A 57,671-nucleotide genomic window follows, 5' to 3' on the forward strand; every position below is an offset into this window, starting at 1 on the left:
TGAAAAGTCCGCATTATCCCTGTTCGAAATCCCGCCGTATCTGGTCATGCCGGCTCTGCGGGCCTGCCGGCTGTTCAACACCCAGCTCGATAAGCTGTTCTATGACACGCCGACCCTGGAAAAAGAGCTGAAGGCGCGCGGCAAGTCGATCAACACCCTCTCCGCCTCTTCCGGGACGGACGATGTCGATCTGGGCGGCATCGCCAATCCCGAAGGTTCACTGCTCCTCGTCAACCCGGCGCGAGAGCCCTATATCCGGTCGTTTCACGACGTGCAGGACTTCCTCGACTGCCCGGACGCCGATGTTCAGACCGTCACTATCGCCACGATCACCGGAGTCGGCAGTTCGGCGCTGGGCAGTGCGGCATTGGCCTGGGACATCGCCTCGGCGCTCGGCCAGCCCGTCCTGGCCATCGTTCCGGGTTATGGCGTCGCTGATGTGGTGCTTCAGGGCATGGGCGGCTGGTTCGGCTTCGGCCTCTACGACTTTTTGAACATCAAACCGGCGGTGCAAATGGCGCTGGCCAGCGTGGCGCCACAAACGGCGAAGCTGGGGCGGCATCTGTCCAGCACCACACCGGATGCGCCCGAACTCCCCAATGGCGGACCTGTCTTCCGCACGGGCAGCGGCTCGTCCGACGTCCTGCACGCCGTATTGCTGGAACGCGCCCTCACCTGTGTTATCGGCCACAGCAAGGGCGCCCTGGCGATCGGCAACGCCCTGCGGTCGCTACCCCCCGAAGACACCGAGGACCTGAAGGTGGTCACGCTGGGCTGCACGATTGCCGAGACGACCGGCAATGCGGTTTATTACCAATATCTCGGCCTGTTCGACGCCCTGGGGCAGATGAATTCCTGGGGTCGCCGGCCCAGCGAATGGATCACCACCGACCACAGCACCAATGTGACATTACCGTTCAGTATGGATGCCGAGGAGTTGGTGCTACGCTAATGGCAGCTGCCTCTACAATAATCCTCGCCCGTCGCACGCTGCTTTCCCGCCAGGAGACTCATCGATGGAAACGAGCGTGAGGAAATTCTTCGAGCGTTACGAGCACCTCTTCAATCGGTCTCTCGCTGGCGACTCGGAAATGGACGAAGTCGCGTCATTGTATGCTTCCGAGTTCATAGCGGCCTCTCCTGCCGGTGTAATGACGGGGAAAAATGGCGATCAACTCAAGCAGGTCATGGCACAAGGCTATGAACGTTACCGTGCCATGGGAACAAGGGATATGCGGATACGCACTATCCGTCTAAGTCCGATTGATGACTGTCATTGCGTTGCCCATGTTGCCTGGACGGCGACCTATGCGCGCAGTGATCAATCGAAGGTCGCGATAGACTTCGATGTCCACTACTTCATCCAGGAACTGAACGGGGAGCCGACGGTTTTCGGCTGGGTTTCGGGTGATGAGCAGGCACTTCTAAGGAAGAACGGTATCATCTGATGAAGTGCGTATCCTACTCCCACTCGATCGTACCCGGCGGCTTGGACGTCACGTCGTAAACCACGCGGTTGACTCCCCTCACCTCATTGACAATGCGGGTGGCGCAGCGGCCGAGGACGGCCCACGGGAATTCGTAGAAATCCGCCGTCATGCCGTCGGACGAGGTCACGGCACGCAGGGCCAGAACGTCTTCATAGGTGCGGGCGTCGCCCATGACGCCGACCGTCTTGACCGGCAAGAGGACCGCGAAGGCCTGCCATATCTCGTTATACAGCCCGGCCTTGCGAATTTCGTCGAGATAGATGGCGTCGGCGTCCTGAAGCGTCTTGACCTTTTCCGGCGTGACGGCGCCCGGGATGCGGATGGCCAGGCCGGGTCCCGGGAACGGATGGCGGCCGACAAAGGCTGCATCGAGGCCCAGTTCGCGGCCAAGGGCGCGGACCTCGTCCTTGAACAGTTCGCGCAACGGTTCGACCAGTTTCAACTTCATATAGTCGGGCAGACCGCCGACATTGTGGTGCGATTTGATGACCGCTGACGGTCCGCCCGACGGCGACACGCTTTCGACGACGTCGGGATAAAGCGTCCCTTGCGCCAGGAAGGCGGCGCCTTCGATCTTGGCGGCTTCGGCGTCGAAGACGTCGATGAACAGCTTGCCGATGGTCTTGCGCTTGGTTTCGGGGTCGGCAATGCCGGCCAGGGCGCTAAGGAACATGTCCTGCGCTTGCACATGGATCAACGGAATATTGTAGTGGTCGCGGAACAGCGAGACGACCTGTTCACCCTCGCCCTTGCGCAACAGGCCGGTGTCGACGAAGACGCAGGTAAGTTGCTCGCCGATGGCTTCGTGGATGAGGACCGCGGCAACCGACGAGTCGACACCGCCGGACAGGCCGCAAATGACCTTGCCGTCGCCGACCTGGGCCTTGATCTTGGCGACCTGTTCGTCGCGGAACGAGGCCATCGACCAGTCGCCCTTGAAGCCGGCGATCTCGAACAGGAAATTGCGGATCATGTCGGTGCCGCGTTTGGTGTGCACGACCTCCGGGTGGAATTGCACGGCGTAGAATTTGCGCGCTTCGTCGGCGATGGCGGCATAGGGCGCGCCTTCGGAGGTGGCGATGACCTCGAAGCCTTCGGGGATGGCGGTGACGCGGTCGCCGTGGCTCATCCACACGGTTTCTTTCGGGTCGAGGCCCTTGAAGATGGGTGAGGACTTGGTGACCTCGATCTCGGCGCGGCCGAACTCGCGGTCGTGGCCGGCTTCGACCTTGCCGCCCAGGAGCTCACACATCAACTGTTCGCCGTAACATATTCCGAACACTGGCAAATTCATCGCGAACAGGCTGGCGTCGATACGCGGCCCTTCGTCGATGACGCTGTGGGGCGAGCCCGACAGGATGACCGCCTTGGGCCGCAGCGAGTCGATCTTGTCTGCCGCCTTGGTGAAGGGATGTATCTCGCAATAGACACCGCATTCGCGGACCCGGCGGGCGATCAGCTGGGTCACCTGGCTGCCGAAATCGATGATCAGGAGGGTTTCGTGGTGGGACATTGCGTGTGCGTCTCTTTCCGAAAAAAGAAGCGGTTATCCACAGATAAGCCAGATAAGCACAGATTTCAGGATAGACGTCGCGCTTCCGCGAAGGTGCCAACGCCCGAGCGCCTTGCGCTCTTATCTGTGCTTATCTGGCTTATCTGTGGATGACCCTTTCTATGAAATGCGTGTGTAGGCGGCGACGAAGAAGCCGTCAGTTTGGGTAGTATGCGGCGTCAGACGCAAGCGGTGGCCCTGGGCCAGTTTGGTGAGACGCGCGGCGTGGTCGAGGTACAGGTGGCCCTGTTCGAGAAGGGTGTGGATCGGCAGGGCATCGAAAAACGGATGCGCCGCCTCAAAAGCATCGGCCGTGGCGGTGTTTTCGTCGTCGAGTACCGAGCAGGTGACATAGACCAGGCGCCCGCCGACCTTGACGCAGGACGCGGCGCGATCGAGAATCTGGGTCTGGATGGTATGCAATTCGGCGACGCGGTCTTCATTCAGGCGGTGGGCGTCTTCCGGGTGGCGGCGCCACGTGCCTGAACCCGAACACGGCGCATCGACCAGGACCAGGTCGGCGCCCTTCAGCAGTTCCAGTTGCGCCGTGTCGTCGGGATCGAAGAAATGGATGAAATGCGCCGTGGCGCCGGCGCGGATCAAACGCGGTTCGATGGCTTTCAGGCGCTTTTCGACGACGTCGCAGGCATAGATTTCGCCATTGCCGTCCATCATCTGGGCTAGGGCGAGCGTCTTGCCGCCGCCGCCGGCGCAGAAATCGACCACCTTTGTCGCACCGGGCAAAATACCGGCGCCGGCGAGGAAGGCGGCGATCTGCGAGCCCTCGTCCTGAATCTCGATCTGGCCGGATTGATAGATGTCGAGCTTGACCAGGTTGGGCGGCGGCTCGGCGCTGAGGCGGATGCCGTATTTGGAGAAAGGCGTCGGTTCGGGCGCCAGGCCGTCGGCCTGCAAGGCCTCGATCATGGCGGCCCGCGTGGTTTTGGCGCCGTTGACACGCAGGTCGATGGGAGCACGCGGCATCATCAGATCGGTGGCTTCGGCGGTCCAGGTCTTGCCGAACTGGGCTTCGAAGCGGGCAACGACGAACTGTGGCAGGCCGGTGGTGACCCACAAAGGCGCCTCACCTGGCTCGGCAACAATGAGTGCTTTTTCCTGGTCGGTCAGAGGCTTGGGGCCATAACCTGCGCCATTGAATAAAGTTTCGATCTCATCCAGCGGCAAGCCGTCGATCAGGGACAAGGACGCCAGGACGAGGGCGCGGCCAGAACCCTTGCCATCCGCCTGCATAGCCCACAACAGCCGTTCGCGGGCTCGCAGGCAGCGATAGACGCGGTCGGCGATGGCGCGGCGGTCTTTCGAGCCGGCATAGCGATGGCTTTGGCCCCACTGCTTCAGCACGGCCTCAGCCGTCGCGCGCGTCCCCGCCAATTGGTCGAGAATGTCGGCGGCAGCTTGGAGTCGGGCAGCGGGAGTCAATCGTCGGTCCTTATCTGATCAGGGTCCACAGGCACATCAAGATACCGATGAGCGAGGCGAGGAAGGCGATGGAACGTGGGCCTTTGACGCCGAGGGCGTAGAGCGGCACATAGATGATGCGCGCGACCAGATACAGCCAGGCGCCGCCGATCGAAATCCCGTCGGACTTGGCGGCAAAGTTGAGGCAGATGACAACAACGGCAAAGAAAGCAAAGGTTTCGAGGAAATTCTTGTAAGCGCGACGCAACCGCCCGGCAACGGGCCCGAGATCGAAGGGCACGTCACGCGGACCGGCGTTCCACTCACCGTAGCCCGGCCGCGTCAACGGCCAGGTCGCAGCGACGGCGATCTGGATCAGACCCAGGATCACCGCAAAGATAAGAACCCACAATTCCTGCGACATGACCTCTCCTACTGGCGGTAGTTCGGAGCTTCGCGGGTGATCATCACGTCGTGGACGTGGCTTTCACGCAGGCCTGCGCCGGTGATGCGCACAAAACGGGCGCGTCTTTGGAACTCTTCGATCGTCGGCGAACCGACATAGCCCATGGCGGCGCGCAAACCGCCGACCAGTTGATGGATAACCGGACCGACCGGGCCTTTGTAGGGCACCTGACCTTCGATACCTTCCGGGACCAACTTCATCGAATCGCGGACTTCCTTTTGGAAGTAGCGATCGGCCGAGCCGGACGCCATGGCGCCGACGGAACCCATGCCGCGATAGGACTTATAGGACCGCCCTTGATAGAGGATGACCTCACCGGGCGCCTCTTCGGTGCCGGCGAACATCGACCCCAGCATGGCGGTGCAGGCGCCGGCGGCAATGGCCTTGGCCAGGTCGCCGGAGAACTTGATACCGCCATCGGCGATGATCGGGACGCCAGTGCCTTCGGCGGCTCGGACGCTGTCGAGGATGGCGGTCAGTTGCGGCACGCCGACGCCGGCGACGATGCGCGTGGTGCAGATCGAGCCGGGCCCAATACCGACCTTGACGGCGTCGGCGCCGGCATCGATCAGGGCGCGGGTGGCGTCATAGGTGGCGACATTGCCAGCGACGATCTGGACCTTGTTGGTCTCCTTGCGCAGGCGGGTGACGGCCTGGGACACCAGGATGGAGTGGCCGTGGGCGGTGTCGATGACGACGACGTCGGCGCCGGCCTCGACCAGGGCCATGGAGCGCTCGAAGCCGGCATCGCCGACGGTAGAGGCGCCGCCGACCAGCAGGCGGCCGGAGGCGTCCTTGGCCGCGGCCGGATAGTCGCGCTGCTTTTCCATGTCCTTGACGGTGATCAGACCGACCGCGCGATAGGCTTCATCGACGACGATGATGCGCTCGATGCGGTGTTTCGCCATCAATTCGCGGGCGCGGTTCTGATCGACGCCGTCGGTGACGGTGATCAGGTTTTCGGTGGTCATGACGTCGGCGGCGGTTTTGGAGCCGTCGCCTTCGAAGCGGATATCGCGGTTGGTCAGGATGCCGACCAGCTTTTGCGTCTCGCGTTCGACGACCGGAAAGCCCGAGATATGGCGTCTCGCCACGATGTCGCGGACCTCGGCCAGCTTGGTGTCCGGGTGGATAACGATCGGGTTGATGACCATGCCCGATTCGAAGCGCTTGACGGCGCGGATCTCGTCGGCCTGCTGCTCATTGGTCAGGTTGCGGTGAACGATGCCCATCCCGCCCGACTGCGCCATGGCGACGGCCAGGGGCGCTTCGGTGACCGTATCCATGGCGGACGACACCAGAGGAATATTGAGGTTGAGGGTGCGGGTGAACCGCGTCTTCGTATCGACAGAAGTGGGCACCACGTCCGAGGGACCGGGCTCCAGCAAAACGTCGTCGAAGGTTAAGCCTTCGCGTATATCCATAAGGACTCTCCATTTTGCGAGTTGTGCATATGGGAAAGCGTGGGTTAGGTAAAGGCCTTGCTGACAAATAATTGTTTCAGCGCGTGAGCAGCTATCACGCTTTGGCATGAAACAGGAGATGAACCATGGCGCATGATCCGAAAGAGCTGCAGAAAATCGTAGAGGCCGCGGCGCCGCCCGATCTCGAGGTATCGTTCCGGGCCATGTTCGGCGGGATTTTGGCCTATGCCGAGGGCAAGCCGTTCGTATCCCTGTCGGATGTCGGTCTGGCGGTGAAGCTGGCGGGCGACGATCATGCTGAGCTGATGGCGGTGTCGGGCGCCAAGGCTTTGCAATATGATGAGTCCCAGCCGGTCAGCAAAACCTATGTGGTTGTGCCGGATGCCATGCTGAAGGACAAGGATGCGCTGCGTGGCTGGCTGAAGCGGAGTGCGGCCAATTTGCCGGCGAAGAAGCCGAAGAAAGCGAAGAAGTAAGGGGATCCGCAGATTAACGCAGATTTTAAGGGGTGATTTTTCAGAGCGCGATAACCGCCCTGTGTTGATGGCGCCGCGGCAAAACGATCGCCTTGCGATCAATATTACCGACCGGTTCGCTCCGGGCCTTCACAGTTACGCTCTGAAAAATCACCCCTTAAAATCTGCGTTAATCTGCGGACACCTCTACTCACTCCGCCACCCGCTCCGCCTTGGTGATGTTCTTGTACATCGAGAAGACGGGCACGCGGAAACCGTAATAGTCGATCTTGAACTTGCCCTTTTCGGCCAGCTTGCCCTGGATATCGGACGAATTGAATTTGAAATAGGCCGGGCTGTCGACGTTCTTGTAAGTGCCGTCGGTCGTGTAGACGAGATAGACGTCCTTGGTCTTGCCGTGGTCGGTCATCAGCTTGTGGTCGACCAAAGTGACGGTCACGACCTTCGAGCCATGCGTCCAGTAAGGCACCGTCCAGCCGGCGATCGCCGCCAGCACGATCAACCCCAAAATCAATCCAAGCAGTTTTTTCACAGGCCCACCTCCGGTTAAGAGATCAGCCTAGCCCTTATAACCCAGGGCGACAATATAGATTTCCGTCGAACCGGCGCGGCTCGATTTCGGCTTCATGTGCTTGACGGTCTCGAAGGTGGTCTTGAGCTTGAGAAGCAGGTGCTCGGTTTCGCCGCCCTGGAAGGCCTTGGCGACAAAGGTGCCGCCTGGTTTCAGGTTATCGAAGGCGAAATCGGCCGCCATTTCCAGCAGGCCCATGATCTTCAGGTGATCAGTCTGTTTGTGGCCGACCGTATTGTGCGCCAGGTCGGACAGGACGACATCGGGCTTGCTGCCCAATATGTCCATCAGCTGCGGACCGATGGCCGGATCGGTGAAGTCGGCCTGTAGCAGGTCAGCGCCCGGCACCGGATCGACCGGCAAGAGGTCGACACCGACGACATTCGCGGCGCCGCGCTTTAACGCCACCTGGACCCAACCGCCCGGGGCGCAGCCCAGATCGACGACCTTCGAGCCCTTGTGCAGAACGTGAAAACGCTCGTCGATCTCGATCAGCTTGAAGGCCGCGCGCGACCGCCAGCCTTCGGCCTTGGCCTTGACGACATAGGGGTCGTTCAGCTGCCGCTCCAGCCATTTGGCCGAGGATTGCGTGCGGAAGCGCGCCGTCTTGACCGCGGTGTGGCCCAGGCCGCGGCCGGACAGATTGCCGCCGGTCGGCGGTTTGACCATGCGCCGGCGTTCTTCGGGAGGATCGGACTTGTCGTTCATGCGCGCTCTATACTTGCTTTTGCCGCTGAATCGGAAACTATTTTGTCGGCAATCTCAGGAGTCGTCATGCGCACCGCGGTCATCGCCCCTACTCTGGTCTTTGGCCTGCTCGCCCTCGCCGCCTGCTCACCGCGCGAAAAACCCGCCGAGATCGCTACGTCAGCGGAGAATTCAGCGGCCTCCTTTTCCTCCGAAATGGCAGCCGTCGCGACAGACTCCGTGGTGCTCAGCAAACAATCGGCATTGGCAATCCCAGCCGGCACCTGCAAATCCGCCATCGGCGAAGCGGCGGCGCAGAAACTGGCCGACCGCTGCATCGCCGTCTCGCCGGCCACCCATCCGCCGTGCACGACCGAAGACATCTGCGAGATCATTCAAGGCGAGATCGACCGCGCCTGCGCCATGTACAAGGCCGGCGAAAAGAAGCCGCCGGAATGCTCAGCTTAGGGCGGCGCATAAAGGATCGAGAATTTATTTTTTGAAATAGAGGGTGGGATACCCTATGTGAGCCTCTCAAACCGCTTTGAGGAAATTTCCCATCATGTCCAATGATCCCGAAAACACCCTGATCCTGACGCTCGACACCGGGCCGGTCACGATCAACCTGCGCCCCGATCTGGCGCCGAACCACGTCGCCCGCATCAAGGAGCTGGCGCGCGAAGGCTTCTATGACGGCATCGTCTTCCACCGCGTCATTCCGGGCTTCATGGCCCAGGGCGGCGATCCCCAGGGCCAGGGCTTTGGCGGTTCCGGCAAGAAGATCAAGGCTGAGTTCAACAAGGAGCCCCACGTCCGCGGCATCTGCTCGATGGCGCGTTCGCAGAACCCCGACTCGGCCGACAGCCAGTTCTTTATCTGCCTGGACGACGCCCGCTTCCTCGACAACCAATATACCGTCTGGGGTGAAGTCACCGACGGTATGGAACATGTCGACGCCCTGCCCAAGGGTGAGCCGCCGCGCAGTCCCGGCAAGATCGTTTCGATGAAGGTTGCCGCGGACCTCGCGGCGTAACGCCGTGGACGCTTAATACGGCCCTTCGTACTGAATCGTAACGCCCGCGCCCGACCCGGCGCGGGCGTTTCATTTTACCGGCAGGCGCGATTGACGGCTGTCAACAAACCCTTAAGGCAAACATGTTACGACTCCGATGCATAACATCGGATACCCCATGGGCCGTTCCCGTCTTACCCTCACCGTCGACGAAGACCATCGCATCCTGATCGTGCGCTACATCGGCGATATCGACGGCGAACAGATCAACCATAATGTCATGCAGCAGATCGCCGATGTCGCCGAGGTCTGGACCTATGACAGCCTGATCGACATGCGACGTTTTGAAAATACCGTCCTGGTCACCGAAATCGAAGACCTGGCGACGCGCTGGAACGGATTGGCCGCAGGTCGCGACCGCGGCTGTTTTACCGCCGTCATCAGCGCAGATCCCCTGGTCCGGGCGCGCCTGCCCTTGACCCAGGCCCTGTTCCCGGTGCGCACCCTGGCCCAATTCGGCAGTTTCGACGAAGGCCTGGACTGGCTGAAAACCCAGCGTGCCTATGTGCGCAAAGCTCTGGCAAGCTAACAACCGGCCCATCTATACAAAATCTATACAGGGGCTGGCCGGCTTTTTATGCCGGCTATACGCGCCTTGTGATCTTGTCGCCGGGTAATGCCGCATTCAGGAGCCACAATGACAGGGGATGCCCCCGTAACGTCCACCGCCCAGGCGGAGGACGCCACTGAGTCACGTCAGAGCCACGGCCACGCCAGCTCGGGCTTTTGGGCCTTGACCATCGGCGCCGTCGGCGTTGTCTTCGGCGATATCGGCACCAGCCCGCTCTATGCCATGAAGGAGGCCCTGCGCCATACCCGCGCCGGCACCGATCCGCACCTGGCGACCTTCGGCGTCATCTCGCTGGTTTTCTGGGCCCTGCTGCTCCTGGTCACGGTCAAATATGTCATCTTTCTGATGCGCGCCGATAACCGCGGCGAAGGCGGCACCCTGGCCTTGATGGCCCTGGCGCAAAAGGCCTTCGGACGCTATTCGCCGACCCTGTTCTTTCTCGGCATCTGCGGCGCCGCCCTGTTCTATGGCGACAGCATCATCACACCCGCCCTGTCGGTCATGAGCGCCGTCGAGGGCATGAAGGATGCACCCGGTGTCGGCCACAGCGTCGATCCCTATGTCCTGCCCATCGCCATGGCGATCCTGATCGCCCTGTTCATGGTGCAATCCAAGGGCACCGAAAAGGTCGCGCGATTCTTCGGCCCCGTCATGCTGATCTGGTTCGCCGCCATCGCCGTGCTCGGCCTGCGCTTTATCATACAGCGCCCGGACATCCTGGCGTCTTTGAGCCCGCATTACGGCATCCAGTTCCTGCTGGCCAACGGCTTCACCGGCTTCGTCATCCTGGGCAGCGTCTTCCTGGTCGTCACCGGCGCCGAGGCCCTCTATGCCGACATGGGCCATTTCGGCAAAAGCCCGATCAGCACGGCGTGGCTGTGGATCGTCTTCCCGTGCCTGATCATCAACTATCTCGGCCAGGGCGCGCTGACCCTCATCGACCCGACCGCGGGCAGCAATCCATTCTGGCGGATGGTGCCCGATGTCCTCTATTGGCCTATCCTGCTGCTGGCCGCCATGGCGACGGTGATTGCCTCGCAAGCCGTCATTACCGGCGCCTTTTCGATGACCCAGCAGGCGGTACAGCTCGGCTTGTTGCCGCGCATCGAAATTCGCTCGACCTCGGCAAAACAGGCCGGCCAGATCTTCGTGCCGCCGATCAATACCCTGCTGATGGTCGGCGTCATCTATCTGGTCGCCGTTTTCCGCACCTCAGACAACCTGACCTCGGCCTATGGCATCGCCGTCACCGGCACCATGTTCATCAGCACCATCATGGCCTGGATCGTCATCCGCCGGGCCTGGCAGTGGCCGCGCTGGCGCACGCTCGCCCTGCTGGCGCCGCTGGGTCTGATCGAGGCCGTCTTCATGGCGTCGAACCTGACCAAGTTCTTCTCCGGCGCGTGGATGCCGCTGGCACTGGGTGGCGCGCTCATCCTGGTCATGGCGACCTGGACCCGCGGCGCGCGCATCCTGGCCGACAAGGCGCGGCGCGACAGCCTGCCGCTCGGCGACCTGATCGCCATGCTGGACAAGAGGCCGCCGCACCGGGTCGCCGGGACCGCCATCTTCCTGACTTCGGATACCGAAGTCGCGCCGGTCGCCCTGATGCACAATCTCAAGCACAACAAGATGCTGCATGAGCGCAATGTCATCCTGACCGTCAAGACCTCCAATTCGCCACGCGTGCCGGAAGCCGATCGTGTCGCCGTCGAAACCCTGAACGCCAGCTTCCAGACCGTGACCGTTGCCTACGGCTTCATGGAGAGTCCGAACCTGCCGCAGGCCCTGGCGATTTGCCGCAAGCACGGCGTCAAGTTCGACGTCATGTCGACGACCTTCTTCCTCGGCCGCCGTTCGGTGGTGCCGTCGGCCAAGTCGGGCATGCCCTTGCTGCAGGACTACCTGTTCATCTTCCTGATGAAGAATGCCGCCAACCCGACCGAGTTCTTCCATATCCCGCCGGGACGTGTCGTCGAATTGGGCACACAGGTCACGGTATAAGGCATTTCTCTTGACCTGAACCGCGTTTACGGCTTGAAGCCGCCCATGCTTGTTTCCGATTTCGATTTCGACCTGCCCGAAGACCGTATTGCCCTGCGCCCGGCGGAGCCGCGTGAGTCCGCGCGTCTGCTGCGCGTCGCCGGCGACGGGACCTTGAGCGACAGCCGTATCGGCGACATCGCCCAGTTCCTGCGCGCCGGCGACCTCCTGGTCGTCAATGACACGCGCGTACTGCCGGCGCAGTTGCACGGTATCCGCCGCCGGCCGGACTCGGATGTCGCCGTCGAGGCCACCCTAATCAAGGCCACCGGTGCCTCGCAATGGCAGGCCTTTCTCAAGCCGGGGCGCAAGGTCAAGACCGGCGACGATCTGCATTTTTCCAGCTCGAATTCGACTCTTGAATTGCAAGCCAGTGTTTCTGCCAAGGACGACAACGGCCTCTATACGCTCGACTTCAAGCACACTCCGGTCGAGCTGATCGAGCGGCTGCACGTCATCGGCGCCATGCCCCTGCCCCCCTATATCCGCTCCAAGCGCCTCGAAGACGAGCAGGACAAGACGGATTATCAGACCATCTTCGCCAATGAAGAAGGCAGTGTCGCCGCGCCGACAGCCGGCCTGCACTTTACTTCCGGATTATTGGAACAATTGCAAACCATGGGCGTTTTGATCGAACGCATCACCTTGCACGTCGGCGCGGGGACCTTCTTGCCGGTCAAGGTCGACGACACCAAGGACCACGTGATGCATGCCGAATTCGGCGTGATTACAGCGGCTTCGGCGGATCGCATCAACACCGCCCGCGCCGCCGGCGGTCGTATCGTCTGCGTCGGCACGACCTCGCTACGCCTTTTGGAATCGGCTTGCGATCAGCAAGGCATCATCCATCCGTTCGCTGCCGAGACCTCGATCTTTATCACGCCAGGCGTCACCGTTCGTTCCGCCGACGTCTTGATGACCAATTTCCACCTGCCGAAATCGACCCTGTTCATGCTGGTTTGCGCCTTCGCCGGAACCGACGTTATGAAGGCCGCCTATGCCCACGCCATCGCCACCGGCTATCGCTTCTTCTCCTATGGCGATGCCTGCTTGTTAGAAAATACTTCACGAAAATGAGTAGCTTTCCTTTTACCATTCACGCCTCTCAGGGCCAGGCTCGCACAGGCGTCCTGAAGACGCCACGCGGCGACATCCCGACGCCGATCTTCATGCCCGTCGGCACGGCGGCGACCGTCAAGGCGTTGACGCTCGACATGGTTCGCCAGGCCCATGCCAAGATCATCCTCGGCAACACCTATCACCTGATGTTGCGTCCGGGCCCCGAACGCGTGGCGCGGCTGGGCGGCCTGCACAAATTCATGGGCTGGGACGGTCCGATCCTGACCGACAGCGGCGGTTTCCAGGTGATGAGCCTGTCGAAGATATCCAAGGTCAAGGAGGACGCCGTCACCTTCGCCTCGCATATCGACGGATCAAAGCACGTCCTGTCGCCCGAGCGTTCGATCGAGATCCAGGCCGATCTGTTGGGTTCCGACATCGTCATGCAGCTGGACGAGTGCGTGTCGTGGCCGGCCGACGAGAAACGCGCGCAACAGGCGCTGCAATTGTCGGCACGCTGGGGCCTGCGCTCGAAACAGGCCTTCGGCACGCGCGACCGCCAGGCTCTGTTCGGCATCCAGCAGGGTTCGACGTTCGAAGCCTTGCGCCGGGAATCGACCGACCGTCTGATGGACATCGGTTTCGACGGCTATGCCATCGGCGGCCTGGCGGTTGGCGAAGGCCATCAGGCCATGTGCGACACGCTCGATTATTGCGCCCCGCTCCTGCCGTGGGAACGCCCGCGCTACTTGATGGGCGTCGGCAAGCCCATAGACCTGCTGGAAGGGGTCGCCCGCGGCGTCGACATGTTCGACTGCGTCCTGCCCACCCGCTCGGGCCGTCACGGCCAGGCATGGACGTGGGACGGCGCGATCAACATGAAAAATGCCCGTTTCGCCGAGGACGACACGCCCCTGGACGCCACCAGCGACTGTCCGGCCAGCCGCGATTATTCGAAGGCCTATCTGCACCACCTCGTCAAATCCGAGGAAATCCTGGGCCAGATGCTGTTGTCCTGGCACAATATCGCCTTCTTCCAGGCACTGATGATCCGCATGCGCGCAGCCATTGCCGGCGGGACCTTCGATGCCCTGCGCGCCGACTTGCTGAGCCGGTGGCGGAAGGAAGACTGAGTTTTCGCCCAAAGAAAAAGGCGGACTTGCGCCCGCCTTTTTCGAATATCAAGTCCGCTAAGCTTACTTGAACAGCGACAGGATCTGCTGCGGCGCCTGGTTGGCGATCGACAGGGATTGCGTGCCCAGCTGCTGCTGGACCTGCAAGGCTTGAAGGCGCGAGCTTTCCTTGGCCATGTCGGCGTCGACCAGGTGACCGATACCGCCGGTGATGGCGTCGTCGAGCTTGGCGATGAAGCTGATATGGCCTTCGATCTGCTTGGATTGCGAACCGAGCGCACCCAATTGCGAGTTCAGATTGTTGATCGAGGCATCAAGGGCGGTCAGGACCGCCGAGGCTGAGGCCGAGGTCGAGGTCAAGAGCGTCGTCTGGGAGCTCAGCGTCATGATCGAGCCGCCGAACGACAGGTCGCGAACATTCAGCGTGATGCTGGAATTGGCGTCGGCATTGGCGATAAACTGAATATCCGTCGCGACGGAACCGTTGAGAATGTTCGTGCCGCTGAACGTGGCGTTTTCGACGATGTGCTGAATTTGCCCCATAATCGATTGGAAATCGCCGTTCAACGCCGCCCGTGACTGGGTGTCGATCGACGTGTCCATGGCGCCGACGACCTTTTCGCGCATCTGGTTGAGCAGGTCGGATACCGATTCACCCGCCGCCATCGACACATCGGCGATGGAATTTGCGCGGTTGAGGCTGTCCCGGACGGCGTTAAGGCCGCTGAGGTCCGCCCGCTGCCCCTGGGCGATAGAATAGACCGCCGAGTTGTCCTTGGCGGTCGAGACCGCCAAGCCTGTGCTGATCTTGCTCTGGACGTCTTCCATCTTCTTATTGGTTGCGTTCAGATTCTGTAACGCAATCATCGCGGATGAGTTCGTGTGTACACTCACAGACATGTTGTGGCTTGCTCCAAAAATCGCCGACTCAGCAAAGTCTTAACGATCATGGTAAGCAAAAGGTTAACATCCGCAAACGACTTTTACCGCGCATTACACAATGCACGGTGGATAGTTTTGCACTCAGACCTTAGGAGATCAGTCTAAATATCTGTTTTAATAACCGAACCAGCCTGATAGTTCGACGACTTTCTCATGTCGAGAAGCTCCTGCCGGGGCAGTTGCCGAACGACTTCGCCGGTGTAGCGATCGATAGCCTTGTACACCCAGTCGCCGGTTTTCGGGTCCTTGTCGACGGTCAGACGCAGGCTGTACTCCGGCGGAGCGCCTTGGTCCTGGCTGTGCGAAAGGTCGGAATTGTCGGTCTGGTTCTTGGTTTGGCCTGATGCGCTGGCCGCTTGAATATCCTGAGGTACGTCCGGAGTCGGCTTGATGTACGTGACTTCCGGAACCTGAGGGAAACTTATGACATTATTGATCATCTCCGATACGCGTCCCGGGGGAGACGGGACGTCCTCCTATTGAGCGAGAATGAGTGGGAGGCGGCCGCGAACGACCGCCTCCCCGCTCCGCGATTAACGGAACAAGCTCAAGACAGTCGAAGTCGACTGGTTGGCAATGGACAGAGCCTGGATGCCGAGCTGTTGCTTCGTCTGCAACGCTTGCAGCTTGGCGCTTTCCTTGGCCATATCGGCGTCGACAAGGTTGCCGATACCGGCAGTCAACGAGTCCTGGAGCTTGCCCACGAAAGTGGCGTGGTTTTCCAGGGCCTTCGAGGACGTGCCCAGCTTGGCCAGCGAGGCCGAGACGTTGTTGATCGACGAATCGATCGTGGTCAGCAGGTTGCTGGCCGAAGTCGCCGTGCTGAAGGTCGCATCGGTCGCCAGCGAGTTGATCGAGCCGCCCAGCGACAGGTCTTGACCTGCAACCGTGATGGTCGACGAACCGTCGGCGTTGGCCAGGGCCGCGATCGAGCTGTTGGTGCCGTCAACGAGGTTGATGCCGTTGAAGGTCGCATTGCTCAGAGTCTTGGTGATCTGGTCACGGATGGATTCGAAGTCGTTCTTCAGAGCGCTGCGGCTCGTGGTATCCAGCGACGTATCGGAAGCGGCCAGGGCCTTTTCCTTCAGCTGGGTCAGCATGTCGGAGACCGATTCACCGGCCGACATGGAAACGTCCACAACGGACGAACCGCGCGACAGCGAATCCTTGACGGCGTCGAGCGACGAAACCGTGGCGCGCTGGCTTTGGGCGATGGCGAAAGCAGCGCCGTCGTCCTTGGCATTGGCGACTTTCAGGCCCGTGGAGATACGGCTCTGAGTCGTCGACAAATCGTTAGAGGTGCGGTTGAGGTTTTGCAGGGCAACCATGGCCCCAACATTGGTATTGACGCTTTGCATCAAAACAGTCCTTCTTCTAAAGAAATCCGGTGACATTTTGTCGACCGGTGGCATTTTGCCTGAGTCAGTTATTGCAAGTTCGGGGCCAGTCGCGGCCCCTTAGATAAAATCCGTAACTTCATGTTTTTATTGATTTTAACATCGCTTTAACCTTGTTTTTACCCGGCACTTTTTGCCGAGGTCCGGCAAATTTTGCCGGGCAGGCATTTTTTGCCGCGAACGCCCACCTTGCGGTATTATTACAACGAGAGGGCAAAGAAAGTGTTTCGCCAGGCACCGCCGCGGCAAAAGAAAATGCCGGCTCGCTTCTTCAGCGCGCCGGCAAAAAAAGACCGGAGCAGGTTTGCCCTGCCCCGGCGTTTTGGGGATATTACTTGAACAGGCTGAGCGCGATCTGCGGCGCCTGATTGGCGATGGACAGCGATTGAATGCCGAGCTGCTGCTTCGTCTGCAGAGCCTGCAATTTGGCGCTTTCCTTAGCCATGTCGGCGTCGACGAGGTTGCCGATGCCTGCTTCCAGCGAATCCTGGAGTTTGCCAATAAAGGCCATGTGCGCCGAAACGGACTTGGAGGATGTACCCAACTTGGCCAGGGCTGCCGACACATTGTTGATCGACGAATCGATCGTGGTCAGCAGGGCACTGGCCGAGGTGGCCGAAGCGAAGGTCGCATCGGTCGCCAGGCTGACAATACCGCCGGCCAGGGAAAGATCCTGGGACGAAACCGTCAGGTGCGAGGAACCGTCAGCATTAGCCAAAGCGTTGAGGCCGGTGATGCTGCCGTCCACCAGATTGATGCCGTTGAAGACCGCGTTGCTCACCGTCTTGGTGATTTGGTCACGCAGGGCGGCGAAGTCGGTGTTCAGGGCCGAACGGCTGGTGGTATCCAAAGACGTATCGGAAGCTGCGAGCGCCTTCTCCTTCATTTGGGTCAACATGTCCGAGATGCTTTCACCCGCCGACATGGCGACATCCACGGAGGACGAAGCCCGGTTCAGCGAATCCTTCACCGCGTCCAGCGACGCTACCGTGGCACGTTGACTTTGAGCGATCGCGAAGGTCGCCCCGTCATCCTTGGCATTCGCCACCTTCAAACCGGTGCTGATATGCTGTTGGGTCGTGCTCAGCATTGTGCTGGTGTTGTTGAGGTTTTGCAGCGCTACCATAGCGCCCATATTGGTGTTTACCGAGAGAGACATCGGTGATCCTTCCATTCTGGTCGGGTTAAAACAGACTTTTGCTGTCTGGCCATTTTGGCCTGCTCAACCAAATGCAATGCCGGTGCCATGGCCGTGCCACGCMATATTTAATTTATGTTATTGAAAATGAACAAAAGTTTTAAGTTGCGCGTTCGAGAATCAGGGAGCGCCGCAATCATCGCTTCGGGGCAAATCTTGCCCGCCCGGCAATTTTAGCCCGCCGTTAATCATGCCCGCCTTGACCAAGGAAACGCTGGACAGCGTGGACGAATGCGATTTTGATGGCACCATGCCGTCACCCGCCGAAACAGTGCGCGCTTTCAGCCTGCCGCCGGGCGACCCCCGCCTGTGGCTGAGCGAACGCCTGCAGCCCCTCACCGCGGCTCCCGCCACCGCCGCGGCCGGGGACGGCGATCTCAATCGCGACTGGCGGCCGGCGACGGTTTTCCGTGACGCCGCCGTCCTGATACCGATCGTCGAACGCTCCGCCGGCCTGACGGTCCTGTTGACACTGCGGTCGTCGCACCTGTCCAGCCATGCCGGCCAGATCGCCTTTCCCGGCGGCCGGATCGAGCCCGACGATGACAGCATCGTCTCTGCCGCTTTGCGCGAAACGGAGGAAGAAACCGGCATAGCGCCCGCTTTCGTTACGCCCGTCGGCCGGCTTGGGCCGTATGAGACCGGCTCCGCCTTTCGCATCCACCCGGTTGTCGGTGTCGTGCGCGAAGGCTTCAGCGTGATCGCCAATCCCGCTGAGGTCGACGACATCTTCGAAGTGCCGCTCGACTTCCTTCTCGACGCCGCCAATCGTCAGGTCCGCTCAGGCACCTGGCAGGGACAGATCCGCCAGTTTTATGCCATCCCATATGGCGACTACAATATTTGGGGCGCGACCGCCGGCATATTGGTCGGCCTGGGCGACCGGTTGGCGGCGCCATGACCGCTATCGCCGCCCCGCGGACATGAAAAAGCCCGGCGCGCGCCGCGGCCGGGCTTCCGAATTCAAGCTGGGTGGCGGATTTAGCCGACGTGCGACCGCGTACCCAGGCCGTAATTTTCCGGACCCGGCTCTTCCTGCTGGGGCGCCAGGCCCTGCATGATGATGCGGTTGATATCGATGAGCGGCGCGATCTCTTCCTGATTCCGCATGACCAGGGAGGTGTGTTTGTTGACCCAGATCGACAGTGACACGATGTTGGCGCGGACGATGTCGGGCAAACCATTGCCCTCGACCGAGCAATCGGCGCCAAGGACGGACCACATACGGCGATTCCAGTCGAGCGCATCCATGCGCTCGCGAATCATCGACTTGTCCATTTTTTCAGCTTCCATCAGGGCGCGCGTCACCTGCCCGAACAGGCGGTACTCGGTCTGACGCGGATTCTCCGCGCGGGCGGCTGTCGTCTGATACGCCTTTAAGGACATGCTATTCTTTTACCTTACCTAGTCGTTCGTCTTCATAGTCGACAAGCTTGCGACAGCCCATCAGCGCCTTGTAATATTCCTTGACCATCAAGCTGCGCGACACCAGCACGCATTCGGCCAGGATCTGCGGGTTGGCGATCACGCTCATGAACTCCGACATGCGTTTGAGGAATTCGTCGTAATACTTGTCCGCGCCCGCCTCATCCAGATACATCATCATGACCGGGAAGTAGATATGCCGCGCCGGTGAGGTGACCTCCTCTTCCTGCATGATGTCTTTTTCACGCAGCACAGACGCCTTGTTCTGCAAGACCAATGAACAGCGGCGATCACCGTTTTGAACGACGGCGCCGTTGAGCACGAACCTTTCCCCGGGCTTCAAAGACAGTTTCAGCGGCATTTTTTTTCCTTCGGATCTGCCGGAACGCGCCAGACCGTTGCAACGATCTATACGCGGGCCGAGTTAACAGCAGGTTTAGCATGATAATTTCACTCAGGATTCATGGAGGAAACTTTGCCCCCATAAGGACTCGCGCACCCGTTTCTTCAGGACCTGTTAAGCGAATCTCTGTCTAACAGGATGCACGAAAACACCGAGTGAAGCCAGTTATGTCAAACGCCGCCCCACGGTCGAAAAAACAGCCTGCCCATTTCCTCTTCAACACGCCGGAACCCGACGTACAAACCTCTGTGCCGTTCGAAAGCAAAGGCTTGCCATATCATCCGGTTCAGGTGCTCAACCCCGCCTCCCAGATCCTGGGTGACGCCGGCTCGAACGCCGCCCTGAAGGCCTTGCTGGACGACACCAGCCACATCAAGCGCCTCGATACCCTTGTCCTGCTCAAGGAAGCCCTGCTGGCCTTCAAACGCGGCGACTGGAAAGAAGGCGGCGATTTCGCGCTGAAGGCGCTGAATGTCGATGAAAAGAGCGGCGAAGCCTGGCACATCCTGGCCATCTCGCGCGAAAAATGCGCCGATCTGGCGACGGCCATCACCTGCTACGAAACCGCGCTCAAACTTCACCCCGACAATCCCTCGATCGCCAACGACCTGGGCCGCCTCGCCTATCGCCTCGGCCTGAACGAGCTGGCGGAAAAGTTCTTCATCTTCTTCCTGCGCAAATGCCCGGGCCACGGCGAAGCCATCAATAATCTCGCCTCGGTCATGCGCGAAGCCAACCGCCTCGACGAAGCCGTCGATCTGCTCAAAAGCGCGATCGAGCACGACCAGACGGACTGCCAGCTGTGGAACGCCCTGGGGACCGTCATCAACGCCAAGGGCGATGTCGAAACCGCGGCCATCTTCTACCGCGAAGCGCTGAAATTCGACCCCGACCACGTCCACGCCCTCTACAATCTCGGCAATGCCATGGGCGTCATGGGCAATGCCCGCGAAGGGGTCAACTACCTCCTGCGCGCCCTGCCCATGTTCGTCGATCCGGCCAATATCCATACCTGCAAGCTGTCCATCGCCTTTTCCTACCTGCATTTGGGCGATTATGAGCAAGGTTGGGCCTGGTACGCCGCCCGCGACAGCGACGACACGATCGACAAGCTCCACTATGTTTGCCACAAACCGCGCTGGAACAAATCCATCCCGCTTGCCGGCAAACGCATCTTCGTGACCGCCGAACAGGGGTTGGGCGACGAAGTCATGTACGCGACCACCCTGCCGGACGTGTTGCGCGACATCGGCCCGGACGGAAAGCTCGGTATCGGCGTCGAACAGCGCCTGGTCCCCGTCTTCGAGAAGGCCTTCCCGACGGCCGTCGTGGTGGCGCACCAGACCGGCAAGCATCAGAACCGCAATGTCCGGATCTTTCCGGCCATCACCGACTGGAGCGAATGGGACAATTGGGCGACCATGGGCGATTTCCTCGCTTCCTATCGCCCGACGCCGGAATCTTTCCCGGCGCACAACGCCTTCTTCAAACCCGACCCGGAACGCGTCGCCTATTGGAAAGCGATCCTGAACGGCGTCAACGAAAAGCCCAAGGTCGGCCTGTTATGGAAGTCGCTAATTCAGCACTCGCGGCGTGACCGCTACTACTCGCCGTTCGAACAATGGCAGGACATCCTGCACATCGACGGCATTCAGTTCGTCAACCTGCAATACGGCGACACGACGGAAGAAATGGCCGAGGCCAAGGCCGCCGGCCTCGATATCTGGACGCCACCCGGCATCGACCTGAAGAACGACCTCGACGACCTGTCCGCCCTTTGTGTTGCGCTCGATTGCATCCTGGGCCCCTGCAACGCCACCAGCAATATCGCCGGCGCCGCGGGCGCCCGGATCTGGATCCTGGGTTCGCCCAATGCCTGGAACTGCCTCGGCACCGATCACCTGCCGTGGTATCCGACATCGCGTGTCTTCGAAGCTGAGACGTTGATTGACTGGTCCGGTGCGCTGAACGCCATGCATGACGCTCTGATCGAAGAGTTCGTCAAAGCTTAAGACGGCTCAAGTCTGCGCGTAACCGCAGCACGAAAGCCCTGCGGCGTCTGCGGCTTGATAAACAACGACATGATCTCCGGATACTGTTCCCGCGCCTGGCTTTCCAGGTCGCTGACAATGCGTTCGACATCGACCAGGCTTAAGCCGTCGTCAAATTCAATGCTCATCGCCACCACCACCTGCTGCGGCGACATCTGCGAGGTCAATGTCCCATTGACCTCGACAATGCCGTCCATGGCGCGCGCCATCTCGGTAATAGCCTGCTGCATGGCCGGGTCGGCGCGTTCGCCGATCAACAGTTCCATGCTTTCCCGCGCCAGGACCGTGGCGATAACGGCCAGGACGACGGCGATCAGGATCGAGGCGATGCCGTCGAAGCGCGGCTCATGAAAGGTTACCGACGCCCAGGTGCCGGCGAGCGCGATGAGAATGCCGACGATGGCCGCGCTGTCTTCCAGCACGACCATGAACTGCGGCGGATCCTTGCTGCGATGGATGGCTTGCAGATAGGTCTCGTCGCCTTTCGCTGCCCGCAGGCTGCGCAAGGCCACCCACCACGATCCGCCTTCGAAAACCAGCGACAGCGACAAGACGACATAGCTGACCCACGGATTGCGGATAGGGTCCGGCGCCGACAGGTGATGGATGCCCTGATAGAGCGATACCCCCGCCCCCAGGGCAAAGATCAAGAGCGAAACGATAAAGCTCCAGAAATAGAGCTCGCGGCCGAAGCCGAACGGATGGGCGGTATCCGGTGGCCGCCGGGAACGCCAGCCGCCATACAACAACAGTATCTCATTGATACTGTCGACGGCACTATGGACCGCCTCCGACAGCATGGCCGACGAGCCGGTAAAAAATGCCGCCGCCGCCTTGGTCAAGGCGACCAATATATTGCCGGCCAGGGCGGCATAGACGACGGTGTCGGAGTCCGAGGCTTTCATGGCCGAGCGGCGTAAAACCTATGCCATAAATAGTCAATTCGTCGCCGGACAAGATGATCGTTGCCAGTGGTGGTTTCTGTTGTTAACACTTTGCCATACATCCTTGAGGGGCCCTCCATGTCAAAGCCGTTTCGCCTGACCTTCGCCGCCGCCCTGCTGGCCTCGACCGCTCTCGTCTCTACAGCTTTGGCCCTACCCGCCTTCGCTGCGACAACCGAAATTGACGCCAGGGCCAATGCCTTCCTGGGCGTCTCGATTATGACTGAGACCGATCCAGCCACCATCGCCGCGCGTTGCGACACCGCCGCCGGCCTGATCAGCGAAGAACGCGCCGCCCTCGAAGCCCGCACCGGCCCCGCCGACATGGCGACCGTCTACGCCGCATTCGACACCCTGTCGCTGGTCCTGTCCGACAGCAGCAACGAGATGTATCTGATCTCCGAAACCAGCCCGGTCAAGGCTGTCCGCGACGCCGCCGAAGCCTGCGTGCCGCGCCTGTCCGATCTCGGCACCCAGGTGTCGCTGTCGCGGCCGATCTATGACCGCCTGGCCGCCATCCCGACCGCCGGTCTCGACGAAAAAAGCGCCTTTACGCTGGGCAAGATGCTGACCAATTACAAGCTGGCCGGGGTCGACAAGGACGAGGCGACGCGCGCGAAGGTCACGGCCCTGCAAAAGGCGATCACCGAAACCGGGCTGAAATTCGACGCCAATATCCGCGACGACAAGGGCGACATGCCGCTGAAGCCCGAAGAACTAACTGGCATGCCGCAGGACTGGCTGGACGGCCATAAACCCGGCGCCGACGGCCTGATCCACCTGACCTACGACTATCCCGACACCATCCCGGTCTTCACCTTCGCCGACAATCGCGAAACCCGCAAAAAGGTCCTGACCGGCTATTCCAACCGCGGCTATCCGGCCAATGATGCCGTGCTCAAAACCCTGCTCCAGGAGCGCTACGACCTGGCACAAACCCTGGGCTATAGCGACTATGCCCACCTCATCACCGCCGACAAGATGATCGGCTCGCCTGAACACGCCGCCCAGTTCCTCGACGACATGAACGTCGCCGCCAAGCCCGGCGCCGATGCCGACTATGCCGAACTGCTGGCCTTCGCCAAGACGGTCGACCCCACTATCACCGAATTGCAGCGCTACGACCGGACCTATATGGAAAACCGGCTGCGCAAGCAGAAATACGATGTCGATTCCGCCGAGGTTCGCCAGTATTTCACGTTGGACAAGGCGCGCGGTGGTATCTTCCAGCTGGTCCACGATCTCTTCGCCGCAGACATCCGCCCGTGGAACACGCCCGTCTGGGACCCCTCGGTGACCGCCTGGGAGCTCTATGACGGCGACGAGCTGGTCGGCCGCTTCTATCTCGATCTCAGCCCGCGCGACGGCAAATATAACCACGCCGCCCAATTCCCCATTCGCACCGGCGTTGAAGGCCGTCAGGTGCCGGTCGGCGCCCTGGTCACCAACTTCCCGGCGACCGGGCCGATGGACCATGACGACGTCACCACCTTCCTGCACGAATTCGGTCACCTGATCCACGACATGTATTCCGGCCATACCCGATACAGCACCCAGTCCATGGGCAACCTGCAATGGGACTTCATCGAGGCGCCGTCGCAATTGCTCGAAGAATGGACCTGGGATTACGACACGCTGAAGCGCTTTGCCTCCAACGACAAGGGCGAGCCCATTCCACAAACCCTGGTCGCCAAGATGAATGCCGGCCGCCGCTTCGGTGAAGCCGGTGACTGGAAAGGCCAACTGGCCTATTCCGCTGTCTCGCTCAACTTCTATGACCGCAAGCCGGACTTCGAGTTGTCGCCGATGTACGACGAACAGATCGCGCGTTATTCGATGTATCCGCCGATACCCGGCACCCACAGCTATGACAGCTTCGGCCACCTCAACGGCTATTCCGCCATCTATTATACCTATGTCTGGTCCAAGGCGATCGCACTCGACCTCTTCACCAAGTTCAAGGCGGACGGCATGCGCAACCCGGAAACCGCCGTGCGCTATCGCAAGTTGGTGCTGGAACCCGGCGGTTCGGAAGACGCCAATGTGCTGATCCAGGACTTCCTCGGCCGGCCGCTTAGCCTGGATGCGTTCAAGGACGAATTGGCGAAGAAGGAGTAGCCAGGGCCACAGGCCCTGGACCCGAAACCGGGCTGAGCGATTTCTGAAATCGCGCAGACAAGAACAGCCAACGAAATAACATGCGAGCTCCACAACAGGAGCTCGCATGTCCCTTCACACAATCAATATCATCGTCCACGTCAGCGCAGGTTGCCTTGCCATAGGGCTGGGCCTTGTCCAACTCGCCCGCCGTAAGGGCGACCTCACGCACAGGCGTTTGGGCCGCGTCACCGTGGCCATCGCGGCCACCAGTATCGCCGCCGCCCTGCTGGGCGCACTCGTCTTTCGCGGCAAGACCGACCTGATCAGTGTCAGCTTCCTCACTGCCTATCAGCTGTGGTCGGGTGTGCGCGCCCTGCACCTCAAACACAATGGCCGCGGCCCGCTGGACCTGTTGCCGGCCTTGGCCCTGGTGGCCGGCGGTATAGCCATCTACCTGCTGTGGCGCCACGGCGGTGTTTTCAACTGGGGACCGGCACGCGTCTATGGCGCCATGGGCAGCCTGATGTTCTACGGCAGCTATGATGTCCTGCGCATTGTTTTTCCTCACCAATGGCGAACTACGCTCAATCCGGCGGAGCATGCCTTCAAGCTGACCAGTTTTATAGGCGCCCTGGTCTCCGTCGCGGCCGCCGTCCTGCTGCCGGCTCAAGGAGTCGTGGTATCGCTGGCCACGTCCGGACTGTTCCTGGCGCTCGCCACCGTCTTCGCCGTCCGCGCCGCCCGGTACGCGCTGGGCGTCATGCCCTCCACCGCCTTGAACGCACGATTGAACGCCGACAACGAATTATAGCCGGCGGCCATGGCGAGGTTGAGCAAACTATCCTCCCGGCTCGGGTCGTCGAGCGCGGCCTTGATCTCGCCGATCCGCCAGCCATTGAGCCATGCGCTGAAATTGCGCTGCCCCTCACCGACATGGATGACCCGTCGCAGGCGATGCTCGGGCACGTCCAGGCGCTGAGCCAGACGCGACAGTGTTACGTTGGGGTCGCGATACAGCATTTCGTCGCGCATCAGGCCTCGCAGGCGCCGAAGCACCTGGCTATCGCGATGATCAAGCGCCTTCGGTTGCGGGACAACGGCCCCGAAAACCCGATCGCCGAACGCCACCGCGCCCCAACACAACAGGATGACCGCGGCCGCCCCGGCGGTCACCGCCAGGGCTCCGTGGCCGAAAACCGAAGCCACGGCGATCAGCAGGCTGAGACCGGCGCCAATGGCCAGGCACCACAGTCGCGCCTGACGCCGGGCCGCCACCAGATCGTCCGGCAGGCCGCGCCACACCACCAACGGCAATTCGAAAAACAGGCCGAGGCTGACGACGTCGAACACACGTGCGGCCCAGACGACGTGACCGGCATAGCCGTAAACGCCTGAGGCAACGAGAACGACGAGAACAAGGCCTTCGATCGACGGCGAGCGCCGGCCGACCTCGAACCCGGCGCGGATGGCGCGATTGCAGGCCAACGGACCGGCGCAAAGAACCGGCTGCAGCCACGCAAAGGCCACGCTGTCGGCGCGGTACAGAAAGAACAGCGCGCCGAAGGCCAGGGACAGGGCCAATTCCCCATGGCCTGGAAAGGCAAGCCTTTTCCAGATCAGGATCGCCATCAGCAAAAGCGAGGCAGCAGCCGCGGGCGCCAAAAGGGACAACATGCCCTTGCCTAACGCGTTTAACCCCGGGCCGCCAGAATTTTCACGGCATCGCTTTCACGGCATCGGCCAGGTCCTGCCAAATGGCCTGGTTCCAGAAGATGCGCGCCTGGCCCGACGGCGATGGCAGTACCCAGATGTGCGTCCCGCCGATCGTTTCCGATTGCAAACCAAGCGGTATGTCACCTGTCGCCTTGCCAAGAAACGCGCTCGCGCCGGTCTTGCTGGTGAAGGCCAGTATCAACGGTTGATAATGCAATATCTTGTCGCGCAATGCCTTGGCGTCCAAGGCATCCGACGGCAGTTCAGCGTCATTTCCGTAATGCGCCTTACACAGGTCGGTCAGGCCGATGCCATAGTCCGCCAGACGCGCATAGTCCTGCGGCGCCACGCGATCCGGCGTCAGACCGGTATTGGCCAGGGTGCGCCAGAAGAAGTTGCCCGGGTTGGCGTAATAGGCCCGCCGCTCCGCCGACACCCGCCCCAGGGCCGTGCCACAAAACACCACCTTCAAACCGGGCATCAAGACGTCCGGTACGCAATGCTCAGGCGGCAATGCGCCGAATTTTCCCAGTTGAGTCATCTCTCCCATGTAGCCCCCGCTTTCAGCGATGCAAGTGGCAATAGTGAAGTCTCCACTTGACAATCAAGTCCCCGAAGATTACTGAAGCATACACTTCAGTTTTAGGAGACCGATCATGTCCGATCCCGCCGTCATCCACGATACCTTTGTCCTTGAACGCGACTACCCCAAGGGGCCGGAAGCGGTTTTCGCCGTCTTCGCCGATCCCGCCAAAAAGCGCCGCTGGTTTGTCGAAGGCCCCGACCACGACATTCAGCTCTTCACCCTGGACTTTCAGGTCGGCGGCCATGAGCGCGCCGCCTATATCTATACCGGCAATGCCCCGATCAAGGGCATGACCCTGAGCACCGACACCGTCTTCCACGACATCGTGCCGGGTCAACGCGTGGTCATCAGTTCGTCCATGGCCTTGAACGATAAACGCATATCGTGCGCCCTGGTCACCTTCGAATTGCGCCCGACCGCGACCGGCACGAAGCTCATCTGCACCCATCAGGCGGTCTTTTTCGAAGGCGCCGACGGTCCCAAGATGCGGAAGGGCGGCTGGGAAGCCCTGCTGGACAAATTGGCGGCCAATCTGTGATCCAGGCCGCCCCCATAACCGCTGACCGCGTGTTTCATGCCTTGGGCGACCCGACCCGCCGCGCCATCGTCGAACGCCTGGGCCACGGGCCGATGTCGGTCTCGCACCTGGCCGAGCCCTTGGGCATCACCCTGACGGCCGTATCGCAGCACCTGCAGGTCTTGCAGGATTGCGGCCTGGTTCACAGCGAAAAACACGGCCGCGTCCGCACCTGCCGCATCGAAACGGCCGGCCTGTCAGTCCTGGAACACTGGATCGCCTTCCAGCGCTCCTTGTGGCACGACCGCCTCGACCGCATCGGCGATATCCTCGCCGAACCGGACTAACCTTCACCAGACGATGTGGCTCAGGAAGGCCGCGTCAGTAGATGTCGCGTTCTGAACGGTAATGACGTTGCTGCCACCCAGACTGATCAGGACGTCGCTGCCGTTTTGCGTGATATAGGCCGTGTGGGCCGTACCGTGCGTATAGGCGTTGACATTGATCGTGTCGTTCTGACTGGCCGAAAAGTCGCTGATCGTGTCCGCGCCGCTGGATGTGCCGAACAGAAAGACGTCGGCCCCGCCCTTGCCCCACAGCATGTCGCCGCCGGTGCCGCCATTGATGATATTGGCGGCGCTATTGCCGGTGATCGTATTGGCCAGGCTGTTGCCGGTGCCGTTGATGGCGTTCGTCCCGGTCAGGGTCAGGTTCTCGATGAACTGCCCGGCTAAACTGAAAGTCACCGAAGCATTGACCAGGTCGGTGCCACCACCGCTGACTTCAACGACCGCGTCCCCGGCATTGTCGACGACATAGGTGTCGTTACCGCCGCCACCAGCCATGACATCGGCCCCGACCTTGCCGTCGAGCAAATTATTGCCGCTGGTGCCGGTCAGGTGATTGGCCAAGGTATTGCCGGTAGCAGCGATATTGCCGATACCGCTCAGCACCAGGTTTTCCAAATTGGCGCCCAGGACATAGCTGACGGATGATTTCACCGTGTCATTGCCCTGGCCGGTGTATTCGGTGACAACATCGCCCGCGGCATTGACGACATAGGTATCGTCGCCAAGGCCGCCCTTCATCGTATCGTTGCCGTTGCCGCCGTTCAGCGTATCATTGCCATCGCGTCCGCTTAAGGTGTTGTCGCGATTATCACCGGTGATCAGGTTATCGAGATTGTTGCCGTTTCCGCGTAGGGCGCCGACCGACAAGGTCAGCTTTTCGACATTGTCCCCCAGGTCGTAGCTGACCGACGAAAAGATGATGTCCGTGCCCTCGCCGGCCCGTTCGACAGCCAGATCGCCGACATTGTCGACCAGATAGACGTCGTCACCACCACCACCATACATGACGTCGGCGCCGAATCCACCGTCGAGGTGATCATTGCCGCCGGCTGGCGGCGTCACGACATATGGCGCATAGAGTTCGCCAAGATAGATCTCATGCCTTGCCTCATACGGCAGGTATCCCAGATTGATAGCCTGCTGGGCGAATGTATCGGCTTGCCCATCGCTGAAGACATAATTGTCGAGCGACAATAGGGGAATGCCTTGGCCGCCATATTCCGATACGGCATTGTTATAGGCGTAGCTATTACTCTTGGAGAAATAGTTTTCCGCCAGGAAAGCATCGAGCGCATTGTAATAGCGACCATTGGCGGCGGCCTGGCCAGATGGGTCGAAATGCGCCGCATCCTGGATCAAGTCGATCCCATTATTAGCGATGAACAGGAAGTCCTGCGGCGACTTGCCTTCCGCGGCCAACTTGCCATCCACATATTGGCGCAGTTCGACAATGACATCGCGCATCGCCTGAGCGCTTGGAGCCAGGGCGACCACTTCCTCATCGGTCGCCGGCTCATGGTGCACGACCTGATTGCGGTATTCCATGATGTCGTCGAGGAAGAGGCCGTTGAAGCCCTGCGCCATCAGTTCATCGACGCGCTGGTGCAACAAGGTCTGCCATTCCGGATCTGTGACCTTGCCGAGGTAGGTCTCGTTATGTATGTCCGACGAGTCCCTTGCGCTAAGCCACGTCGAAGACGGCTTGGGATTGCCGCTGCCATCGACCGAGTTCGGGTCGAAAGTGTCCATGTAATTGGTGATCTTGGCAACGCTGAGATAACCGATCAAGAGCTTGCTGCCAGTGGTTTCAATGCTTTGGATATCGCTCGATAACCATGGGCTCTCGTTGCGATGACCGTACGCGCCATTGATCGCTTGGGCATGATTGATGATCAGCAGGTCGTGCGCCGCCGCGGTCAGGTCAGCCTTGTTGTAATTATTGATCGCCCCACCGCTATTGCCATACAACAGCCCGAAGCTGCCGATTTGCAACCGCGCATCGCCATACAGAACATCGTCCCCTGCCCCACCGTTCAGGCTGTCGTTACCGCCCAGTCCGATAAGGCGGTCGGCGCCGCTGCCGCCGGTCAATGTATCGTCGCTGCCCGAACTTGCCGAACCGATACTGTCACTGAACCCGTCCATCATGCCTCCCGCCATTTCGCGCCCTGATTGTGCAACTGTACAATCAGGGCGTTGAACTTGGGAAATCACATTAAGTTGCTACCACACGATGTGGCTCAGGAAGGCCGCATCGGTCGCCGTCGTATGCAGCACGGTAATGACATTGCCACCACCGAGATCGATCGTAGTATCGGCGCCGACCTGATGGATATAGGCCGTGTGCGCTGTACCGTGGGTATAGGCATTGACATTGATCGTATCGTTTTGCGCCGCGGAAAAGTCGCTGATCGTGTCCGCGCCACTCGATAGGCCGAACAGGAAGACGTCGGCCCCGCCCTTGCCCCACAGCGTGTCGCCACCGGTGCCGCCGTTCAAAGTATTAGCTGCATTATTGCCGGTGATGGTGTTGGCAAGGCTGTTGCCGGTGCCGTTGATGGCGTTCGTCCCGGTCAAGGTCAGGTTTTCGACAAACTGCCCGGCCAGGGAGAAGGTCACCGAAGCATTGACCAGGTCCGTGCCGCCACCACTGCCTTCGATGACCGTATCGCCGGCATTATCCACGGTGAAGGTGTCATTGCCTGCCCCGCCGGTCATGGTATCGGCCCCCGCCCCGCCATTGATGACATTGGCGCCTGCATTGCCGGTAATGATATTGGCCAGGCTGTTGCCGGTGGCATTGATATCGCCCGCGCCCGTCAGGGTCAGGTTCTCGACCTGCTGGCCGGCCAGGGTGAAGGTCACGCTTGAGACGACCTTGTCCGTGCCTTCGCCCGTCGTCTCGACCACCGTATCGCCGGCATTATCGACATAATAGATGTCATCGCCCTTTTCGCCGACCATGGCGTCGGCGCCGGCGCCGCCGTTGATGACATTATTGCCGTTATTGCCGGTCAGGGCGTTATCGAGCCCATTGCCGGTAGCGTTATTATTGTCGGTGCCGTTGAGGCGCAGGGCCTCGATATTGGCACCCAGGGTCCAGGTCTTGTCGGAAATGACGGTGTCATAGCCTTCGCTGGCGTTTTCGCTGGCGCTATCGCTGAAATTGTCGACGATAAAGGTGTCGTCGCCGGCGCCGCCCGCCATGGCATCGGCCCCAAGCCCGCCGTCCAATCGGTCATTACCACCCATGCCGTTCAAGGTGTCGATACCCGCGCCGCCGGTCAGGTTGTTATTGCCGCCATTACCGTTGAGGATATTGGCCAAGCTGTTGCCGGTGCCGTCGATATCGCCCCACCCGGTCAAGGTCAGGTTTTCGAGTTCCTGACCGGCCAGGGTGAAGGTCACCGAAGAATAGACCGTATCCATACCGCCGCCGGCGCCTTCGATCACCACGTCGCCGGCATTGTCGATGACATAACGGTCATTGCCATCAAGCCCCTTCATCCGATCGGCGCCGGTCCCGCCGACGATATAGTCATCGAAATTGGACCCGGTGATGACATCGTCGCCGCCCATGGCGAAGACGGTAATACCGTGGTCGGAGGCACTGTAATTGACAGAATTGGCCGAGCCGCTGAGCACGATGGCCGTCTGTAAGGTCAGGCTGGAGACCGCGGTATCGACGCCGTTGACCCGGACGGTCTCGACGTTCTTGATGGTGGTCAAACCCTGGCCTTCCATTTGGCTCAGGTCGCGGACGCCGATCTGACCATTACCCAGGTCGTAGAACAGATAGTCGCCCAGGCTGCTGCCGGTCAGGATCAAGGTATCGTTGCTGCCGGCGCCGTCGAAACTGTTGTTACCCCCGCCCAGAGTGACGACATCGCTGAAGTCACCGCCGGTGATCTGGAAATTCTCGATGCTGCTGAAATGCACAGCCGAGTAGCTGGCCGCGTCGAACCAACCGCTATAGCCGCCATTGCCATCGGCGACGAAGCTTGTATTGCCGCCGCTGCCCAGGCCGTTGTGGTAACCGGCGTAGTTGAGGATAAGCGTGTCATTGCCTGTTCCCCCCATGACCAGGTCGCCACCGCCGGCGCTGATCCCGGCATCGATGACGTCGTCGCCGGCGCCACCGTCGATCGTATCGTCGCGGCCATTCAATGTGCTGAGAAAGGTATCGTTACCGGCCCCGCCCGTGACTCCGGCGAAATATTCGAAATTGGTCGCCGTGCTGGTCGTACCGGTCACCACCCCGGTGCCGAGATTGACGCTGACCCCGGTAGCGACTTCAGAGAAGTCCTTGCCGTAACCGTCGATATTGCCACCGCCGTCGGCCTGGTCGATACCCTTGCCGAGGTGCACGACGTCGTCGCTGCTACCGGTGCTGACGACATCATTGCCGTCGCCCGTCGTGAACGTGTCGCTGAAATCGCCACCGGTGATCTGGAAGTTCTCGATACCGGTAAAGAAAACGACCGAAAAGCTGGCGGCATCGAACGCGCCGTCATAGCCAGCGGCCAGGCTGCCACTGAAGGCCGTATTGCCACCGGTGCCGATGCCGTTGTGATAGCCGGAATAGTCGATAACCAGCGTATCGTTGCCGGCGCCACCGGTGACATGGTCGCCCCCGCCGGCCGACAGGCCAGGGCCGAGGATATCATTGCCGGCCCCGCCGTCTATCGTATCGTCGCGGGCGTTTTGCGTGCTGAGGAAGCTGTCATTACCCGCGCCGCCGGTAATGCCGGCGAAATATTCGAAATTGGTCGCGGTACTGGCATTGCCGGTAACGATGCCGGTACCGAGATTTACCCCGACGCCGGTGGCAATATCGGAGAAATCCTTGCCGTAACCGTCGACATTGCCGCCGCCGTCGGCCTGATCGATGCCCTTGCCGAGATGGACGACGTCATCGCTACCGTTGGTGCTGACAACATCATTGCCGTCGCCGGTGCTAAACGTGTCAGTGAAATCACCGCCGGTAATGGTGAAATTCTCGATACCGGTGAAGAAGACCGTCGAGAAGCCGGCAGCGTCATAGGCGCCGTCATAACCAGCCGCGAAGCTGCCGCTAAAGGCCGTATTGCCGCCCGTACCGATACCCTGGTGGTAGCCGGAATAGTCGATGACCAGGGTGTCGCTGCCTGCCCCGCCGGTGACATGGTCGCCGCCTGCGCCACTCAGGCCGGGTCCGAGGATGTCGTTGCCGGTTCCGCCATCGATGGTGTCGTCGTACTGAACCTGGGTGGCCAGGAAGGTGTCATTGCCGGAGCCGCCGGTAATGCCGGCAAAATATTCAAAACCGGTGACCGTACTGGCCGAATTGAGGATGGTGTTGGTATTGAGATTGACCGTGATGTCGGCCGTCAGATTGGAGAACGACTTGCCGTAACCGTCATTGTTGCCGCCGCCGTCAGCGGCGTCGGTGCCGCGCCCGAGATGGACGACATCGTCGCTACCGCCGGTGCTGACCACATCATTGCTGTCGCCGGTCGTGAAGACATCGCTGAAATCGCCGCCGATGATGTTGAAGCGCTCGATACTGGTGAAAAAGACCGTCGAGAACCCGGTCGCGTCATAGGCGCCGGAATAGCCGCTGGCCAGCGTACCGCTGAACGCCGTATTGCCGCCGGTGCCGATGCCCTGGTGATAGCCGGAATAGTCTATGACCAGGGTGTCATTGCCCAGGCCGCCGTCGACATGATCGCCGCCGGCGCCACTGAGACCCGGCCCCAGGATGTCCCCGCCGTCACCACCGCTGATGGTGTCATCCATCGCGGCCTGGGTGGCCAGGAAGGTGTCGTTGAACGACGTCCCCGTGACCCCGGCGAAATACTCGAAATTGGCAACCGTGCTGAGGGTGCCGCTGACGGCATTCGTATTGAGATTGACGCTGACACCATTGCCAAGGCCGGCAAAGCTCTTGCCGTAACCATCAATATTGCCACCGCCGTCGGCGAAATCCGTGCCCAGGCCGAGATGGACGATGTCGTTACTGCCGCCCAGGCTGACCAGATCGTTGCCGTCACCGACCGTGACGTCGTCGGCAAAGTCACCGCCGTAGATCTTGAAGTTTTCGATCGTGGTGAAATCGACCGAGCCAAAGCCCGGCGCCCCGTAAAAGCCGGAATAGCCCTGGCCGGCAACATAGGTGAAAGCGCCGGTGGAGATACCCTGATGATAGCCTTCATAATGCAGGATCAGGGTGTCGATCCCGTCATTGCCCTCGACATGATCGGTGCCGCTTAACGGGTCGATGGTGTCGTCGCCACCGTCGCCGTGCAGATTGTCGTCGCCTGTCGTGCCCACCAGGGTGTCGGGCCCCGGTGTACCGGAGTTTATCGACGCACCCGGACCATTGCCGGAAATATTGACGCCGCTCAGATCGTTGCTGATTTTACGCATGTCCTCACCCTTTCGCGATAACGGTGGTCCGGATCGATTCCGGCCTGTTATCCTTGAAGGCGTAAGCCTTGCGGAAAAGGGGTCACTGCGGCGTTATATTTTGTTTACCAGACGATATGGCTGAGGAAGGCCCCGTCGGTCGCCGAGGCGTTCAACACGATGATGACATTGCCGCCGCCCAGGTCGATATGGACTTCGCTGCCGACCTGGTGCAACGCGCCCGCCGGCATGGTGCCATTGGTAACGGCATGGACATTGATCGTGTCGCCTTCGGCCGTCGAAAAGTCGGTAATGGTGTCGCGGGCGCTGGCGGCCGTGAACATGAAGGTGTCGGCTCCGCCGCGGCCGGTCAGGGTGTCGTTGCCGCCCATGCCATCGATCGTATTGGCGCCATTGCTGCCCGTCATGACATTGGCCAGCCCGTTGCCGGTGCCGACGACCGCAGCATCGGTTTTCAAAGTCAGGTTGTCGACATTGGCGCTGAGCGTATAGCTGATCACCGTAATGATGGTGTCCGTCCCCTGCCCCCCGATTTCGGTGACGACATCGCCGGCGTTTTCGACATAGTAGGTGTCGTCGCCATAGCCGCCGCTCATGGCATCGGCGCCATAGCCGCCATCGATAATATTGTTGAGACCGTTGCCGATCAAGGTGTTGGCCTGGCTGTTGCCGGTCGCGCTGATCGCCGTCGTGCCGGTCAATTGCAGGGTTTCGACGAACGATCCCACCAGGCTGTAATCGATGGAGGAGACAACACGGTCCGTCCCCTGCCCGGTCGATTCCACCACCACATCACCGGCATTATCGACATAATAGGTGTCATTGCCGCCGCCGCCGATCATGGTGTCGGCGCCGACCTTGCCGTCCAGCACGTTGTCGCCGACATTGCCCGTCAGCACATTGACCAGCTCATTGCCGGTCAGGCTGGCGTCGCGATTGCCGGTGACGGTCAGGTTTTCCAGATTGGCGCCCAGGGTATAGCTGACGTCGATGACGACCGTATCCGTGCCTTCGCCGACATTTTCGTGGATGACGTCGGCAATGCCGTCTAGCATATAGGTGTCATTGCCCAACCCGCCGGTCATGTCGTCGATACCGCCGCCACCGCTGAGGATATTATTGCCGCTGTTGCCGACCAGCGTATTGTTCAGCCCGTTACCGTAACCATTGATATTGCCGGTCCCCTGCAGGGTCAGGTTCTCGACATCGCCCTTAAGCGTAAAGGACGCCGTCGCATAGACGATATCCGTGCCCTGACCCGTTAATTCGGTGACCACGTCATTGGTGTCATCGACATAATAGATGTCGTTGCCAATCCCACCCACCATGGTGTCGGCGCCGGCGGCGCCATCCAGCGTGTCGCTGCCGGCATTGCCGACGATATAATCGACCGCGCTGCCGCCATGGATGTTATCGGACTGATCGCCGCCATACAGGTGGCCGCTACCGTAAAAGTTCAGAACCGGCATGTCGGCCGACGAAATGGTCGTCGAATTGGTGCCGTAGACTTCGCCGAGGTAGTGGGTGACACCTTCCGAATCCTGACCGGTGCCGATAACGTCGCGGCCGCGCAGGTCCGGCAGAGCGAAGGTCGATCGGCCGTCGCCGCCATAGGTCGTTCCCAATATGGAAAACAGGGCCTGGTTCGTGGCGATCGCCAGCAATTGACCGGCGCACAGCAGATACCCCGACGGCACAAAATTGCCGGCAAAGGCCATGACTTCGCCCAGATACGGCGCGTCCCCGTCCGCCTCGGTAATTGCATTGCGGCTGRGGAAATTGCCCGTTATCGCAATGATATAGTTCATGGCCATGGACGGCGAATGATTGTCGATCGGATTGCCGCTGCCGCCCATATTGGTCGGCATATAGGTGCCGCCTACGGTGAAGGATTCCGTCCCGAGGGTTTGACCATTGGCATAGGTAATACCGGTCCCCGCCTGGATGCCCGCGCCGATGATCGTCCGGCCGCGTAAATCCGGCAAGGCGAAGGTGCTGACCCCATCGCCGCCATAGGTCGTGCCGAGTATCGCATAGAGGGCACTGTACTGGTCGATACTCAGTAGCCTGCCATCGCAGTTCATATATTCGCCGGGAGAGTAGTTACCGCAGAACAGGGACACCTGCCCCATCAGCCCCGTCGTGGCCCCCGAATGGGAAATGGCGCTTTGGCTCGGGAAAAGGCCCTCGACCTGGATCATGTAGTGCATGCCAAGATCAGGCTGAAGGTTGGCAACGGGAAAGGCCGACCCACCCGACGACGGCGGCAGATTGTTCTGGTAGATATTGAAAAATCCCGAACCGTCCTGCTCGCCGATCACATAGTTGCTCAGACCGGGACCACTGCCCTCTCCCACGGCAATACGTCCGGCCAGATCGGGCAATCGAAAGTTCGACGTTCCATTGCCGCCGAAATTTGTCCCCATGACGGAGAACAAAGCGGTATTGGAAGAGAGCGCCAGGGTCTGGCCGTTTGCGGTTGCCGTACCGTAGATCGCAAAATTACCGGCAAACAGGCGCACCTGGCCTAGAAAATCATTGCCGCCACCGCCACCGCCGCCACGCGACGGAAATTCACCTTGCAGATTGACGAGCTGAGTCAGGGCCAGCGACGGCGCATAATTGTTATAGATCGGCATGGGCGTTTCCTGCAGGTCCGGACGTGGCCGGGAGATGTGTTGTTAAGGTTGCATTAACACATTTTCGATACAGACGCACCGGCTTTCCCGCAGCGGCTCAGGGGAACGACGTTATTATTTCAATCCTGTAAGAAAATCAGAGACTTGAGATCGCCTGACCGTCTCAACCGGCAGGCGATCTCACCCCTAACAAATTACCCAAATAAGTGAATGGGTTACCAGACGATATGGCTCAGGAACGCCGCATCGTTGGCCGTCGTGTTCTGGACGGTGATAATATTACCGCCCCCAAAGTCGATGGTCGTGTCGGCACCGACCTGATGGATAAGGGCTGTATTGGCCACGCCATGGGTATAGGCATTGACATTGATCGTGTCTCCGCCCGCCGCCGAAAAATCGGTAATCGCGTCCGCCCCGCTATTGGTGCCGAACAGGAAGATATCCGCCCCACCCTTGCCGCTCAGCGTATCCGCGCCATAACCGCCGTTCAGCGTATTGATGGCATTATTGCCATTCATAATATTGGCCAGGCTGTTGCCGGTCCCGTTGACCGCATTGACGCCGTTCAGCGTCAAATTCTCGATCTGTTGTCCCGCCAAAGTGAAGGTGACCGATGAGATGACCAGGTCCGTACCATTGCCGCTGGTCTCCGTGACGACATCCCCGGCATTGTCGACCGTATAGGTGTCGTTGCCGGCGCCGCCGGCCATGGTGTCGGCGCCGCTCTTGCCGTCGATGAGATTGTCGAGCGTATTGCCGGTAATGACATTGGCCAGGCTGTTGCCGGTCGCCGTCGTCGCCGAAAGCCCCGTCAGGGTCAGGTTTTCGATCTGTTGGCCCGACAGGCTGAAATTGACCGACGATATCACCTTGTCGGTCCCCTGGTTCGCGACCTCGATGACGGAGTCACCGGAATTATCGACATAATAGATATCATTGCCGTCGCCGCCGGTCATGGCATCGATCCCGGCCCCGCCATCGATACTGTTATTGCCGCTATTGCCCTTGATCGTATTGTTGAGGCCGTTACCGGTGCCGTTGGTATTGCCGGCGCCCGTCAAGGTCAGGTTCTCGACATCCGAGCCGAGAGTGTAGGTCAAGCTGCTATTGACCGTGTCCGTCCCGCTCGCGACGCTTTCGACGACGACATCGCCGGCATTATCGACCGTGTAGACGTCATCGCCTGCGCCCCCCGTCATGACGTCCGCACCCGAACCGCCATCCAGACTGTCATTGCCGCCATTGCCGGTCAGTGTATCCGTACCGTTGCCGCCGCTCAGCGTATTATTGCCGGAATTACCGATCAGGATATTGTCTAGGCTATTGCCCGTGGCATTGATATTGGCGCTACCCGTCAAGGTCAGGTTCTCGATGAACTGACCGGCCAGGGTGAAGGTCACGGATGAATAGACCGTATCCGTGCCCTCGCCCGTCGCTTCGACGACCGTATCACCGGCATTGTCGACATAGAAGGTATCATTGCCCAATCCGCCGGTCATCGCATCGGCACCGGCGCCGCCGTCGATGATATCGTCGCCGCCATAGCCATTCATGGAATTGGTGCCCGAATTGCCGGTCAGGGTGTTGTTGAGGTCATTGCCCGCGGCGTGGACATTGGCGCCCCCGGTCAGGGTCAGGTTCTCGACATTGGCGCCAAGATTGAAGCTGCCCGACGATTGCACCGTGTCGATGCCTTCACCAAAGTTTTCGACGACGATGTCGGTAATGACGTCGACGATATAGGTGTCATCGCCCGTGCCGCCGGCCAGGGTATCGTCGCCCGTTCCACCGTTCAGCTGGTCATTGCCGCCATTGCCGTGAATATTGTCGTTGCCGCCCAGGCCGGAGATCACATCGGCGGAATCGCCGCCATAGAGGGTGTTATCAAAAGCGTCGCCCGAGAAGTTCAGCGACGGCACGTCGGCCGATGTGAAGGTCACCGTGTCGCTGCCATAGACCCCGCCGAGCGTATGGTCGCCGTCGGTGCCGATAATATCGCGTCCGCGCAGGTCCGGCAGGGCGAAGGTGGTCGTGCCGTTGCCGCCATAGGTCGTGCCCAGGAGGGCGAACAGCGCCTGGTTCTGGTTGATCGGCAGCAATTGACCGGCGCACAGGGCGAAGCCCTTCGGAATGACATTGCTGGCACTACAGATGATTTCGCCGAGATAGGCTTCACCGCTGCCGCCGACATCGGTGATGGCGTTGCGCGACGGGAAAATCCCCTGCAGAGCGATCATGTAATTCATGGCCAGTGACGGCGCGTGATTGTCGACGGGGCCACCATTGCCGCCCATATTGGTCGGCATTTGATAACTGGTCAGGGTCGAGCTTTCCTGGCCGACCACTTGCCCGACGGAATAGGTCCCGCCGGCGCCGATAATGGTCCGTCCGCGCAGATCCGGCAGTTTGAAGTTGGTGACTCCGTCACCGCCATAGGTCGTGCCGATCAGTTGGAACAGGGCGTCGTTATCGGCGATAGACAGGGTTGAGCCGTCGCATAGCGCATAGCCGTTTGGTGCGAAATTACCGGCAAACTCGACAATGCCGCCGATATAATCGCTGCCGGCCGACGACGTAAGGGACGACGACGAAGGAAATATCCCATACAGGCTGATACAATAGTTGATGACCAGGGCGGGCTGGGTATTGTCGACGGGCTGTGATGTGCCGCCCGACGATGGCGGCATGTTGGACGCGGCCAGGTCGAAGACGTCCATACCAAAGCGCTCGCCCAGCACATGGTCCGACAGTCCGATACCTTGACCGTTGCCGACGGAAATATTGCCCCCGAGGTCCGGCAGGGCGAAGGTAGATTTTCCGTCGCCGCCATAGGTCGTGCCCAGCAGCGAAAACAGCGCCGTGTTCTGGGAAATAGGCAGTATCTGGCCATTGCACGTCGCTGTGCCTTGCGGAGCGAAATTGCCGGCAAAATGGCTAATGGCGGCGACAAACTCATCACTGCCGCTGGTGATCCCGCTGCGCGGGGGAAATATGCCCTGAAGGTAGATAACCTCGGTGAGCGCAAGCGACGGCTGTAAATTGGAATGTGGCATGATGGGCCTCCCTGAAATCGGCTATAGGTTTTATCGGCTAATGGGTTTTACCGGTTAATGATGGTCGCACCTGTGCGCCCCCGGCGGGCACGGCACGGCGTCACTTATTACCACGGCCAAAGCCGACGCGTAACGTCGTTTTACAGCCCCAGCGCTATTTTTTTTCGTCCGACGATAGGGTTCAGAAACGCCGCGTCTCTGGCCGCTTTCTTCTCCAGGCGCGGCCAGCGATGGAGCGACCGAGGAGCGTGGAAGACCGGGGCAATAGTGCTCCTGTCTCCGTATTCCCAGCATCGCTCGCGAGGTCAAAAAAGACCTATCGCCCTATTTGCGCGGCACCTGCTTCAGTCAGCGAAAATACGGCCTCTATTTCTTTATTGAGAAGCCGTACGGAATATAGAGAAAAACCTCGGTATTGCTGACCTGTTTCCAGGCTATGCTTTTATCCAGACCCGTTACATCAAGGCCATACTCCGCTCCGTAAAAGCTCATAGCGTGCGTGGCGCCTGCGGCTATCCGGCGGTAAATTTCGTCACGATATTGCTCTGGATTGATAATGGTCAGTGCTAAGTCACCGGTCTGCTCGATTTGTGCGCGCCCGGCCGCGGGGACAGATTTAACAAACTTATCAATCGCTTGCTGTGCGTTGCTGATTGACCCATCCAGTTTTGTCTTCACCTTTAGATGCACAACCGTGGAACTGCCATCGTCTTCGAACGCCGGTGGGGGTTGGCTGTCGTCGTCACCATAGTCATCCTCATCTTCCTGCGAATCAGCGACACCGGCGAGGCCCGGGAACTGGTCCTGCCAGTTCATCCTGGTCACTTCAACGAGCTCGAACTGCCCGGTAACAAGGCTAAATCCATTGCGTTTCGCGCGGTCAATCGCGTCCAGCAGCATGGTTTGAACTTCCTGCCTGCGCAACGCCTCCTCACGCGAATCCGAGACGATCTCGATGTTCCGTACGGCCGAATCCGCCTGCCGCTTGAGTCCTATAACGGGAGGTTGTGCGACATTTGCAATGGGAGAACCTGAGATGCTGTTCCGTCTCACTCCAGTGACGACGACTTCGCTACCGCCATCGTCCTGCGCGCACAGCGGGCCGGCGATAAGGGCCAGACTGCCGATGGCCGCCAGAATAAATGCTTTCATGCCGTCTCTCCAGGTAAACTTATTTGGGCACGATAGTGTAATGATAGGGCACATACAGGAACACGTCCGTGCCGCTCACCTGCGACCAGGATATCTGGTCGTCGATGCCGGTTATCTGGACCGCATAATCAGAACCGAACATGGCCGCGTAGTGGCGAGCATTGTCAGCCACCAAGGCAACGATAGTATCGCGATATTGATCAGGATTGACGATGGTGAGCGTCAGAGCGCCCGTCTTGTCGATTGAGCCACGCCCTGTCCTGGGGATACCTTTAATAAACGAAGCCAGTTTCTGTTCCGCCGCGCTGGCCGATCCGACAAGCTTCACCTTGATCATCACAGTCGCCTGGCTCGTATCCACACGCCCCGCAGACGAGAGTGGCAACTCCATGTAGTTCAATTTGGTGACGGGTGTCAGCTCAAAATTCCCGGTTACGAGTTCGATGCCGGACGAAGCTGAGCGTTCAAGGGCGGAGAGAAGCATGGCCTGAATTTCGTGCCTGCGGGTCGTCTCATCACGCGAGTCAGACGCAAACGAGACTTGCAGCAGCGCAGAATCGGCCTGTCTGCGTAGTCCCACCACGGGGCGGTCTTCCTGAGCATAATGGGCGCTGCGCCGGTTCGCGTTTACAACGACTTCACCAAGCGTGAGCGTGTTCGCATCCTGCGCAAACGCTGGAACAACAGCGGCACCAAAAATTGCAATCGCCAGAAAAAATACTGGTTTCATCGCCTTCCCCCGTCACAGAAATTATTGGTTGTTCTGACAGAAACGCAACTGGATTGTTTCGATACCTGCGACTCAGCTTTACCCCGGCATTTCGCACATCGACATCTGTCCGACGCGCGGTTGGGGGGAAGGTAGCCTGCCGTGCTGGCGTTGTGAAGCCCGCGAGGGTTTTTCCCGCGCATAATTTACAAAGGGAATTGAGGGACAGGAGCACTATTCCCCACACTTCTCCGACAAGGACTTATCCTCAGTTCGGCCTGGAGGCTTATATTTCGGTGTTATTTCGGTGACATGTTACCAATTGCATAAACTTTTCCTGCCGAGAAGGTGCCCTAACCCACGCCTTGCACAAGGCCGCGATTAGGAAGAGCCTGCAACCTGCATACCTTTTCGATCGCCATACGCCGCGAACGGTCCCCTTAATGTATCGTATGCCCCGGCTCCCTTGCCGGCATGTTGCCTGCTCTTGCACGATCCACCGCACCCGCCCTCGCCGGCTCACGCCTGCTCGCCTCGCAGGCTGCTTTCTTCTTCCGCACGTCGGCCACCAACCTTTCCGCCTGACGCAGCGCCTTCTCACCCTCGGCGCGTGCCTTGGCCTTCCTCGCCGCATCCTTCGCGTCCGCAGATGCACTCTCACAGATCCCGTCTGTTGTGCCGGGCGCAGCGTCAGGCCGCACGAAGCACAGGCCGTTCCACGCCCCGCGGAAGGTCGCGTGCCGGCTAAGCCACAGCTTGATCGTCGCCACCTCCGGCAAGCTCGGATCAGCCTCGACGATCTCCGCCAAACTCAGGTTTGAGCCGGCGACGATTTGATAGAGACGCAGGGCGACTTCCCCTGAATAGCGCGTCGGACGATGGGGCTTATGGGTTTTGGACATGGACGTACTCCTTTTCAAACAAAGAAAAAACATGGCGTGGCCTGGCAATCCAGCCTAGGCCGCGACTCCGCTCAAGCGCCGGGATATTCGGCAACATGTCACCCATTTCATAGTGCGCCACGTCACGCCCGAGCCCACTTGCGCGCGCCAAACCCTCCGGCACGTAGCGGAAGAATTGGGTCCACAGATAAGGCAGATCAGCACAGATTTCAGGACGATCACTGACGCCGCAGCCAATCCCTCTGGGAATTTCGGGTATGCCTTACGGAATCCCTGAATCAGGGCGTTATAAGGCTGCGGTCTAGTCATAATCCCATAAAATAGCCGCTGATCGATCAGCCGTCCCGCAGGCAAGCATTCCCCATACTATAGCCCGGTTCAGCCCCGTTGCCCCTTCGGCCCTTAGGCGGCGGAGGTTCAAACGTGCCACGTCCTGCGCCAGCTCGCCAACCGTATCAGAGCCCGGCAAGCCTTTGCGGAACAGGCATCTGTCCCTCAGCAAGGCAATAGCGAAGAACGAACTCGTCATACTCACCATCGTCGCCAATATGGCGAAAGGCCAAGTCATTGGTGAGGGGAAAATGGCAACGACTGAGACCATGGCGCTTAAGGGCCAGAGGTAAAAAAGGAACAGATCGACCATCGCTCCAGCTTTTGTTCGCGGGAATCGCACCGGCGATGACCAACCCTTTCGGCGTAACGCCTCCTGCAATTTTGCATATTCGAATCCCTCGATGTCGGTGAGGAGGGTCGCCGGGGTTAAGGCTTGATACGGGCACTGGCTTAGGATTGCGCGTTTGATTTGGTAGAAACTGACGGAGGTGGGGCACCGGCCTCCGGCGGGCGCCAAAACCGCCAGTTCATTCCAGATACCGTCGATGAGTCCACCCAAGGTTTCACAGTCTTCGTAGACCTTTCCTGCAAAGTGGATTCCGAACCCTGTTTCGAGCGCCTCCAGCGTATCCTCGTGTACAACGGCCTCAGGCACATTTTCCGTCATCACAACCTCCTGCGCTGAGTTATCCTGGACCTGTGCCGTCTCCTCTGCAACATGATTTCAAGATCTGCCGTCTTAATTTCCATGAGGACGGCCGGTGCAGAAACGGGGTCAAAGACCGTTATCGACCGCCGGCCGCGCCAATCTCCGTGGTCTCAATATGCAAACGCAGCGTAACCCGCCATCCCGAGGGTCGTATACAGCCATATTCGTCCGGTAGCCGGATGCGCGTCATCCCACGTTAACAGATCAGGTCGTCGAGGGTCTTGTACATAAACGGCTTGCTCTTGCGCTTGGGCGGCTTGCTGACAATTTCGCTCGCTTTCTTCGGCGACAGCCACGCAATCATCCGGCACTGCACATCGATCACCAATTTGGCGGCCTCATTCAGCGCCTTGGTTTTCGCCGCCAACTGCGGATCGCTCGCATCGACCAGGACCTTGACATCCTTTTGGTAGTCTTCGGCGATCACCTGACACGCCGCCCATCGCGCCTCGGCTTGGGCTTCCCGGGCCGCATGATACTTGTCGTGGAAGTCGGGATAGAGCTGGACCCACAGATAGATGGTGCTTTCGCTCGGCAGCGTCATGTCGGCGGCCACCAGGCGCTTCAATCCGACCGTGCTGACCGCAATCAACTGGCAAACCCGCTCGGCCAGTTTTTCCGAATAGGTGCTGCGCGGACGTCTCTCTGTCTTTGTCTCGTTGGTCATGGAAGGCCCTCCTCAGGCATAAAAAAGCCCCACCGGTCAAAGACCGTGGGGTGATTTCGTTCGCAACACTGGATGCTGAGAAAAACCTACCAAGCTTGCCCTGCCATGTCAACGGACAAAATACGAAATATGATAATTAATTTCACACATCGTAATTATACGGCAATATAATACCGGAAACAAATCGCCATATTGAGATTCGGAGCGTCGGTTTTCCGCCAATCCGGACACAACCACTCCGAATCTCAAATTCATCCCGCAAAGCCTTGCGGCGAAAGGACAACTGACCTTACACCGTGAACCTCTTTGAGAATCGCCCTAAATCACCCCAATGGCAGCCTCTCCGTCCCTGCAAACCTGGTCCCAGCGCGCCCTCGCCTGCGAAGACGCGCGCGACCTGCCCGCGGCGCTCGACGCCTGGCAGCAGGCCCTTGCCGAACAGCCGCAGTCCCTCGACATCGCCGGTCACCTGGCGCGCCTGGCCTTTCGTCTCGGCATGTGGGACATGGCCGAAAAGTTCTACGCCCACCTGATTACCCAGGGCCGGCACGAGATCCCCACCCTGAAAGCCTATGCCGAAACCCTGCGCGAACAGTCGCGTTTCGATGAGGCCATCGACCTGCTGAAATCCCTTTTGGCACACCACCCCGGCGAACCCGGGCTGTGGGAAGCCCTCGGCACCGTCCTGTCGGCCCAGGGCGACAACGACACCGCCCTCGTCTTCTTCACCGAGGCCCTGCGCCTGGCGCCCCACAGCCTGCACGCCCGGTTTTACCACGGCTGCGCGCTGCTGGAATACGGCCAAACGCGCCAAGGCCTGGCCGAGGTCGTCGCCTGCGCGGAAGGCTTCGACGACCCCGACAATCGGACCAGCGCCGCCATCACGGCCGCCCAGGCTTATCTGGCGCTTGGCGATCTCAGCAACGGCTGGCGCTGGTATTCTGCCCGCCACAAACGCGGCGCCCAGGGCGAGGTGCATTACGACCTTGACATGCCACGTTACGAAACCGGCACATCCCTCCGTAATAAAAGACTTTTTCTCTCCGCCGAACAGGGCCTGGGCGATGAGGTCATGTTCGCCTCGCTCCTGCCCGATATCGCGCCGGACGTGGCATCGCTCGGCATCGCCGTCGAACCGCGTCTCGTCCCCCTGTTCCAGCGCAGCTTCCCGAAGGCGGAGGTGGTCGCACACCGCACCCGCACCGTGGACGGCCGGATCATCCGCGACTTCCCGGATCTCGCCACCGGCGACTACGATCTCTACGGCCTGCTGGGCGACCTCCTGCCGGTCAAGCGCGCCACGATCGCCGACTTCCCCGCCGACAATATCTTCCTGCGGCCATCCCCCGATCGCCTGGCCCACTGGCAGGCCCACCTCGCCCATCTGGGAACCAAGCCGAAGATCGGCCTGTTGTGGAAAAGCCTGAAGGCCAATGCCCTGCGCGACCGCTATTTCGCGCCCTTCGCCCAATGGCAAAAGCTGCTGGCGCTCGACGGCCTCACCTTCATCAATCTGCAATATGGCGACACCGCCGCCGAACAGGTGCTCTCTGGCGCGGCCCTATATACGCCTCCGGGCATCGACCTGAAAAACGACCTCGACGACCTGGCCGCCCTGTGTTCTGCCTGCGACCTGGTGCTGGGCCCGTCCAACGCCACCACCAATATCGCCGCGGCCTGCGGTGTCAAAACCTGGGTCCTGTCGACGCCCAGCACCTGGCTGAAACTGGGCCAGGCCAACTATCCCTGGTATCCGACCGCGCAGGTCTTCGTAACGGAGTCGCTGAACGACTGGTCGCCGGTCATGACCGAAATCAAGACCGCGCTCCTGACGAAATTCTCTTGAACTTCAAACCTATCCGGCGATATACTCACCCAGGGATTTATCGAGGAACGGGTTATTGGCCTCGCGTATCTTCGCCGCCGCATCGTCATAAAGAAACGGCAGGAAGGCGTAACGCTTGCCACGTGTCACCTGGGTCACGGCGTGCAGCAGCGCGCAGCCGAACACCACCGCGCCACCGACCGGCGGCTTGAAACTGCGCGGCCCGTATTCCGGAAAACACAGCTCGCCGCCGTCGAAATCGTTGTTGAGATTGATGGTGACGGCAAAGCGGCGGTGCGCCGTGCCCTTGGTGACATTGTCGCGGTGCGGGCGGAAATGACCGCCGTCCTCCGCGGTATAACAGCCGACGATATAGCGCTCCATGCGCGTCGCCGTGAAATTATGCACCTTGAGGATTTCCGGATTGATGCGCTTGATGACCCGTGCCTGGATCTGCCGCTTCAGGGTCTCATCCTCCAGCGTATAATCGCTGCGGCGTTTGAAGCTGTGGTCATTGACCCCCTTGGTAACGCCGTCGATCTCGCGCATCACCCCGCTTTCCATCCCGCCGTTCTTTTCATACAGGCCGATCAGGTGCTGGCAGAACTCGGGCTCGAATACATTGGGCAGATAGAGCACCGGCGCCATCAGCTCGACACCGGCATAACGTTCCGGCGGCGGCAGGGTCTCCAGCACCGTGAATATGGTCTCCAGGTTCGAACCGTCCGGCAGAAGCGGAAACACCTTCAGGACACGCAGGGTCGGATCCATCAGCAGCCAAAACCGACGCAGCATGGGTTTGGCGATCGCCGTATCCAGCGGCAAGGCGCCGTAAAGACGCGACACCGCGCCGTCGAAATCCCAGAAATGGCGCAGGCCCGGCATGGATTCCCTGACCCGGCCGCTGGCTTCATCTTCGGGGTCTAACGACACGCCGAAAAAACAGGCCCGCATGTCGTCGAACAGATGGCGATGTGTCTCAACGGCCGCCAATGCCTGCTGCGCCACCGGATCGGCGGCCGAGCCGAAAAAGCACATCAGGACATAGCGCCCGCCGACGGACGAGAAGGCATAACGCGGATTGCTGGTGTTACGCTGATGGAACCACGGCGCCGGGTCTCCGGCCTCCAGGTTGGCATAGGCGATACGGGTTTCGGCTTGCGGTACAGGCGTAGATGTCATCCCGCCAGATAACCACCATCAATGCGCCATGTAAAGATTGAGCTGCGTGTTCTGCAACAGAGCCCGGGTCGTGCCGCCGAAAGCGAATTCGCGCAACCGCGACCGCCCGAACGCGCCGGCCACCATATAATCGGCGGCATGACGCTCATTGGCGTCGCACAGCAAGGACATGATATCGCCCTTGGCCAGTTGATCGATCTCGACGCTCAAACCATGACTTTCATAATAGACGGCCAGCCGCGACAGCTCGGCCGGCGTGTCACCGACCGGCGCCCCGACAATCACCACCTTGCCCGCTTTTTTCAGCAGGGGCACGGCCCGCCGCGCCGCCCGCGACGACGGCTCCTTGCCGTCCCAGGCGACCAGCGCCGTTCCCTTGACGTTGAAGGGCTTGCGGCCGATAAAAACGCCGGCGCGTTCTTCCATCATGACCTGCTGGAAGGCTTCCGACAACAGCCCCTGCCCCTTGGCGCTGTGATCGCCGAAGACCATCAGGTCCGACAGCCGGGTCTCCAGCGCCAGGTCCTGCCATACCGGCGAATTCAACGCGGCGAACGACTTGCCGGCATAGGCGAGCGCGCCGAACTGGCTGCGCGCCATGAGCTCGGATTCCTCGGCCGCCGCCTTCAGACTGTCCATGGTCGACATCTGCACCGTGCCCATGAAACCCTCACCCAGCCACGGCGCCAACTCCGCCGGATCGGGTGGCGTGAACAGCACATTCAATTGCGCATGGAAGGCTTCGGCGATCTGCGCCGCCAGTTCCAGCGCCATGCCTTCGCTGGCCGCGCCGCTCACCGGAATACTGATCCTGGACCACGCCTCAGATTTCGCGACCATCGACCTCTCCTTTTTTGTGCATAGTTACAGAATCACGCCCCAAACCGCCGGCAAGTCTGTAAACTATACCTCTTTTCGCATAAAATCCCGATGCGACATTTCAGGCCTTTCTCATGCACGCCCGCGTCTCTCCCCCCCGATCCAAACGCGCCAAGGATGCCGAACCGCGTGCCTGGCAACGCATGCTGTCGGGGCGGCGCCTCGACCTGCTCGACCCGGCGGCGATCGATATCGAGATCGACGACATCGCGCTCGGCCTGTCGCGGGTCGCGCGCTGGAACGGCCAGACCCTCGGCGAACACGGCTTTTCCGTCGCCCAGCACAGCCTGATCGTCGAAGACATCTGCGCCCATATCGACCCGAAGATCACTACGCCGCACCGGCTGATGGCCCTGCTGCACGACGCGCCGGAATACGTTATCGGCGATATGATCTCGCCGTTCAAGGCAGCCCTCGGCCTCGACTACCGCCGCTTCGAAAACCACCTCGAACAGGCCATCCATGTCCGCTTCGGCCTCCCTGCCCTGATGCCGGCGCCCGTCAAGAAACTGATCAAACAGGCGGATCACGCCTGCGCCTATTTCGAAGCCACGCAACTGGTCGGCTTCAGCGAAGCCGAGGCCCGGCTCTATTTCGGCGAACCGCCGGAAGGTTACACGCTGACGATCGATCCCCTGCCGGCCATGGCCGCCAGCGAGGCCTTCGTGGCGCGTTTCAACCTGCTGATCAACGCATTGACACCATGACCCTCGCCATCGAATTGTCGGCCGTGGTCGTGACGGTCAAGGCCCATGAGGCCTTCGTCCTGTGCCTCAACCTGCCCAGGACTGCCGCCGGCGATCCCGCCTATGCCCTGCCGTCGGGGCCATTCGCCCCCAACAGCCACCGCACCTTCGACCTGGCCCTGCGCGCCTTCGTCCGCGAACAGACCGGCTTCGATATCGGCTATGTCGAGCAGTTGTACAGCTTCGGCGACCAGGACCGCGAAGGCTTTATCGGCGCTGCCGACCGCATCATTTCAGTCGGTTATCTCGCCCTGACCCCGAACAGCGACTTCCAGACCGCCATCAATGCCGCCTGGGTGCCATTCCACCGCTTTTTCCCCTGGGAAGACTGGCGCGCCGGTGACAGCAATCCTGCCCTGGATGCCCTACGCCCCGCACTCGATACCTGGTGCGGCAGCGACATGATCCGCCGCCGCCGGGTTGAGACCCTCTTTCCCGTCGATTTCGACCTGTGGAACGAAGAACGCGTCCTCGATCGCTATGAGCTGCTCTACGACGCCGGCGTGGTCGGCGAAGCCCGGCGTGCCCACGGCGACGGCCATGCGCTCCCCGCCGGCGAAGCCATGGCCTCGGACCATCGCCGCATCGTCGCCACCGGCCTGTCACGGTTGCGGGGCAAGCTGAAATACCGCCCGGTCATCTTCGAGTTGATGCCGGAACGCTTTACCCTGCTGCAATTACAGAAATCGCTGGAGGCCCTGACCGGCCTGCGCCTGCACAAGCAGAACTTCCGCCGCGCCCTGGAACGCACCGGCTTCGTTGAGCCCCTGGGTGTCATGCGCGAAGACACCGGCGGCCGCCCGGCCGAGCTCTACAGCTATAATCGTGAGCAATTTCGCTTCAGCCCGTCATCGGGTCTTAGCCTGCCCCGAGCGTAACGGGAACGCCGCCCTCTCTTCATAACTGGGGGCAAAAGACTTAAGTTCAAGAATTGGCACGCATGTTTTTATGCCTAGACTGCGGGACCTCAGCAAAAGAGGACCGAAGCCATGCAGCTATCGAATGACACCCCGATCCAACATGATGTTGTCATCGCCGGAGGCGGCCCCACCGGCCTCATGCTGGCGGGCGAACTGGCCCTGGCCGGCGTCGATGTCGCCATTGTCGAGCGCCGCCCCAGCCAGGCCCTCGCCGGCTCGCGCGCCGGCGGATTACACGCCCGCACCCTCGAAATCTTCGACCAACGCGGCATTGCCGACCGCTTTATCGCCGAAGGCCAAAAGGCGCAAACCGCAGGTTTTGCGGGGGTCAAACTCGACATCAGCGATTTTCCCACCCGTTACAATTACGGCCTCGGCCTATGGCAGAACCATATCGAGCGCATCCTCGCCGGTTGGGTCGAAGAACTCGCCGTACCGATCTATCGCGGCCGCGACCTTACCGGTTTCATCCAGGACGACACAGGCGTCCAGGTCACGCTTTCCGACGGGTCGTTGCGGGCGCAATATCTCGTCGGCTGCGACGGCGGGCGGAGCCTGGTCCGCAAAGCCGCCGGCATCGCCTTCCCCGGCTGGGATCCGACCATCAGCAGCCTGATCGGCGAGGTCGAAATGCTGGAAACACCGAAATTCGGCGTCCACCAAAGCCCGTTTGGGACCTATGCCTTCGGCCGCGAGGCCTACGAAATCCGCAACGGCGAGATCATCTATGCCGATACCGGGCCGATAAAGGTCATGGTCCCGGAAGAGACGGCCGGCGCCACGACCGAACCGACCCTGGACGACCTCCGCGCGGCTATCATCGCCGTGTGCGGAACCGATTACGGCCTTCACAGTCCGACCTGGCTTTCCCGCTTCACCGACATGTCCCGCCAGGCCGAGTCCTACCGCAAGGGACGCGTCCTGCTGGCCGGCGATGCCGCTCACATCCACGCTCCGGATGGCGGCCAGGGCCTCAATACCGGCGTCCAGGATGCGGTCAATCTCGGCTGGAAGCTTGCCCAGGTGGTCAAGAGCACGTCGCCGCAAAGCCTGCTCGATACCTACCACGCCGAACGCCACCCGATCGGCGCCCGCGTCCTGCAAAAGACCATGGCCCTGGTAGCGCTTCGCCGCCCGGACGATCGCACCAAGGCCGTGCGTGATAGCATGGCCGAGCTCCTCGCCATGGAGGCGCCGCGCAAACGCTACGCCGCCATGATGTCGGGTCTCGATATCCATTACGATCTCGGCGAAGGCCACCCGCTGCTCGGACGCCGCATGCCTGACCTGGACCTGACGACCGCCAACGGCCCGCTGCCGGTCTATAGCCTGCTGCACGATGCCCGGCCGGTCCTGCTCAACCTCGCAGAGCCCGGCTTTGACGTCCTCACCTGGTCGGATCGGGTGAAGGCGATCGACGCCACACACGCCGGTCCATGGGAGCTTCCAGCATTGGGGACGGTCGCCCCTCCCTCCGCCGTCCTGATCCGGCCCGACGGCCATGTCGCCTGGGTCGGTGACCAGACCCGATCGGGCCTTACGGACGCCCTCACCACCTGGTTTGGACCGGCCTAAGCCTGAGCCAGCAGCCAGGCGCGCCACTTATCCAGCAGTTGCGCTTCCGTCACGTCGAGCCTGGCTAAAATCTCGTCCTGTTTCGTCATCGGCAGCAGGTCGATCACGGTCTGGCGGCCATAGGTGGCGTCAACATAGGCGACCATCGACCCCGCCAGGCCGTATTTCTGCGGTCCCGACCACAAGGTCGCCGGGGTTGTCGGCGCCGTGCCCGCCCTGACAGCCGCCGCGGCCGCGCTCAGCCGGTCGTGGCTCAACTGCCCTGAGACCACGACCGCCAGGCCTTCGACGAACCAGCCGACATCGTCCATGCCGGTAAAGTCGCGCGTCGGGTTGAATTGGCCGTGATAGACGTGGACCAGCTCATGCACAATGACGCCGCGCACCTCATCCCGGTGACCGGCGTCATGGTCGCACGCTTCCTTCGCCCAATCCGCCGGCGACAGCACGACGAGAAAATCGGCGACACCCGTGCCCACCATCCAGCTTTCGGTCTGGCCCGTGCCCCAATTGGCCGGAAACGCGACACGGTCTGGTGCAACGGTTAAATGGATGGGTTCGGGAAAGGGCTTGCCGAAAAACGCCTCGACCGTGGCCTTGCCATCACCGGCCATGGCGACGACCTCGGCCGCGCCGGGATCACCCGCTGTGACACGGGCATCGACCGCAGGCGCTTGCGCCGCCACCGACTGCGCGATGGCCAGGGCCAAACAAATAGGAATGAGAAGACGCGCCCGCATGCGCGTTTATCCCGCGAAATGGCCGGCCCGGCAACTTAACGATTGTTCAGGAAAGCTTGGCCAGTTTCGCCGCCTGCGACATCCAGTTCTCGCGCGCAATACGCTTGGACAGACGCACCCGGTTCGACACCCAGGCCACATGCTCGGGCGTCCATCCGGCGATTTGCCAGAAATGGTAGATGCCGAGCGCGTTCAGGTCGGACTGGCTGGCATAGTCGATACCGGAAATGATGGTCAGGTCATCGATCATACCCTGCGGCGCGCTGAGACGCACCGGTTCCAAACCCGATCCGGCCTGTTGCACGGCGGCCTCGACGCTTTCCGGCGTCATGCCGGCCAGACTGGAAATACGGCGGCGCAGGTCGGGCTCATCGCCAGGCATGACCAGGTTATAGACCTTGGGCTGGGGCGCCGCATGAGCGACCGGCTCGATAACCGTGACCGAAGGCGCGACGGCCGGACCTTGTGCCGCGGCGCGCGGCATGACCAGGCCATTGGTGAAATGTTCGGCAGCGGCGTCGAGATAGGCGACCGGCTCCGGCTTCACCGGCTTGGCCGCGACAGGCATCTCGATGACCGGCGTTTCCACCCAATCGGCGGCGGGGACTACGGCACGCGCGACCTTCTTCTTGCCGGCCAGAGCCCAGCCAATGACAGCCGAAATGGCGAAGGCGGCGACCAAAAGCGCTATGGATTGCAGGATCAAGGTTTCCACAATATTCCCCTCAACTGACCTTGCGGGCGATAAAGCCCGTGAGAAGCCCCAGGGCTGCGGCCCCGATCAGCAACCAACGCAATTCCATCATCAAATGCAACATGATCTTCCCCTACCCGGCCGTAATGTCGATGACGACGCGACGATTCTTCGCCCGGCCTTCCGGCGTATCATTGTCAGCAACCGGCTCGGCCGGACCGTAACCCAGCGCCTTGACGCGACCAGAGGCCAGGCCGCGCGCCACCAATCCGTCGGCCGTCGTTTGCGCCCGCGCCTGGGAGATCAACCGGTTGGCGTTGGCGTCGCCGACATTGTCGGTAAAGCCCGAAATGACGACCTGAACATTGTCCGGGCAGGTCGAGACGATCTTGTAGACATCGTCGAGTATCGGCTGGCTGTCGGCGGTCAAATCGTAGGTGCCGAAGACGAAGCCAAGCTTGCGGCCGCCCATGACCTGGGTGACCTGTTCCTGGCACGACTGGGCTGCAACCGCGGCGGCGTCATGCGCGTCGTCGCCGGCAACCGGCGGCCGATCGGCGCTGGCGACGATCATGGTCGCCTTTTCACCGGTTACGGTTTCGAGTTCCGGCACGGGTGCGGCGGCGGGCGGCGTGACAGCGGCCAGAACCGGCGCGTTGTTGACCAGCTTGACCGACGTCACCGGCGGCAGGTTGTCGCCGGCCTTGATGGCTTCGACGGCGGCTTCCGCCTGTTTCAGGTGCTGGTCGGGATTGGTGACGGTATCGCCGACGCTTAAGGTGACGGTCTGGCCGGAGACATCGGCCTTGACATCGTCAAGCCCGGCATCGGCCAGGGCCTTGGCAACATGGGCGCGCAGATCGCTTTCGACATTGGGCAGGGTGTGAACGACCCCATAGGCGCTCAACAGCGCCAACCCTGAAAGACCTGCGATCCAGACGGCTTTGGCTTTCATTCCGGCATCCCCACTCAGTTAACGCAGGTTAACTTATCGCGTCTTGCCGCCATTAACAACCAGCCAAAACAACTACGAGGGGACAATCGGATGGCCCCCTCGTCTTTGTGCTTTCGATGTAACAAAACCACTGTCCTCCCCATTTTATGGGGAGGTGGCGAGCTCGTCTCGCTGGAGGGGTCACTTTTACCGCTTACCCCTTAGCCGCAATCGCCGCCTGTGCCGCGGCCAAGCGCGCCACGGGCACGCGATAGGGCGAGCACGACACGTAGGCCAGCCCGACCTTGTGGCAGAAGGCGATCGACGCCGGGTCGCCGCCATGTTCGCCGCACAAACCGAGCTTGACATCCGGACGGGTCTTCCGGCCCTTGGCGACAGCGATTTCGATCAGGGCGCCGACGCCTTCCTGGTCCAGCGACACGAAGGGGTCCTTTTCGAAAATCCCTTTTTCGATATAGGGGTTAAGGAAACGGCCTGAGTCATCGCGTGAGATGCCGAACGTCGTCTGGGTCAGGTCATTGGTGCCGAAGGAGAAGAACTCCGCCGTCTGCGCCAGTTGATCGGCCAGCAAAGCCGCCCGCGGCAGTTCGATCATGGTCCCGACCTTATAGGGCACGGACTTGCCGCGCACCGCGAAGATTTCCTTGGCGATGGCATGGGTCATGGTCGTCAGATTGGCCATTTCCTGAGCCGTGGCGACCAACGGGTGCATGATTTCCGGGATCGGATTGCCGCCACCCTCGGCGACATCGACCGCGGCATCGAAGATCGCCCGCAATTGGCTTTCATAGATTTCCGGGAAGGTGATGCCCAAACGGCAGCCGCGCCAGCCCAGCATCGGGTTGGTTTCCGACAATTCCTTGGTGCGGCGATAAAGCTTTTCCTCACCGACGCCGGACATTTCCGCCACGGCCGTCACGTCTTCCGCCGTATGCGGCAGGAACTCGTGCAGGGGCGGATCCAGCAGGCGGATGGTCACCGGCAGGCCGTCCATGATCTGGAACAGCTCGGCGAAGTCGGCCTTCTGCATCGGCTGGATCTTTTCCAGCGCCTTGCGGCGGCCGCTTTCGTCGTCGGCCAGGATCATTTCGCGCACCGCCGAAATACGGTCTTCGTCGAAGAACATATGCTCGGTGCGGCACAGACCGATACCGGCGGCGCCGAAGCCCAGGGCCGTGCGGGCATCCGCCGGCGTTTCGGCATTGGTGCGGACCTCAAGCGTCTTGTACTCGTCGGCCCAGGCCATGATCTGGTGGAAATCTTCGGAGAATTCAGGCTCGATCATGCGGACCGCGCCCTTAATGATCTCGCCGGACGAGCCGTCCAGCGTGATGACTTCACCATGGCGGAAGGTCTGGCCGCGCGACACGAACTCGCCACGTTCGGCATAGATCTGCATCTCACCGGCGCCGGAAACGCAAGGCCGGCCCATGCCGCGGGCAACGACCGCCGCGTGGGACGTCATGCCGCCACGCGCCGTGACAATGGCCTTGGCGGCGTGCATGCCGTGAATGTCTTCCGGCGAGGTTTCATCCCGCACCAGAATGACGTCGTCGCCGGCGGCCGCGAAACGCACAGCGTCGTCGGCGGTGAAGACGATCTTGCCGGAAGCGGCGCCCGGCGAGGCCGGCAGGCCGCGCGCGATGATCACCTTGTCGGCCTTCGGATCGAGCATCGGATGCAGCAATTGATCCAGGGCCCCGGCATCGATGCGCATCAGCGCTTCCTGCGGCGTGATCAGGCCTTCCTTCGCCATATCGACGGCGATCTTCAGCGCGGCCTTGGAGGTGCGCTTGGCGTTGCGGGTCTGCAGCATGAACAGCTTGCCCTGCTCGACCGTAAACTCGACGTCCTGGACATCGCGATAGTGGTTTTCCAGCGTGTCGACCGTCGTCTTGAACTGCTGGAAGACTTCCGGCAGCGACTCTTCCATCGACAGGGCCTTTTCGCCCATATCTTCTCTAGCCTTACGGGTAAGCGCCTGGGGCGTGCGGATGCCGGCAACGACGTCCTCGCCCTGTGCATTGAGCAGGAACTCGCCATAGAGGTCGCTCTCGCCATTGGACGGGTTACGCGTAAAGGCAACGCCCGTGGCCGAGGTATTGCCCATATTGCCGAAGACCATCGACTGGATATTGACGGCCGTGCCCCAATCTTCGGGGATATCGTGCATCTTGCGATAAAACTTGGCGCGATCGTTCATCCACGACCCGAAGACGGCCTTGACCGCCCCCCACAGCTGATCCTGTGGATCCTGCGGGAAGTCGCGCCCCAGCTCGGACTTCACCATGGCCTTGTAATCGGCGATGATCCGGGCCCAATCCTTGTCGGTGATGTCGGTGTCGACCGTGACGCCTAAACGATCCTTGTGATCGTCGAGAATGTCCTCGAAGCTGTGGTGCGTAACCCCCAGCACGACATTGGAATACATGGTGATAAAGCGGCGATAGCAGTCCAGCGCGAAACGGCGGTCGCCGGTCAGCGCCGCCAGGCCTTCAACGGTGGCATCGTTGAGGCCGAGATTGAGCACCGTATCCATCATGCCCGGCATCGAAGCGCGGGCGCCGGAGCGGACGCTGACCAGCAGCGGATTGGCGACATCGCCGAAACCCTTGCCCGTGCTCTTTTCAAGCTCGGCCAGGGCCGTCTCGACCTCCTGGACCAAACCGTCGGGCAGAGCCGAATCGTTTTTAAAATAATGGACGCAGGCTTCGGTGGTAATGGTGAAACCGGCCGGAACCGGCAGGTTGAGCGACGACATTTCGGCGAGATTCGCCCCCTTGCCGCCCAGAAGCGCTTTCATGGACGCGTCGCCATCAGCCTTGCCGGCTTTGAAGGCGTAGACCCAGTGCTTTGACATGAACTTTCCCTTTTCGTGTTCAAGCAGTTCAGTATTCAGGTTCGATGAGCTCGAATTCCCGTTGTTTTTAGTCCCGTTCTTATTTGGCGCTCAGGCTATCTTGCCCAGATCCGCCACCCCCTCCGACAACTGACATACCCCGGCCAAAATAAGCAGTCGATTGGCTCTTATGGCCGGGTCCTCGGCATTGACGAGGACGCCGTCGAGGAAGGCATCGACATCATGCCGCATTGCAGCAATAAGACGCAAGGCCTCAAACCAATTTTCCTTTGTGACAGCGCTCGTCACAGCCGCTTTTGTGGTTTTCAGGTTACCGATCAGGGTGGATTCGACGTCCGGCGCATCGCCCAACGCCTGCGGCTCGCCTTCCGGCAGGCTGATCTTGGCCGCCGCCAGGATGTTCGAGGCGCGTTTATGCACCGCCAGCAGGTCATCGCCGAACGGACTTTGCACCGCTTCTACCAGAGCCGCCAGCTTGTCGGTCATCCGCACGATATCGTCGTCATTCAGCGCCAAAACGGCTTCGATGGCCTCTAACGGCCGACCTTCTTCGCGAAGTTGGACCTTTAAGCGGTCGGCGAAAAAGTCGACAACCTCCGAGGAAACCTTGGCCGCCGGCTGCACATCCTGTGGAATCCCCGTGCCGTACCACGCCTCGATCAGGGCCGGGATGGAAAGACGCGCATTATGCTCGCGCAAAATCCGCAAAATCCCGAGCGCCGAACGCCGCAACGCATACGGATCCTTCGACCCTGTCGGCTTTTCATCGATGGCGAAGAACCCCACCAAAGTATCGATCTTGTCGGCCAAAGCCACAGCCGCACTAACTTGGCTGACCGGCACCGAATCCGAAGGCCCCTGCGGCTTGTAATGCTCGCGGATGGCATTGGCGATATCGGCCGGCTTCTTGGCGGCATCGGCATAATATCCGCCCATGACGCCTTGCAGTTCCGGGAATTCACCGACCATGTAAGACGCCAGATCGGCCTTGGCGAGACGTGCCGCCTCCCCCGCCACATCAGCATCCGCCCCCATCAGAGGTGCGATATATCGCGCCATGGCTTCGATCCGCGCCACGCGCTGCGCCATAGTGCCCAGCTTGGCATGGAAGGTCACGCCTTCCAACTTCTTCAG

Annotated in this window: 49 protein-coding genes (2 of these 49 only partly in view); 18 read left to right on the forward strand and 31 right to left on the reverse strand. The window is 60.7% G+C overall.

Annotation, left to right across the window (positions count from 1 at the left end; genetic code table 11):
* Together AC1DX3_RS02410 and AC1DX3_RS02415 are read left to right on the forward strand one after the other, a co-directional pair.
* Positions 1-952: the 3' portion of a hypothetical protein gene (locus AC1DX3_RS02410; protein WP_476987631.1), read on the forward strand. It extends 5 nt beyond the left edge of the window; the window shows 952 of its 957 coding nt (coding positions 6-957); its start codon lies off the left edge, out of view; it ends in the stop codon at positions 950-952.
* 64 nt (positions 953-1,016) lie between these two features.
* Complete coding sequence (locus AC1DX3_RS02415; RefSeq protein WP_476987632.1) at positions 1,017-1,448, forward strand: nuclear transport factor 2 family protein; 432 nt, start codon at positions 1,017-1,019, stop codon at positions 1,446-1,448.
* 13 nt (positions 1,449-1,461) lie between these two features.
* Here the strand turns inward: AC1DX3_RS02415 and guaA are convergent, their stop codons facing one another.
* The 4 genes from guaA to guaB all read right to left on the reverse strand — a co-directional run bounded on the left by guaA (position 1,462) and on the right by guaB (position 6,351).
* Entirely contained in the window at positions 1,462-3,003 is a 1,542-nt protein-coding gene (gene guaA / locus AC1DX3_RS02420; protein WP_476987633.1) for a glutamine-hydrolyzing GMP synthase, read from the reverse strand.
* Between the two features lie 159 nt (positions 3,004-3,162).
* Positions 3,163-4,482: an RsmB/NOP family class I SAM-dependent RNA methyltransferase gene (locus tag AC1DX3_RS02425; RefSeq protein WP_476987634.1), complete on the reverse strand. Its 1,320-nt coding sequence runs from the start codon at positions 4,480-4,482 to the stop codon at positions 3,163-3,165.
* Between the two features lie 10 nt (positions 4,483-4,492).
* The gene (locus AC1DX3_RS02430; RefSeq protein WP_476987635.1) at positions 4,493-4,885 is read right to left on the reverse strand and encodes an MAPEG family protein; all 393 of its coding nucleotides are present in this window, start codon (positions 4,883-4,885) and stop codon (positions 4,493-4,495) included.
* An 8-nt stretch (positions 4,886-4,893) separates the two neighbouring features.
* Positions 4,894-6,351: an IMP dehydrogenase gene (gene guaB / locus AC1DX3_RS02435; protein ID WP_476987636.1), complete on the reverse strand. Its 1,458-nt coding sequence runs from the start codon at positions 6,349-6,351 to the stop codon at positions 4,894-4,896.
* A 125-nt stretch (positions 6,352-6,476) separates the two neighbouring features.
* Here guaB and AC1DX3_RS02440 point away from each other — a divergent pair, with 125 nt between their 5' ends.
* The gene (locus AC1DX3_RS02440) at positions 6,477-6,827 is read left to right on the forward strand and encodes a TfoX/Sxy family protein (RefSeq protein ID WP_476987637.1); all 351 of its coding nucleotides are present in this window, start codon (positions 6,477-6,479) and stop codon (positions 6,825-6,827) included.
* Between the two features lie 190 nt (positions 6,828-7,017).
* Here the strand turns inward: AC1DX3_RS02440 and AC1DX3_RS02445 are convergent, their stop codons facing one another.
* Both AC1DX3_RS02445 and AC1DX3_RS02450 read right to left on the reverse strand, forming a co-directional pair.
* Positions 7,018-7,359, reverse strand: coding sequence for a DUF1523 family protein (locus AC1DX3_RS02445; protein WP_476987638.1), 342 nt, complete (start codon positions 7,357-7,359; stop codon positions 7,018-7,020).
* A 27-nt stretch (positions 7,360-7,386) separates the two neighbouring features.
* Positions 7,387-8,106, reverse strand: coding sequence for an RlmE family RNA methyltransferase (locus AC1DX3_RS02450; RefSeq protein ID WP_476987639.1), 720 nt, complete (start codon positions 8,104-8,106; stop codon positions 7,387-7,389).
* Positions 8,107-8,172: 66 nt separating this feature from the next.
* Between AC1DX3_RS02450 and AC1DX3_RS02455 the strand changes: the two genes are divergently transcribed.
* The 6 genes from AC1DX3_RS02455 to tgt all read left to right on the forward strand — a co-directional run bounded on the left by AC1DX3_RS02455 (position 8,173) and on the right by tgt (position 13,963).
* The gene (locus AC1DX3_RS02455) at positions 8,173-8,553 is read left to right on the forward strand and encodes a hypothetical protein (protein ID WP_476987640.1); all 381 of its coding nucleotides are present in this window, start codon (positions 8,173-8,175) and stop codon (positions 8,551-8,553) included.
* Between the two features lie 94 nt (positions 8,554-8,647).
* Positions 8,648-9,118, forward strand: coding sequence for a peptidylprolyl isomerase (locus AC1DX3_RS02460; RefSeq protein ID WP_476987641.1), 471 nt, complete (start codon positions 8,648-8,650; stop codon positions 9,116-9,118).
* A 157-nt stretch (positions 9,119-9,275) separates the two neighbouring features.
* Entirely contained in the window at positions 9,276-9,686 is a 411-nt protein-coding gene (locus tag AC1DX3_RS02465; protein WP_476987642.1) for a hypothetical protein, read from the forward strand.
* Between the two features lie 108 nt (positions 9,687-9,794).
* Complete coding sequence (locus AC1DX3_RS02470; protein WP_476987643.1) at positions 9,795-11,732, forward strand: potassium transporter Kup; 1,938 nt, start codon at positions 9,795-9,797, stop codon at positions 11,730-11,732.
* A gap of 45 nt (positions 11,733-11,777) precedes the next feature.
* The gene (gene queA, locus AC1DX3_RS02475) at positions 11,778-12,848 is read left to right on the forward strand and encodes a tRNA preQ1(34) S-adenosylmethionine ribosyltransferase-isomerase QueA (protein WP_476987644.1); all 1,071 of its coding nucleotides are present in this window, start codon (positions 11,778-11,780) and stop codon (positions 12,846-12,848) included.
* Complete coding sequence (gene tgt, locus AC1DX3_RS02480) at positions 12,845-13,963, forward strand: tRNA guanosine(34) transglycosylase Tgt (protein WP_476987645.1); 1,119 nt, start codon at positions 12,845-12,847, stop codon at positions 13,961-13,963. The genes queA and tgt overlap by 4 nt, the downstream gene beginning before the upstream one ends.
* Positions 13,964-14,026: 63 nt before the next feature.
* On the opposite strand, the gene AC1DX3_RS02485 is transcribed toward tgt, so the two are convergent.
* From AC1DX3_RS02485 to AC1DX3_RS02500, 4 genes are all read right to left on the reverse strand, one after another.
* Positions 14,027-14,863, reverse strand: a complete 837-nt coding sequence (locus AC1DX3_RS02485) for a flagellin (protein ID WP_476987646.1) — start codon at positions 14,861-14,863, stop codon at positions 14,027-14,029.
* Between the two features lie 143 nt (positions 14,864-15,006).
* Positions 15,007-15,345 (reverse strand): flagellar protein FlaG, encoded by a 339-nt coding sequence (locus tag AC1DX3_RS02490; RefSeq protein WP_476987647.1) that lies wholly within the window; start codon positions 15,343-15,345, stop codon positions 15,007-15,009.
* Between the two features lie 93 nt (positions 15,346-15,438).
* Positions 15,439-16,263, reverse strand: a complete 825-nt coding sequence (locus AC1DX3_RS02495; RefSeq protein WP_476987648.1) for a flagellin — start codon at positions 16,261-16,263, stop codon at positions 15,439-15,441.
* Between the two features lie 370 nt (positions 16,264-16,633).
* The gene (locus AC1DX3_RS02500; protein WP_476987649.1) at positions 16,634-17,461 is read right to left on the reverse strand and encodes a flagellin; all 828 of its coding nucleotides are present in this window, start codon (positions 17,459-17,461) and stop codon (positions 16,634-16,636) included.
* Positions 17,462-17,690: 229 nt separating this feature from the next.
* Here AC1DX3_RS02500 and AC1DX3_RS02505 point away from each other — a divergent pair, with 229 nt between their 5' ends.
* Entirely contained in the window at positions 17,691-18,401 is a 711-nt protein-coding gene (locus tag AC1DX3_RS02505; RefSeq protein WP_476987650.1) for a CoA pyrophosphatase, read from the forward strand.
* A gap of 80 nt (positions 18,402-18,481) precedes the next feature.
* Here AC1DX3_RS02505 and flaF read toward each other — a convergent pair whose 3' ends face one another.
* Positions 18,482-18,886, reverse strand: coding sequence for a flagellar biosynthesis regulator FlaF (gene flaF, locus AC1DX3_RS02510; protein WP_476987651.1), 405 nt, complete (start codon positions 18,884-18,886; stop codon positions 18,482-18,484).
* A 1-nt stretch (position 18,887) separates the two neighbouring features.
* Positions 18,888-19,286, reverse strand: coding sequence for a flagellar biosynthesis repressor FlbT (flbT, locus tag AC1DX3_RS02515; RefSeq protein ID WP_476987652.1), 399 nt, complete (start codon positions 19,284-19,286; stop codon positions 18,888-18,890).
* A gap of 209 nt (positions 19,287-19,495) precedes the next feature.
* Between flbT and AC1DX3_RS02520 the strand changes: the two genes are divergently transcribed.
* On the forward strand, positions 19,496-21,340 hold the full coding sequence (locus tag AC1DX3_RS02520; protein WP_476987653.1) for a tetratricopeptide repeat protein: 1,845 nt from the start codon (positions 19,496-19,498) through the stop codon (positions 21,338-21,340).
* Here the strand turns inward: AC1DX3_RS02520 and AC1DX3_RS02525 are convergent.
* Positions 21,337-22,284, reverse strand: a complete 948-nt coding sequence (locus tag AC1DX3_RS02525) for a cation diffusion facilitator family transporter (RefSeq protein WP_476987654.1) — start codon at positions 22,282-22,284, stop codon at positions 21,337-21,339. The genes AC1DX3_RS02520 and AC1DX3_RS02525 overlap by 4 nt on opposite strands.
* Positions 22,285-22,401: 117 nt before the next feature.
* Here AC1DX3_RS02525 and AC1DX3_RS02530 point away from each other — a divergent pair, with 117 nt between their 5' ends.
* Positions 22,402-24,441, forward strand: a complete 2,040-nt coding sequence (locus AC1DX3_RS02530) for a M3 family metallopeptidase (protein WP_476987655.1) — start codon at positions 22,402-22,404, stop codon at positions 24,439-24,441.
* Positions 24,442-25,089: 648 nt separating this feature from the next.
* On the opposite strand, the gene AC1DX3_RS02535 is transcribed toward AC1DX3_RS02530, so the two are convergent.
* Both AC1DX3_RS02535 and AC1DX3_RS02540 read right to left on the reverse strand, forming a co-directional pair.
* Positions 25,090-26,097, reverse strand: coding sequence for a helix-turn-helix domain-containing protein (locus AC1DX3_RS02535; protein ID WP_476987656.1), 1,008 nt, complete (start codon positions 26,095-26,097; stop codon positions 25,090-25,092).
* Between the two features lie 40 nt (positions 26,098-26,137).
* Positions 26,138-26,617 (reverse strand): mismatch-specific DNA-glycosylase, encoded by a 480-nt coding sequence (locus AC1DX3_RS02540; RefSeq protein ID WP_476987657.1) that lies wholly within the window; start codon positions 26,615-26,617, stop codon positions 26,138-26,140.
* A 175-nt stretch (positions 26,618-26,792) separates the two neighbouring features.
* Between AC1DX3_RS02540 and AC1DX3_RS02545 the strand changes: the two genes are divergently transcribed.
* Positions 26,793-27,260: an SRPBCC family protein gene (locus AC1DX3_RS02545; RefSeq protein WP_476987658.1), complete on the forward strand. Its 468-nt coding sequence runs from the start codon at positions 26,793-26,795 to the stop codon at positions 27,258-27,260.
* Positions 27,257-27,586, forward strand: a complete 330-nt coding sequence (locus tag AC1DX3_RS02550) for an ArsR/SmtB family transcription factor (protein WP_476987659.1) — start codon at positions 27,257-27,259, stop codon at positions 27,584-27,586. The genes AC1DX3_RS02545 and AC1DX3_RS02550 overlap by 4 nt, the downstream gene beginning before the upstream one ends.
* A 3-nt stretch (positions 27,587-27,589) precedes the next feature.
* Here AC1DX3_RS02550 and AC1DX3_RS02555 read toward each other — a convergent pair whose 3' ends face one another.
* From AC1DX3_RS02555 to AC1DX3_RS02595, 9 genes are all read right to left on the reverse strand, one after another.
* Complete coding sequence (locus AC1DX3_RS02555; protein WP_476987660.1) at positions 27,590-29,734, reverse strand: hypothetical protein; 2,145 nt, start codon at positions 29,732-29,734, stop codon at positions 27,590-27,592.
* Between the two features lie 78 nt (positions 29,735-29,812).
* Entirely contained in the window at positions 29,813-33,997 is a 4,185-nt protein-coding gene (locus AC1DX3_RS02560; protein WP_476987661.1) for a beta strand repeat-containing protein, read from the reverse strand.
* A gap of 104 nt (positions 33,998-34,101) precedes the next feature.
* Positions 34,102-36,636: a tail fiber protein gene (locus AC1DX3_RS02565; protein WP_476987662.1), complete on the reverse strand. Its 2,535-nt coding sequence runs from the start codon at positions 36,634-36,636 to the stop codon at positions 34,102-34,104.
* Positions 36,637-36,851: 215 nt separating this feature from the next.
* A complete protein-coding gene (locus AC1DX3_RS02570) occupies positions 36,852-39,689 on the reverse strand; it encodes a tail fiber protein (protein ID WP_476987663.1) in 2,838 nt (945 codons plus the stop codon).
* 366 nt (positions 39,690-40,055) lie between these two features.
* Entirely contained in the window at positions 40,056-40,841 is a 786-nt protein-coding gene (locus AC1DX3_RS02575) for a hypothetical protein (RefSeq protein WP_476987664.1), read from the reverse strand.
* Positions 40,842-40,860: 19 nt separating this feature from the next.
* A complete protein-coding gene (locus AC1DX3_RS02580; protein ID WP_476987665.1) occupies positions 40,861-41,571 on the reverse strand; it encodes a hypothetical protein in 711 nt (236 codons plus the stop codon).
* A 419-nt stretch (positions 41,572-41,990) separates the two neighbouring features.
* Positions 41,991-42,452: a hypothetical protein gene (locus tag AC1DX3_RS02585; RefSeq protein WP_476987666.1), complete on the reverse strand. Its 462-nt coding sequence runs from the start codon at positions 42,450-42,452 to the stop codon at positions 41,991-41,993.
* Between the two features lie 301 nt (positions 42,453-42,753).
* Positions 42,754-43,452, reverse strand: coding sequence for a hypothetical protein (locus tag AC1DX3_RS02590; protein ID WP_476987667.1), 699 nt, complete (start codon positions 43,450-43,452; stop codon positions 42,754-42,756).
* A 238-nt stretch (positions 43,453-43,690) separates the two neighbouring features.
* The gene (locus AC1DX3_RS02595) at positions 43,691-44,161 is read right to left on the reverse strand and encodes a terminase small subunit-like protein (protein ID WP_476987668.1); all 471 of its coding nucleotides are present in this window, start codon (positions 44,159-44,161) and stop codon (positions 43,691-43,693) included.
* Between the two features lie 331 nt (positions 44,162-44,492).
* On the opposite strand from AC1DX3_RS02595, the gene AC1DX3_RS02600 reads away from it, so the two are divergent.
* Positions 44,493-46,007: a tetratricopeptide repeat protein gene (locus AC1DX3_RS02600; protein WP_476987669.1), complete on the forward strand. Its 1,515-nt coding sequence runs from the start codon at positions 44,493-44,495 to the stop codon at positions 46,005-46,007.
* 9 nt (positions 46,008-46,016) lie between these two features.
* On the opposite strand, the gene AC1DX3_RS02605 is transcribed toward AC1DX3_RS02600, so the two are convergent.
* Positions 46,017-47,168, reverse strand: coding sequence for a 2OG-Fe(II) oxygenase (locus tag AC1DX3_RS02605; RefSeq protein ID WP_476987670.1), 1,152 nt, complete (start codon positions 47,166-47,168; stop codon positions 46,017-46,019).
* An 18-nt stretch (positions 47,169-47,186) separates the two neighbouring features.
* The gene (locus tag AC1DX3_RS02610) at positions 47,187-48,008 is read right to left on the reverse strand and encodes a universal stress protein (protein WP_476987671.1); all 822 of its coding nucleotides are present in this window, start codon (positions 48,006-48,008) and stop codon (positions 47,187-47,189) included.
* A gap of 113 nt (positions 48,009-48,121) precedes the next feature.
* On the opposite strand from AC1DX3_RS02610, the gene AC1DX3_RS02615 reads away from it, so the two are divergent.
* From AC1DX3_RS02615 to AC1DX3_RS02625, 3 genes are all read left to right on the forward strand, one after another.
* Entirely contained in the window at positions 48,122-48,754 is a 633-nt protein-coding gene (locus AC1DX3_RS02615; protein WP_476987672.1) for a YfbR-like 5'-deoxynucleotidase, read from the forward strand.
* Entirely contained in the window at positions 48,751-49,671 is a 921-nt protein-coding gene (locus AC1DX3_RS02620; RefSeq protein WP_476987673.1) for an NUDIX hydrolase, read from the forward strand. Before AC1DX3_RS02615 ends, AC1DX3_RS02620 begins: the two co-directional genes overlap by 4 nt.
* Before the next feature lie 111 nt (positions 49,672-49,782).
* On the forward strand, positions 49,783-51,288 hold the full coding sequence (locus tag AC1DX3_RS02625; protein ID WP_476987674.1) for an FAD-dependent monooxygenase: 1,506 nt from the start codon (positions 49,783-49,785) through the stop codon (positions 51,286-51,288).
* Here AC1DX3_RS02625 and AC1DX3_RS02630 read toward each other — a convergent pair.
* The 5 genes from AC1DX3_RS02630 to glyS form a co-directional block, all read right to left on the reverse strand.
* Complete coding sequence (locus AC1DX3_RS02630; RefSeq protein WP_476987675.1) at positions 51,285-52,028, reverse strand: hypothetical protein; 744 nt, start codon at positions 52,026-52,028, stop codon at positions 51,285-51,287. The two genes, AC1DX3_RS02625 and AC1DX3_RS02630, sit on opposite strands and share 4 nt — an antisense overlap.
* Positions 52,029-52,074: 46 nt before the next feature.
* The gene (locus tag AC1DX3_RS02635) at positions 52,075-52,743 is read right to left on the reverse strand and encodes a hypothetical protein (protein WP_476987676.1); all 669 of its coding nucleotides are present in this window, start codon (positions 52,741-52,743) and stop codon (positions 52,075-52,077) included.
* A 112-nt stretch (positions 52,744-52,855) separates the two neighbouring features.
* Positions 52,856-53,677 (reverse strand): OmpA family protein, encoded by an 822-nt coding sequence (locus AC1DX3_RS02640; RefSeq protein ID WP_476987677.1) that lies wholly within the window; start codon positions 53,675-53,677, stop codon positions 52,856-52,858.
* 193 nt (positions 53,678-53,870) lie between these two features.
* A complete protein-coding gene (gene ppdK / locus AC1DX3_RS02645) occupies positions 53,871-56,537 on the reverse strand; it encodes a pyruvate, phosphate dikinase (protein ID WP_476987678.1) in 2,667 nt (888 codons plus the stop codon).
* Between the two features lie 90 nt (positions 56,538-56,627).
* Positions 56,628-57,671: the 3' portion of a glycine--tRNA ligase subunit beta gene (glyS, locus tag AC1DX3_RS02650; RefSeq protein WP_476987679.1), read on the reverse strand. It continues 1,002 nt past the right edge of the window; only the last 1,044 of its 2,046 coding nucleotides appear in the window; its start codon lies off the right edge, out of view; its stop codon occupies positions 56,628-56,630.

It is taken from the genome of Asticcacaulis sp. P2_B1 (assembly GCF_056404915.1).

Excerpts from the sequence above, each read along its gene's own strand:
- AC1DX3_RS02415 (WP_476987632.1), top strand. The coding sequence starts at position 1,017 with ATGGAAACGAGCGTGAGGAAATTCTTCGAGCGTTACGAGCACCTCTTC.
- guaA (WP_476987633.1), bottom strand. The coding sequence starts at position 3,003 with ATGTCCCACCACGAAACCCTCCTGATCATCGATTTCGGCAGCCAGGTG.
- AC1DX3_RS02430 (WP_476987635.1), bottom strand. The coding sequence starts at position 4,885 with ATGTCGCAGGAATTGTGGGTTCTTATCTTTGCGGTGATCCTGGGTCTG.
- guaB (WP_476987636.1), bottom strand. The coding sequence starts at position 6,351 with ATGGATATACGCGAAGGCTTAACCTTCGACGACGTTTTGCTGGAGCCC.
- AC1DX3_RS02440 (WP_476987637.1), top strand. The coding sequence starts at position 6,477 with ATGGCGCATGATCCGAAAGAGCTGCAGAAAATCGTAGAGGCCGCGGCG.
- AC1DX3_RS02450 (WP_476987639.1), bottom strand. The coding sequence starts at position 8,106 with ATGAACGACAAGTCCGATCCTCCCGAAGAACGCCGGCGCATGGTCAAA.
- AC1DX3_RS02455 (WP_476987640.1), top strand. The coding sequence starts at position 8,173 with ATGCGCACCGCGGTCATCGCCCCTACTCTGGTCTTTGGCCTGCTCGCC.
- AC1DX3_RS02460 (WP_476987641.1), top strand. The coding sequence starts at position 8,648 with ATGTCCAATGATCCCGAAAACACCCTGATCCTGACGCTCGACACCGGG.
- AC1DX3_RS02465 (WP_476987642.1), top strand. The coding sequence starts at position 9,276 with ATGGGCCGTTCCCGTCTTACCCTCACCGTCGACGAAGACCATCGCATC.
- AC1DX3_RS02470 (WP_476987643.1), top strand. The coding sequence starts at position 9,795 with ATGACAGGGGATGCCCCCGTAACGTCCACCGCCCAGGCGGAGGACGCC.
- queA (WP_476987644.1), top strand. The coding sequence starts at position 11,778 with ATGCTTGTTTCCGATTTCGATTTCGACCTGCCCGAAGACCGTATTGCC.
- tgt (WP_476987645.1), top strand. The coding sequence starts at position 12,845 with ATGAGTAGCTTTCCTTTTACCATTCACGCCTCTCAGGGCCAGGCTCGC.
- AC1DX3_RS02485 (WP_476987646.1), bottom strand. The coding sequence starts at position 14,863 with ATGTCTGTGAGTGTACACACGAACTCATCCGCGATGATTGCGTTACAG.
- AC1DX3_RS02490 (WP_476987647.1), bottom strand. The coding sequence starts at position 15,345 with ATGATCAATAATGTCATAAGTTTCCCTCAGGTTCCGGAAGTCACGTAC.
- AC1DX3_RS02495 (WP_476987648.1), bottom strand. The coding sequence starts at position 16,263 with ATGCAAAGCGTCAATACCAATGTTGGGGCCATGGTTGCCCTGCAAAAC.
- AC1DX3_RS02500 (WP_476987649.1), bottom strand. The coding sequence starts at position 17,461 with ATGTCTCTCTCGGTAAACACCAATATGGGCGCTATGGTAGCGCTGCAA.
- AC1DX3_RS02505 (WP_476987650.1), top strand. The coding sequence starts at position 17,691 with ATGCCCGCCTTGACCAAGGAAACGCTGGACAGCGTGGACGAATGCGAT.
- flaF (WP_476987651.1), bottom strand. The coding sequence starts at position 18,886 with ATGTCCTTAAAGGCGTATCAGACGACAGCCGCCCGCGCGGAGAATCCG.
- flbT (WP_476987652.1), bottom strand. The coding sequence starts at position 19,286 with ATGCCGCTGAAACTGTCTTTGAAGCCCGGGGAAAGGTTCGTGCTCAAC.
- AC1DX3_RS02520 (WP_476987653.1), top strand. The coding sequence starts at position 19,496 with ATGTCAAACGCCGCCCCACGGTCGAAAAAACAGCCTGCCCATTTCCTC.
- AC1DX3_RS02525 (WP_476987654.1), bottom strand. The coding sequence starts at position 22,284 with ATGAAAGCCTCGGACTCCGACACCGTCGTCTATGCCGCCCTGGCCGGC.
- AC1DX3_RS02530 (WP_476987655.1), top strand. The coding sequence starts at position 22,402 with ATGTCAAAGCCGTTTCGCCTGACCTTCGCCGCCGCCCTGCTGGCCTCG.
- AC1DX3_RS02535 (WP_476987656.1), bottom strand. The coding sequence starts at position 26,097 with ATGTTGTCCCTTTTGGCGCCCGCGGCTGCTGCCTCGCTTTTGCTGATG.
- AC1DX3_RS02540 (WP_476987657.1), bottom strand. The coding sequence starts at position 26,617 with ATGCCCGGTTTGAAGGTGGTGTTTTGTGGCACGGCCCTGGGGCGGGTG.
- AC1DX3_RS02545 (WP_476987658.1), top strand. The coding sequence starts at position 26,793 with ATGTCCGATCCCGCCGTCATCCACGATACCTTTGTCCTTGAACGCGAC.
- AC1DX3_RS02555 (WP_476987660.1), bottom strand. The coding sequence starts at position 29,734 with ATGGACGGGTTCAGTGACAGTATCGGTTCGGCAAGTTCGGGCAGCGAC.
- AC1DX3_RS02560 (WP_476987661.1), bottom strand. The coding sequence starts at position 33,997 with ATGCGTAAAATCAGCAACGATCTGAGCGGCGTCAATATTTCCGGCAAT.
- AC1DX3_RS02570 (WP_476987663.1), bottom strand. The coding sequence starts at position 39,689 with ATGCCACATTCCAATTTACAGCCGTCGCTTGCGCTCACCGAGGTTATC.
- AC1DX3_RS02575 (WP_476987664.1), bottom strand. The coding sequence starts at position 40,841 with ATGAAAGCATTTATTCTGGCGGCCATCGGCAGTCTGGCCCTTATCGCC.
- AC1DX3_RS02580 (WP_476987665.1), bottom strand. The coding sequence starts at position 41,571 with ATGAAACCAGTATTTTTTCTGGCGATTGCAATTTTTGGTGCCGCTGTT.
- AC1DX3_RS02585 (WP_476987666.1), bottom strand. The coding sequence starts at position 42,452 with ATGTCCAAAACCCATAAGCCCCATCGTCCGACGCGCTATTCAGGGGAA.
- AC1DX3_RS02590 (WP_476987667.1), bottom strand. The coding sequence starts at position 43,452 with ATGACGGAAAATGTGCCTGAGGCCGTTGTACACGAGGATACGCTGGAG.
- AC1DX3_RS02595 (WP_476987668.1), bottom strand. The coding sequence starts at position 44,161 with ATGACCAACGAGACAAAGACAGAGAGACGTCCGCGCAGCACCTATTCG.
- AC1DX3_RS02600 (WP_476987669.1), top strand. The coding sequence starts at position 44,493 with ATGGCAGCCTCTCCGTCCCTGCAAACCTGGTCCCAGCGCGCCCTCGCC.
- AC1DX3_RS02605 (WP_476987670.1), bottom strand. The coding sequence starts at position 47,168 with ATGACATCTACGCCTGTACCGCAAGCCGAAACCCGTATCGCCTATGCC.
- AC1DX3_RS02610 (WP_476987671.1), bottom strand. The coding sequence starts at position 48,008 with ATGGTCGCGAAATCTGAGGCGTGGTCCAGGATCAGTATTCCGGTGAGC.
- AC1DX3_RS02615 (WP_476987672.1), top strand. The coding sequence starts at position 48,122 with ATGCACGCCCGCGTCTCTCCCCCCCGATCCAAACGCGCCAAGGATGCC.
- AC1DX3_RS02620 (WP_476987673.1), top strand. The coding sequence starts at position 48,751 with ATGACCCTCGCCATCGAATTGTCGGCCGTGGTCGTGACGGTCAAGGCC.
- AC1DX3_RS02625 (WP_476987674.1), top strand. The coding sequence starts at position 49,783 with ATGCAGCTATCGAATGACACCCCGATCCAACATGATGTTGTCATCGCC.
- AC1DX3_RS02630 (WP_476987675.1), bottom strand. The coding sequence starts at position 52,028 with ATGCGGGCGCGTCTTCTCATTCCTATTTGTTTGGCCCTGGCCATCGCG.
- AC1DX3_RS02640 (WP_476987677.1), bottom strand. The coding sequence starts at position 53,677 with ATGAAAGCCAAAGCCGTCTGGATCGCAGGTCTTTCAGGGTTGGCGCTG.
- ppdK (WP_476987678.1), bottom strand. The coding sequence starts at position 56,537 with ATGTCAAAGCACTGGGTCTACGCCTTCAAAGCCGGCAAGGCTGATGGC.